Origin of the sequence: Methylocella sp. CPCC 101449, assembly GCF_031921685.1 — a bacterium.
Classification (GTDB): Bacteria; Pseudomonadota; Alphaproteobacteria; order Rhizobiales; family Beijerinckiaceae; genus Terripilifer.
In genome coordinates, this window is record NZ_JAPDHU010000002.1 from 623885 (window position 1) to 678949 (window position 55065).

Below are 55065 nucleotides of genomic sequence, written 5' to 3' on the forward strand. Positions count from 1 at the left end.
CAAGCCCCGTGGCCGCCGCCGCCGGACCGCTTGCCAGACGGCCGAGCCCACTGGAGGCGAAGGCGAAGATCGCGCCCATCACGGAGGCGCCGGTGACGAGCCCGAGATTGCGCGACAGGCTGAGCATGCCGGAAACAACGCCGCGCTGATCGGGCTGAATCTCTGCCATGACGGCGGTGTTGTTGGCCGTCTGAAACAATGCATAGCCCAGGGTGCAGACGACGAGCGGCGCGACATAGCCCGGGATGCCGAAGCGCGCCGGCAGCATGGCCAGCAGCAGGCAGCCGATCGTCAAGCCACTGAGGCCGACGACGGTCATGCGCGCCGCGCCGAAACGATCGGCGATGCGGCCGGCGGGCACGCCGGTCAGCGCCGCGGTGAGCGGACCAATCGACATCACCGCACCGACATGGGCCGTATCGAGCCCCAACCCTTGAGAGAGATAGAACGGTCCGACGATGAAGGTCGCCATGATCACCGTCGAGACGAGCGCGCTCATGATGAGGCCGCTCCGCAAGGCCGGGTCGGCGAGGAGCGGCAGGCGGATGAGCGGCGAGGGCACGCGCGCTTCAACGTAAATGAACAGGGCGGTGCCGATCGCGAAGGCCAAGAGGAGCGCCAGATTGATGAAGCCGAACTGGCCGTGGCCGATCGTCATCGCCAGCGCATAGGCAGCGAGCGCCATGGCCAGGAACGCGGTGCCCGCCAGATCGAAACCGGGCCGGGAGCCTTTCGCCTGGGGGCGATCCAGAGGCAGGTAGCGATAGGCGAGGCCGAAGGCCAGCAGGCCCAGCGGCGCATTGATGAGGAAGATGGCGGGCCAGCCGAAGGCGGCGATCAAAACGCCGCCAAGGGAAGGGCCAAGCGCCGTACCGACCGCCGACATGGTGCCGAGCAGACCCATGGCGCTGCCGGTGCGCTCCTTCGGCACCGTCTCGCCGACGAAGGCCATGGTGAGCGCCATCATCACGGATGCGCCAAGCCCCTGCAGCGCCCGCGCGCCGATCAGCCAGCCGAGCGTCGGCGCGATGCCGGAGAGGATCGAGGCCGTCGTGAACAGGACAAGGCCGCCGAGCAGCAGGCGCCGCCGGCCGATCAGATCGCCGAGGCGGCCGACACTGACGATCAGACTGGTGATGGCCAGCAGATAGGCGAGCACGATCCACTGCACCGCCTGAAACGGCGCATCGAAAACATGCGCCAGGGTCGGCAGCCCGACATTGGCGATGCTGATGCCCAGCGACGACAGCAGCATGGAAAGCGACAGGGCGGCGAGCGCGGGGCGAGGGGATGGCATGACAGAGGCCTTTCCGGCGCCTGCGGTGGCGCCTGCCTCCCCACCTAGTCCGCGCCATGATATGGCGGAAGACGCATCATTTGCACTTTATTCGTGCGTCTGACGCCATGTCTCGATAGACTTGGCTCATGTCGCGGCCCGATCTCAATCTCCTTGTCACCCTGGACGTGCTCCTCGCCGAGGGCAGCGTGGCGCGCGCCGCGCGAAAACTGCGGCTGAGCCCATCGGCGATGAGCCGGGCCTTGGCGCGGTTGCGCGAAACCACCGGTGACCCGCTGCTGGTGCGGGCCGGGCGCGGCCTCGTGCCGACGCCGCGCGCGGCGGAACTGCGCGAACGGGTCCGCCATCTCGTCGAGGACGGGGAGGCGGTTTTGCGCCCCACCGAGCAGCTTGATCTTCGTAAGCTGGAACGCACCTTCACCTTGCGCAGCCGGGACGGCTTCGTCGAAACCTTCGGGCCGGCGCTGTTGGCGCACATCGCCCGCGAAGCCCCCGGCGTGCGGCTCTATTTCCTGCCCAAGCCCGACAAGGACAGCACGCCCCTGCGCGAAGGTACGGTCGATCTGGAAATCGGTGTCGTTGGCGACTCGATGGGGCCGGAAGTGCGCGCACAGGCTTTGTTCCGTGACCGCTTCATCGGCGTCGTGCGCGCCGGCCATCCGTTGAGCAAAGGCAAGATGACGGCCGCCCGCTATGCGGCAGGCCAGCATATCGCCGTGTCGCGCCGGCGGCTGAACAAGGGACCGATCGACGAAGCGCTGCAACGGCTCGGGCTTGAACGGTCGATCGCGACATTCGTCGGCAGCTTTCCCGCGGCGCTGGTGTTGGCGCGGGCGAGCGATCTGATCGCCACCGTGCCCAAGCGACAGACCGCTTATCTCAGTGACGGCATGTATGAGTTCGCGCTGCCCTTCGATCAGCCGGAGTTGGATATCTCTTTGCTCTGGCATCCACGGCTCGATGCCGATCCGGCTCATCGCTGGCTGCGCGGTTGCGTGCGGGACGTGTGCGCGGAGAGAATGGCTCACCGTCAACCAGAATCTCCACGTGAAGTCCGCCGGCCAAGCCGTGGATTCGATTCATGATTGTTGTGGCGACCGCATGGGGTGCGCTCGCTAAACAGGAGGGGAGCCCGAAGGCTCCCCTTGTGTCATCTCTCGAAGGCGTATCGCTCAACGAGCTGCGCTGCCTCACGTCATGTTTTTCTTGCAGGCCTCACGGAATTGATGGCGCTTCTTGCCGTGCAGACCTTGCGCATCGGCTTGCTTGGAACAGTCTGCCGATTTTGCTCTCTTCTCCGAAGCCGTCGCCGGTTTGGCGCGGGTGTTGTTCATGGGCGCTGCGGGCTGGGCCGAGGGCGGTGCTGCGGCGGCCGGCGGTGTTGGCGCTGGTGCCGCTGGCGTTGTCTGGGCGAAAACGGGGGCGGAGAACAAGACCGCGAGGGCGGAAGCGGTGAGAAGTATCTTTTTCATGGAAGAACCTCACTCCCAGCGACATGCTGGCGAGCCATCCAACGCCCGCCAACCTGAATGCCTGATGACTGGCAGTCTTCTTCAGCGACGCGGTTCGTAATGCGATTTTGTCAGAGAAGACGAAGAGCGATTCGATCTAAGAACGACAGATCGCAACGCGCTCCAAATCGCGACGTGATCAACGCGATATCATCGAGATCAAAGAAAGATCGGCAACTCTCTTATATCACGCGGTAAAATCCGCCGGCACCTCTGCCGCATTTTGTCCCGGTTTTGCCCCAGTCTCGCCCTCCGCCGCTGGCATGGTCTGAATCCGGCGCACCCGCGCGCCTTTTTGCGGAGGTTGCACCATATGCGTTTCACCCCCATTTTCGGCATCGTTGGCCTCGCGGCGACGGCTGCCGTTGTTCTGGCCGCCAATGTGATCCAGCCGCCCGTGTCGGACGGGATCAAGGTCAACGTCACGCCGACGCGCCAGGGCGAGATCGTCAGCGCAATTCGCCAGAATGGCTATCGTTGTGACAGTCTGGTCGAGACCCGCATGCTGCGCTCGAGTGGCGACAGCAATGAACTGGTCGCGCGCTGCGATGGCGATCTGCGCTATCAGGTGACGGCGCGCGCCGACACCATCTCCTCCGTCTCAGCTTGGGATTAAGTTTCATAACGTTTTCGAGCGAAGTGGACACCGGTTCGCGTGAAGAAAACGCGTCAAAATAAAAGTCTCTAAACGACCCGATGCAACAACGGTTCGCCGGCTCCGAGCCGGCGACAGTTTTCGACGATGACATCGAAACTGCGAGCCAAGGTCTGCGGCGTCAGCCAGGCGATATGCGGCGTGAGGATGACATTCGGGCAGGCGCGCAGCGCTGCCAAGGCCGGCCGTGGCTCATTATGAAAGACATCGAGACCAGCGCCGGCGATCCGCTTCTGCTGGAGCGCGTCGACCAAAGCCGCTTCATCCACCAATTCACCACGCGCCGTGTTGACGAGGATAGTGTCCGGCCGCATGGCGGCAAAAGCCTCACGACCGATGAGCTTGTCAGTCTGCGGCGTGAACGGCACGTGTAGCGAAATGACGTTGCTGGTGACGAGCAGTCTGTCCAGCGCGATGGCCTCGACATGCCCGTCGCCTTGCATCGAGCGTGACCACACCTGTACTTTGGCGCCCAATGCTGAGAGCACCGGTGCGAGACGCTGGCCGACGGCGCCATAACCGATCAGACCGACGGTGCTGCCGGAGATTTCACCGATGCCTTCCTTCGCAGCGGTCGACGACACCCAGTCTTGCACGCGCAGCGCCCGATCGAGATCGCCAACCTTGCGCAGCACCGCCAGCATCAGGCCGAGCGCATGTTCGGCCACCGCCTGCGTATTGGTGCCGGGCATATTGGCGACCGCGATGCCGGCTTCGCGCGCCGCGTTGAGGTCGATCGTATTGACGCCGATGCCGATCTTCTGGATCAGCCGCAGACGCGGTGCGCGCGAAATGATCTCCTTCGTCACGGGCACGAGGCTGTGCAGCAGCACTTCGGCATCGGCGATCTCGTCGTAAAACCTGTCCCAGTCGCTTTCGCCGACCGGTACAATTTCCGGAAATACTGCCTTGGCGAAAATCGCTTCCGAGGCGGGGCCGAGATTGAGATGCAGCAGCGCTTTCATGCGGACCATTTCACCATGTTCGGCAGAGCACCCCAACCGGCGAAGGGCGCGCGCGATTCTTCCTCGATGCGCAGGCTTTCGTTCCATTTGGCCATACGTTCGGAGCGCGTGAAAGAACCGACCTTCAACTGGCCGGCATCCCATCCAGCCGAGAGATGCGAAATCGTCACGTCTTCCGTTTCGCCGGAGCGCGCCGAGACGAGGGTGGCGAAGCCGGCGGCGCGCGCGGTGGTCAGCGCCGCCAGGGTTTCGGTGATCGTGCCGGCCTGGTTCGGCTTGATCAGCACAGCATTGACCGTTTTATCGGCGATGGCGTTGGTGACGCGCGCCGCATTGGTGACGAGATAATCGTCGCCGACGATCTGGCAGCGCGTCGCATAGGCCTGCGCGAAAGCGATGAAGCCATCACGATCGTCCTCGGCCACCGGATCTTCGACAGAGGCAATCGGATAGGTTTCGATCCAGCCGCCAACGAGACGGATCATGCCGTCGGTATCGAGTTTGCGGCCTTCGAGGCCGAGATGATAGGCGCCATCGCGGCGGAAATTACTGGCGGCGATGTCGAGCGACAGCACGATGTTCCTGCCGGGCGTGAAGCCCGCATGTTCGATCGCCTTGATCAGGGTCTCGATGGTTTCTTCATTGGTCTTGAACTCGGGCCAGAAGCCGCCTTCATCGGCGACGCCATGCAGCCGTCCGGAACTTTTGAGGATCGCGCCGGCCGCGCGATAGACCTCCGCCGTCCAGTCGAGCGCTTCGGCGAAGCTGCCAGCGGCCGGACACATGATCATGAAATCCTGAATGTCGACCCGCCCATCCGCATGGGCGCCGCCGCCGAAGATCTGGATTTCGGGCAGGGGCATACGGATCGCATGGTCTTTCGCCAGATATTTCCATAGCGGCAGGCCGCTGGCCTGAGCACTGGCCTGCAGGACGGCCATCGATGTCGCCACCAGCGCATTGCCGCCGAGACGCGACTTCTGCGGCGTGCCATCGAGCTTGCTCATGAGGCCATCGATGGCGGCCTGCTGGCTGGCATCCTGGCCGATGAGGGCAGGGGCGATTTCATCGCGCGCGGCGGCGACCGCTTTCGTCACGTCATAGCCGCCAAATCTTTTGCCGCCGTCGCGCAGATCGACGGCCTCGCCACTGCCGACCGAAGCCCCGGCCGGTGCGATCGCGCGTCCCTTGGCGCCACCATCGAGGCGCACTTCCACTTCGACGGTCGGCCGTCCACGCGAATCCCACACCCGGCGTGGATGAACGGCGATGATAGCAGTGGTCATGCAACAAACTCCGAGGCGAATTCCGTTTTGATGGTTGTGAGCGTGCGCGCCGCGTTCCGCAACAGGTTGCGCGAAACACGGCGCACGCGCGCCTTATCGGTTTCATCCGTGATGTATTCGACGGGCGACTTGCCGTCGATACGTGCCAGCATCAGTCCTGGCAGAATGCGGGCAATGCGATGGGCACTGTCGGTTGCCGGCTCAAACGTGATCGTGTCGAGATAGGCCTCGGTCAAAGCATCGGCGCAGACGATGAACCGCCGGGCGGCTTCCGGCACCCAGACGCATTTGAGATAGAGGTGGTTGAGGCAGAAGGCGATGTCGAAGGCCGGTTCGCCATACCAGGCGCATTCGGCATCCAGCAGGATCGGGCACTGCGGACCGACGAGAATATTCTTGGGGCTGAGATCGCCGTGTACCAGAGCGCGCTTCGTCGCCAGGATGTCGCGACCGATGGCCTGCAAGGTATCAGCGAGATCGGCGTGCCGCGAGGCGGTGGCATAGAGATAGGGATCGACGCGCAGCGACAGAAAAGCATCGTCGGTGGCGAAGCGCCGCGCGATCACGTCGGAAAAAGCGGTGGCATTGTGCATGCGAGCGGCGATGGCGCCGATCGATCGTGCGACGGTGGGATCGGCGCGTCCTTCCCGCAGCTCGCGTTTCCACAGCGGATAGAGATCCGGCGGATAATAGCTCATAGCGAACATGTTGAGCTTGTCGTCGCAGGCCAGAACCTTCGGAACCGCCTCTGGCACGATATGGCGTGCTTCGTTCAACCAATCGACTTCCGATCGATTGCGCGAGAGCGGCGCCTTCCACTCCTGAGCGACGCGCAATTGCGGCACCGCGCGTTTGACGACGAAGTCGCGATCGCGGCTGGTGACGTGCCAGATGTCGGCGGAGACACCGCCTGACAAGGATTGCAGGACGATATCTTCCGCGCCCAAGCCGGCGCGTTGCAGAAAAGACAAGACATCGTCATGCGCGCTGTCAGCCATCGACTGGCAAGCCTCCCCGGTTCTTGCACCTATGGCTAACCAGAGCCAAGCCGCAGGGCAAGAGCCGGGCAAGACAGGAGGCGGAGAGGTGAAGCGTTACGCTTCTGTCGACAGCTTCATCAACACCAGACCGCTGATGATCAGGGCGGCTGCGAGGATACGCGTGACACTGGCCTGTTCGCCGAGCACGAGAATGCCGACGACGAAAGCGCCGATGGCACCAATGCCGGTCCAGATCGTATAGGCGGTGCCAAGCGGCAGACTGCGCATTGCAATGGCGAGCAGCACGAAACTGCCCAAGGCGGTGACGAGCGTGATGATGCTGGGCGTGAGCTTCGTGAAGCCTTCGGACTGTTTCATAGTGAACGCCCAAATGACTTCGAGAACGCCGGCAGCCAACAAGATAATCCAGGCCATGAGGCCCTCCTTTTCAAAAGGGCCGGGCCGTCCCGGACATCAACCCATGTCATGAAAACAAATGACGAAATGGGGGAGGACGTTGCCTCGCCACAGGGGAGATAAGCAGACGAGGCATTCGGGTCAAGTTTCCGGGGAAAACCTTTGTTCAGTTTTCATTCAGCCACGATGCACCAGCATAGCCAGTATCGGTCGCCGATCCTCTTGTTGATTCAAGGATTTGGAACGGCGTGAACACGGCGCGATTCACTGGGTGCGATGGCATCTGGCCGGTTAGCGTCCGCCTCGAGAAGGAATGAAAGACGATGCGCAACTTCCTGAGACTTTCCGTCATTGCAGCGGCGACGATTATCGCCCTGCCGGTGGCTCAAGCCTTGGCCGCTCCGGCGGTTCCCGCCGATCCAGTGCCGGTGAAACTGGTGCAGACCAGTAGCGCTGATCTCCCCGCTGAAGGCGCCACTGCGGTGCAGTATTATCATCACCGTCATCGCGGTCATTGGCAGCGCCCCCGCTACCATCACAACTTCTATCATCATCAGTATCGGCCGCGTGGCTGGGGCCATCACCACCATCGTGGTCATGGATACGGGCACAGGCACCATCGTCACCATTGGTAATGGTTGAATGGCGGGCTTCAAGCCCGCCATTTTCTGTGGCGTGTTTGATTTAGCTGTTGTTCCGCCACAATCCTGCGCATTCTACCTACAGGCTGCCGAGCTACCGCTATGCGTCAGGGAGCCGGTTTGTGAAAACGGCGCGATCACTTGGCCAAACAGCGCCCTGCCTCAAGGAGGAAATTGATGAACAAGCGCGACTTCCTGAGACTCACCGTCACCGCCGCGGCGGCTCTTGCCGTATTGCCGGCGGCCCAGGCGCTGGCGGCGCCGGCTCTTCCGGCCGATCCGCTTCCGGCAAAGCCGCTTGATAACAATGCGGCCGATCTCCCGGCCGAGGGCGCAACAGAGGTTCAACATCGTCATCGCCGCCGCCATTATCATCGCCGGCGCCGGTACCATCGGCATCACCGCCGGCATTGGCGCTGATCACGGTCAAATTTGATGGAACGGCGGGCTTCGGCCCGCCGTTTTCATTTGGAACATCGCGATCGTGCCCTTAGCCGTTGTTTAGTCGCAAGAAATGCGCATGATTGGACGGTCGCGGCACACCGTTCATCGGGCCGAAGTCTAGTCCCGTTTTGCTTTCGCCGTCGTCTTCTGTCGATAGGTGCGATGGGTCGCCGCCGTGCGCGCCGACTCTTCGTATATGCCCGTCATCAAATCGAAGGTCTGTGCCGCCGCGCGGAGCCTCTTGCCGAGATCCGGCACGCGCGACACCGCTTCGATCAAGAGATCGGCGCGTACGTTGGCGTAGTCGTCGGTGATCTTTCGGCCAAGTGAGGTCACCTCATAGGTGACGCCGGAACGTCCGCTGCCATTGCGCACCACCAGCCCCGCTTTGATGAGTTTGCGCAGGCTGTATTGAATGTTCGGAATGTCGTCTCGATTGGAGAGATGACAGAGATCGCGCACGCTCTTGGGTCGGTCGTTCATGCGGATCATGTGGAGCAGGGCGTTCTCTGGCCCGCTGCCGGAAAACTCAGAGACGGCCGCCAGGCATTCGGCCTGCCAATGGCCAAAGCCCTCGAAGCAGCGGATCAGGGCGTATTCCATTTCCGCCACATCCATTTCCGGGCGCGTGCGAGCGAGGTGCCAGGAACGGTCGAGGGATGAACGATCCAAGGATGAACGGTCAAGCGACCGCGCGCGGCGATCTTCCGGTGTGCGACTCATTGCATGTCTCCTGGCCCCTCAAGATACAGCAGTCGCCTCGCTTGCCTAGAAATAGAATTTATAATAGACTTTCTATTCTAAAATATCGAATGAGCAGCATGGATCCTTTTCTTGGAGGGGAATGCGATGGCGTCTCAGAACCGGATGTTCGATCAAAAACAGTTTTTGCTCGGCACCTTCGCCTCGAACTGTTCCGGTGGCATGACCGTCACCAAAGTGCCGGAACGCTGGCAAAATTCCTGGGACAACAATCTCAAACTTGCCAAGCTGCTCGATGCGGCCGGCATCGATTTCATGCTGCCCATCGCGCGCTGGATCGGTTATGGCGGCGAAACCAATTTCCACGGCAACGTGCTGGAAACGATCACCTGGGCCGCAGCGCTGCTGGCGCACACGCGCGACATCACCGTTTTCGCGACCACTCATACGACTGCCAATCATCCTGTCGTCGTCGCCAAGCAATTGGCCACCATCGATCAGATCAGCAATGGCCGCATCGGCTTGAACGTGGTCGCCGGTTGGAACAAGCCGGAATATGAGGCGCTTGGCCTCAAACTGCCTGACGATCATGAGACGCGTTATGGCTATGCGCAGGAATGGTTCGACATCGTCCAGGCGCTGTGGAGCCGTACCGAAGCTTTCGATTGGAACGGCAAGTTCTTTCAATTGAAGAATGTGTTGGGTGATCCACGGCCAGGCACCACCGTGCCGATCATCAATGCCGCAGGGTCCGACCAGGGCCGGGCCTTCGCAGTACGCAATGCCAATTTCCTGTTCACGCCGGCGATCGACCTGTCGCGTTCAAAGGACGAGATCGTTGCATTGAAGCAGCAAGGACGCGACGCCGGCCGCGATGTCGACGTTCTGACCTTCAGCCATGTGGTGTGCCGGCCGACCGAGAAGGAGGCCAATGCCTATCTCGAACATTTCGGTAAGACCAATGCCGATTGGGCGGCCGTCGACAATCTGGTCAATCTGCAATTCGCCCATGCGCAATCCTTCCCGCATGATCTCCTGGCCTTGATCCGCGACCGGATGGCGGCGGGCCATGGCGGTTTCCCGCTCACCGGCACGCCGGAGCAGGTGGCCGATGGCCTGACCGCGCTGCATGAAGCGGGCTTCCGCGGCACCACCTTGTCCTTCGTCGATTATGTCGAGGAATTCCCATACTTCCGCGATAACGTTCTGCCGTTGTTGGAACAGCGCGGTGTGCGCGTCGCGCCGCAAGCCGTCGCGGCCGAGTGACGGCTTATAAATCTATAAATTGCCCGTCGTGGCCTGATCTTGCTAACCAATGGGCTCGAGTCTTTGAAGGAGCGAGCCCATGACGACAGATCACGGCGCCGGCGTTTCGCCGGTCTGGCAATTCGGTGAGACCTCGCTGACGCGTCTCATCGAATCCGAAGTGCCGCTGCTGTCGCCCTTCGAGCTTCTGCCCGATTGCACCCAGGCTCATCTCGACGAAAATCTCGACTGGCTGGCGCCGCATTTTTACGATCCCAATGTGCAACTGTTGGCGATCACCATTCAAAGCTTTCTGATCCGCAGCGGCGGCAAGATCATTCTGCTCGATTCCTGCAGCGGCAATCACAAGCATCGCGCACGGCCGTTCTTCAACCAGCGCGAATGGGCGTGGCTCGATACGTTGCGCGCCGCCGGCGTGCAGCCGGAAGACGTCGATATCGTCATGTGCTCGCATCTGCATGTCGATCACGTCGGCTGGAACACCAGGCTTGAAAACGGCAAGTGGGTGCCGACCTTCCCGAATGCGCGCTATCTCGTCTCGCAACGCGAATGGGATTATTGGCGCTCGGAGGCGGGGCGGGCGAGCCTGCCGCGCACCGGTGATTTCGTTACCGACAGCGTGCTGCCGATCGTCGAGATCGGCCAGGCGGAGCTGATCGACGATCGGGTGGGATTCTCGGAGGAGATATCAATCGAGCCGTTGCATGGCCACACGCCTGGCCATTTCGGCGTTCACCTGTGTGGTGGCCGGCGCGAGGCGATCCTGTCGGGCGACATGATGCACACGCCGCTGCAATTGCGCTATCCGCATTGGAGTACGCGCTTCTGCGTCGATCAGGCGGTGGCGCGCGAGACGCGGCTGCGTTTCCTGGCCGATCATGCCGATAGCGACCGCGTGATCTTTCCAGCCCATTTCCCGACACCGACGGGCGGCTATATTCGCCGCGCGGGCGATCATTATCGCTTCGAATTCGCCGAAACGGCTTGAGACGCGCCACTTGCGCACAAGACGCGGTCAAATGTCCAAATTGAAACGTTTTTCCATGTTGGAACGTTTCAGTTGGGGGGCGCAGCAAGATTGGATTGTTGATGCCGCAACAGATGACTTCGCCGATCAGCGATGGCCTCGTGTATTTCGGTGCAGGTGGCGATCTGGCCTTGAGGATGCTCTTTCCCTCGCTCGCTTATCTGGAATCGAGCCGACTGCTTCCAAGCGATCTGCCGGTGATCGGTGTGTCGCGAACGGTCATGGATGACGACGCCTTTCGCCGGCTGGTACGCGAGGCATTGGAGAGCAGGGCGCCCGAAGCGGTGGCCAGCGGGGCCGCCGATCAGCTCTTGGCGCGCACCCACTATCTGCCCGTGGACGCGACCAAGCCGGAGGATATACGCCGCCTCGGCCAGAAGATGACCGAGCTCGGCATCCAGCGTCCGCTGTACTATCTGTCGGTGTCACCGAGTCTTTACTGCGCCATTTGCCAGGGCCTGCTGGCCGCAGGGCTGACGGGCGATCATGCGCGGGTGGCGATGGAAAAGCCGATCGGCAAGGACCTCGTGAGTTCGCGTATCATCAATGATACGGTCGCTGCCTCTTTCAATGAAGATCGCGTGTTCCGGATCGATCATTATCTCGGCAAGGAGACGGTGCAGAACCTGATCGCCTTGCGGTTCGCTAACACTCTGTTCGAACCCTTGTGGAACAATCTCACCATCGACCACGTGCAGATCACCGTCGCCGAAACGCAGGGCGTTGGCGAGCGCTGGTCCTATTACGACGAATACGGTGCCATGGGCGACATGGTGCAGAACCACATGATGCAGCTTCTCTGTCTGGTCGCCATGGAGCCGCCGTCCGATCTGCGGCCGGATTCGGTGCGCAACGAGAAAGTCAAAGTGCTGCGCTCTTTGCGGCGTATCACCCGCGCCGACGTGCAAGGCTCCGTCGTGCGCGGTCAATACGGTCCGGGTGTCGCCGCAGGCAAAGCGGTGCCGGGCTATGCTGAGGAGAAAGGCAGCGCCAGCGACACTGAAACCTTTGTCGCCATCCAGGCTCATATCGACAACTGGCGCTGGGCTGGCGTGCCGTTCTTCCTGCGCACAGGCAAGCGCTTGCCCGACCGCGACACGGAGGTTTTCATTCAGTTCAAGCCGGTGCCGCACTCCATCTTTTCGGATGAAAGTCGCCAGGACATGGCACCCAACAATCTGTTGATCCGCCTGCAACCGGAGGAAGACATCGTTCTGCGCGTCATGAACCAGGCGCCGGGGTTGTCATTGGAGGAAATGCGGCTGGAGAGCCTGCCTCTGAGCCTCAGCCTGAAGAACGCGCATGCGTCACGCCGGCGGATCGCTTACGAGCGGCTGCTGCTCGACGCCCTGCATGGCAACTCGACGCTGTTCGTGCGCCGCGATGAGATCGAGGAGGCCTGGGAATGGGTTGATGGCGTCAACGACGCCTGGCGTCGCCTGGGCGTGGCGCCGAAACCCTATCCCGCCGGCTCATGGGGACCGGCGGGCGCCTTCGCTCTGATCGAACGCACCGGGCGGGCCTGGCACGACGATTGAGCGTCGGCCCCGCGCCATTTCTATTCAGCCGTTTCTCGGCCGGATCGCCATCAGCAGCAGATAGACCCCGCCGCCGACGATGAAAGCGGGCAGAGTGGCACCGATGGCCGCCTGATAATTGGCCAGGAGCTGGTAGACGGCGATGCCGGCGGCCCAGGAGATCAGGCCGCGCATGTGCCATCCCGCCGAAAACCAATAGCTGCCGCCCGGGCCGGCGATGGACCCGGCATCGATCTGCCGTCCGCGCACCAGGAAATGGTCGGCGAACAGGACGCCGAACAGCGGCGCGAAGACCGAGCCGATGATGAGCAGGAAATGCTCGTAGCGCGCCAATGGCACCACCAAAGCGATGAGCGTGCAAAGCACGCCATAGCCGACGGCGAGCGGCGCGACGCCCAGGCCCGTCAATGTGCTGGTCGAGACCGCGCCGGAGAAAATGTCGGCGAAGGCATTGTCGGTCTCGTCGATCAGGATCAGCAGGAGGGCGATGCCGCCGCCGGTTGCCGCCAGCGCGGTGATCAACATCGCCTCGCCACCGCCCGAAGCCAGGGCATAAGCCGCGCCAAGGCCAAAAAACCAAACGTTCGCCAACAGATAGCCGAAGAAACTACCACGGAACATCGAACCTGGCGTGCGGCCGAACCGGCTATAGTCGGCGATCAAAGGCAGCCAGGAGAGCGGCATGGCCATGACGAGATCGATACCGCCGGCAAACGTCATCTCGCCGGTGCCGGCCTTGGCGAAGAGCGCCGCCAGATCGTAATTGGCCATCAGCCGCCAGGTCAGCCAGGCAGCGCCGGCGAGCAGCAGCGCCAGCCCCCAGTCGCGCAGGAAGCGGCGCACGAAGGAGAGCGGCCCGAGCAAGGCCAGCGCCGTCGCCGCCGCGCCGAACACCAGGGTCCAGACAAGAGCGTTGGAAAAGCCGAAGGTCTGCCGCGTCAGCGCATCGGCGGCATCGCGCATGGCGATGATCTCGAAGGCGCCCCAGCCAGCGAGCTGGATCGCATTGAGCACGGCGGCGATCGAGGCGCCACGCACGCCGAGCGTTGGGCGCAGATTGGCCATGGCCGAGAGGCCCGTGTCGGCGCCGATGACGCTGGCGGTGGCGAGCAGCAGCACGCCCAGCAGGGAGCCGATGAGAATGGCCGCGAAAGCCGCGCCGAGGCTCAGGCCCGGCACCAGCAGCGCGCCCGCCTGCAACACCAGAAGGCCGATGCCCAGGCTGAACCACAGCGCGAAGGCATCGCGCGCCGTAAAGGCACGGCGGGCGGCCGGCGCCGGAATCAGCGGGGCATAGGTGTCGTTGGCTTCGAAAGCGGACATGAGCGGTTCCCTGACGATTCCCGGAAAAGGCTTTTGTCACGCCGTGTCAGGCTGTCGGAGAACTGTCAATGCTTGGGGCTAAAACTTAGGACGCCTCCTGTTCCAAACTGCCCTTGGCAACCGGCGGCGGGGCGGGGCAGACTGGCCCGGTCGCGCCCATCGGAGTCGATACGGTGCGGGACTTTAGAGGGAGACGGTTATGACCGCCACGCCAGCAGCCGATTCCCTCCCATCTCAGACCTTGCCGCTGGCGGCGACACTCGGTGCCCTGGGGGTCGTCTATGGCGATATCGGCACCAGCCCCCTCTATGCCTTCAAGGAAGCGGCGCGGGCGGCGAGCCATGGCGGTCCCATCGTCCCCGACGCCGTTCTCGGTGTCGTCTCGCTGATCCTCTGGGCGCTGATTCTGATCGTCTCCCTGAAATATGCGATCCTGATCCTGCGGGCCGACAATCGCGGCGAGGGTGGCATCGTCGCGATGCTCGCCTTGCTCTCGGCGCGCAACGCCCAGCGCGGTACGTGGCGGGCGCATCTCCTCGTCGTCGGCCTGATCGGCGCGGCATTGCTGTACGGCGATGGCGCGATTACCCCGGCGATCTCGGTGCTCAGCGCCGTCGAGGGCTTGAAGGTAGATGCGCCGGCGCTGGCGCCCCTGGTCGTTCCGATCACCATCGTCGTTCTGGTGGCGCTTTTCCTGGTGCAGAGGAAAGGCACGGGCTTCATCGGCGGCATATTCGGGCCGGTGATGCTGGGCTGGTTTATCGTCATCGGTCTGCTCGGCATACACGGCATCGTCCAGGCGCCGGGCGTATTGGTCGCGCTCAGCCCGTTCTATGCGATCGATTTTCTGATCCATCAGAACTTTCACATCAGTTTTGCCATTCTGGGCGCCGCCTTCCTGGCGGTGACGGGCGGCGAGGCGATGTATGCGGACATGGGCCATTTCGGCCGCGTGCCGATCCGGCTTGCCTGGTTTTTCCTGGCCTTGCCGGCGCTGGTGCTCAATTACTTCGGGCAGGCGGCCGTTCTGATCACCGATGCCAGCGCGATCAGCAATCCCTTCTATTCCTTGGCGCCGGATTGGTTTCACTATCCGTTGGTGGCATTGGCGACCGTTGCCACCGTCATCGCCTCGCAGGCGATCATCTCGGGCGTCTTCTCGCTGACGCAGCAGGCGATCCAACTGGGTTTCCTGCCGCGCATGCAGATTAACCACACGGCGCGCCACGCTATCGGCCAGATCTATATTCCGCTGGTGAACTGGCTTTTGGCGGCAGCAACCCTGGGTGCGGTGATCGGCTTCGGGTCTTCCGACGCACTGGCCGGTGCCTACGGCATCGCCGTCTCGCTCCTGATGATGATCACCACGCTTCTTGCCGCTCTGGTCGCCATCCAATGGGGCTATCCGATTGCGCTCGTGATCGCCGTGAACGGCTTCTTTCTCCTCGTCGATGCGATCTTCTTCGCCGCCAACGTCGTCAAACTGTTCGAGGGCGGCTGGTTTCCCCTGTTGCTGGCGGTCGTGGTCGCCTTCCTCATGCTGACCTGGCGCAGCGGCGTCAAACTGGTCGAGAAGGCGCGCACCCGATTGCGTCAGCCGGAGGAAGACCTTATCGAAACCGCTGTCGACAAATGCACAATGCGGGTGGCAGGCACGGCGGTTTTCCTCGCCTCAGCGCCCAAGGGCGTGCCGCTGGCGCTGACGCAGTTCGTCAAACACAACCATTGTCTGCACGAGCGGGTCGTGATCGTCACCGTGGTGATTGCTGAAGTGCCGCGTGTGTCCGTGACCGAACGGGCCGAGGTGATCGAACTGGCGCCGGGCATCTCCCGCGTCATCCTGCATTATGGCTTCATGCAGCGCCCGACGATCTACAAAGGGTTGATGCTGGCCTGCAAGCAAGGCTGGCTCAAGAACGTCGATCTCGACGATCTTACTTATTATGTCGGCCGCGAGACCATCATCCCGCGTGAAGACGTGCCGGGCATGTGGGTGTGGCGCGAGAACGTCTTCGCCTTTCTGCAACGCAATGCCGAGCGCACGGCCGCTTTCTTCGACGTGCCGGCGAAGCAGGTGGTGGAATTCGGCACGGAACTTGAGATTTAGGACGAGAGAAAACTATCGATCGTCCGCGCCGCCGCTTTCGGTTCGTCGAACTCCAAGGTGTGCCCCGCCTTGCGAACGATCTTCACCTTGGTGCCGGCGCCGATGCCTTCGGCGAAACGTCTGGCATAGGAGAGGGGGATCACGTGGTCGTTGTGGCCCCACAAAATCAGGGTCGGAGCCATGATGCGCATCAGCCGCTTCGACAGACGCGTGTCGCCGAGCGGCCAGATGAGCGAAGCGGCGGCAATATGGGCGCGCAGGGTCTGCACCTCCCATTCGCCAGCATCGCCCTCCTTCGGCACCGAGAGATAGCCGGCATAATCGGTGGGTTTTTCCGACAGCAGCACCGTGGTCTGGCCCGGCCGTTGCGCGAATACGTCGGCGATTGGCGTCTCGCTGTCAAAGAGGCCGAACGGCGCGATGAGGACGAGCTTGCGCACCGACTTCGGCCAGAGTGCCGCGACTTCCGCAGCCAGCGCGCCGCCGACAGAAGCGCCGATGAGATCGGCCCCGTCAAGCCCGGCCGCGACCAGGGCATCGCGCGCCGCCAGCACCCAATCGAGCTGCGTGTCGAGCGGCTCCGACGAAGGACCGCCAGGATAGCCGGGCAGGGACGGCACGATGACACGGCGTGTCTCGGCGAGCTTGTCGAGGAACGGGCTCCATTTCGGCAGGCCGTTGAGGCCGGCGAGATAACCGAGCTTCTTGCCGCGTCCTTTTTCCCAAACTCGCGTCGGTCCGGCGGGAGTCTCGACGATACGCTCCTTGATACTGTTCATTGCGCCGCCACCCCTGCGGTTGCGAAAGTCGACTTCGCGTGAGCGGCGCCCTTGGGGAGATGTTTCGGCATCCCCGTCGGCCACCAGTGATCTTCCCATTCCTTCTCGTAAAGATGTTTGATCTGTGGCAGCACCTTGGTGGCGAAAAGGTCGGTATTATACTTTGTTAAATCGCGGCTCATGTTGCCGAAATGCAAAAGCAGCAGCAGATGGCCGACATGCATCTCCTTGCACACGTTGAGCAGCTTCTCCGCCACTTCGTCGGGACTGCCGATAATCACGTGGCCTTCCTCGAAAAATTTCGCGCCGCCGCCAGAACGTGTCGCCTTGCGTGATTCTTCGGCCGCGCGCAGCACCTGCGATGTGATGCGGGCGCGCACCGTCGCTTCGCTCGTATAGCCGGGCGGATTGGCATAAGCAGGATCGGTGTGCAGGCAACGATTGTAAAAATAGTTCGCCGGCTCATGATAAAGCTTCTCGGCTTCGGCGCGCGTTTCGGCGACGCCGACGAATTGCAGAAAGGCCGCCTGAAACGGATTGGGCTCCTTGCCCAGCCGCTTCATCTCGCCCCAGAAGCCTTTCACATGGGTCATGCTGGCCTGATGGCCGAAGTAGGACAGATTGGCGTAGACGAAACTGCGCTCGGCGCACATCTGCCAGGTTTCGACCGAGCCGCCACCTGGGATCCAGATAGGTGGTTGTTTTTGCACCGGGCGCGGCCAGCAGTTAACGTAACGCTGCTGCGTGTAGCGGCCATTGAAAGCGAAGGGCTTGTCGGCCGCCCAGGCTTTCAGAACGAGATCGATGCCTTCATAATAGCGGTCGCGCAGCTTCGCTGGATTCTGGCCATAGGCGTAGCAGGTGTCCATCGGTGTCCCGACGGGGAAGCCGGCGATAAGCCGGCCGCCGGAAATGCAATCGAGCATCGCCATCTCCTCGGCGACGCGGGTCGGCGGATTGTAGAGCGCCACCGAATTGCCGAGCACGCAGAGCGCCGCATCGCGCGTGTTGCGTGCCAGGGTGGCGGCGATGAGGTTCGGCGATGGCATCATGCCATAGGCATTGGAGTGATGCTCGTTGACGCAGATGCCGTGGAAGCCGGCCTTCGCCGCATATTCCAGCTGGTCCATATATTCGTGATAGTGCTGATGGCCGCGCAGCGGATCGAACAGACCGGGGTCTATGTCGACCCAGACCGAATTGTGCTTGTCTTTGAAATCGGCCGGCAGGTCCTGATACGGCATCAGGTGAAACCACAACACCTTCATCGCGTCCTCCCGCTTGTGGCTCTTGCTGCTTATGGCTCTTGGCCATTTGGCTCCGATGATGACGCAGCACTGTCACTCTGGCAATTAAGTATTTGAGCGCATGGCATAAGTCTGCGAAGGGCATGTCGCTCCAGTGGGCAGCGGCGTGGGCCGATACGACTGGCGTCGGTGCCGAAGCCCGTCTTGCCGTGTGACTTGCCATGCGATTCGCTTTGCACACAGGGGCGATGGCAAGGCCTCTTTCTCGCCAAAATTTTCCCGATGCGCGTGAACTTATTGATGTGTCGCGCGTTCTTGTCCGCGTGAAGCGGCAATCCAGGCCTGAACGGTGACGGCTTCATGACGACATTGATCGCTGGTGGGGCGACATTTCCAAACAAAGGAATTTGAGATGGTCGGTTGGATTCTTGGCAAGTTGAAATGGCTTTTGATCGTTGCGGCGATCGGTGGTCCGGTGTCGGCCTATATCGGCTGGACGGACGTGGATCGCGTCAATCAAGTGGTGGCCAAGGGCGTGGAGACTGAAGCGCTGATCACCGGCGCGACGCGCAAGAAGGGCCGCAAGAGCGGCACCAGTTACTATGTCGACATCACCTGGAAAGACAGTAAGGGTGAAGTGCAGCGGGCCAGCGACATCCATATGTCGGGTGCCATGGCGCGCAAGCTGATCCGCGACGATAAGATCGTCGTCGATTCGGTGCGCATCAAGCATCTGGCTGAGTTGTCGGGCAAGGACGGCGTCGTGCTCGTCGACGATGCCAATGAAGAACTCGATCTCGATCGCTTCATGATGTATGGCGGCGCCATCGCCGGTCTGATCGGCATCATTGGTTGCGCATTGATGTTTGGTGTGTTCGGTCGCCGTAAAAGCCGCACGAGCCGCTACGCAGATGTTGCTAATGGCAGCGGGCAGGGCGCGGCCTGAAGATATCCTGTTGAATGTTGAAGGCGGCGAGGCTCTCGCCGCCTTTATTGCATCCGCTCTTGCGCCATCCGAACGAAAGCTTGGGCCGGGCGTGACAGCGTCTGCTGGTCCCGCATGGCAAGCAGAAGATGACGTTGCGTATTCATGCCGCTGATGCGATGCGCCTGCAGGCCCATGGCGGAGAGATGCGGTGCGGCCCCGGCGCGCGGCAGGATAGCGACGCCGATGCCCGCTGCCACCATGCGGCACATGGCGTCGAAACTGCGTACCTGAATGCGTAGACGCAGTTCGGCACCGATGGCATCGGCGGCCGCCGAGATCTGCCGCATGAGGGAAGTGGCACGGCCAAGGCCGACGATGTCGCGATCGAGAATGGCCCGCAGAGGCACGGCGGACTTTCCGCCAAAACCTCGCCCTTTCGGCGCCACGACCATCAGTTCATCTTGATCGCAGACGAAGGTCTGCAAGCCGTCGCAGGGCGTATTGGCGCCGATGACGGCGAGCTCGGCGGCGCCGCGCGCTACGGCCCGCGCGGCATCCTCGCTCAACGCATCCTCGAGATCGATCATCACGTCGGGATGAACAGCCGTATAGTTAGCCAAAAGCTCCGGCAGAAAACCGGCGAAGGCGGACGTGTTGGCCCATAACCGCAGATGGCCTTTGGCACCGCGCCGGAAATCGTCCATCGCCACCGCAAGCTGTTCGACATCGGCGACGAGCGTGATGGCGTGGCGCAGCAAGGTCTGGCCGGCGTCGGTGGCGGTGACCCCGGTCTTGCTGCGGGCAAGCAGCGGCGTGCCGATCCGCGCTTCGAGCTCCAGCATGCGCTTGCTCGCCGCCGCCAGGCTGATGCTGAACCGTTCGGCGCCGAGCGTCAGGCTGCCTTCGCTGATCACGGCGACGAACAGGCGCAGCGAGGTGAGATCGAAACGGTTGAGGCCGGCGGGTCCACTCATCCCACCATCCTCAACCGGATGTTGAGGATAAGTCAACGACATCGCCAGTGATCGGCGGGCCGGGCTGCGTTAGCCAGGGGGGAACGCGTTGCGCCCAGGAGCCTGCCATGACCAGCATCTATCGCATCGGCCAGATCGTGCCGAGTTCCAACACGACCATGGAAACCGAAATTCCCGCCATGTTGCGCGCCCGCGAAGGCATCGCGCCCGAGCGTTTCACCTTTCATTCGAGCCGCATGCGCATGAAGAGCGTCACCAAGGACGAACTGGCGAAGATGGATGCGGATTCCGATCGCTGCGCGCTGGAACTCTCGGATGCCCGCGTCGATGTGCTGGGTTACGCCTGCCTCGTCGCCATCATGAGCATGGGGCGTGGCTATCATCGCGTGTCGGAAGCCCGTCTCCATCAACGCACGGTGGAGAACGGCGCGCCGGCGCCAGTCGTCACCAGCGCCGGCGCTTTGGTCGATGGCTTGAAAGTCATCGGCGCCAAGAAAGTCTCGATCCTCGCGCCCTATATGAAGCCGCTGACCAAACTGGTGATCGACTATATCGAGAACGAAGGCATCGAGGTGGTCGACAGCCTGTCGCTCGAAGTGCATGACAATCTCGCCGTCGGCGCGCTCGATCCGCTGGGGCCGTCGCAGCTTTGGAAAAAGCTCAATCTCGCCAATGCCGATGCCATCGTGGCCTCCGCTTGCGTGCAGATGCCTTCGCTGGCCTCCGTGCCGTTGATCGAGGCGGCGAGCGGCCTGCCGGTCGTCTCCAGCGCCGTCTGCACCACTTACCAGATGCTGAGCCGCCTCGGCCTGCGCACCGAAGTTCCCAATGCCGGCGCACTGCTGTCAGGGCGGTTCGATCAAGCGGATTTGCGCAGTGCCTGAAGGGTGGCGGCTCGACCCATCGCGGTCCTCGGCCTAGGATTGGGCGGCGGAGACATCCGCCGACCAAGTCCGTACTCGCCGAGGAACAATGACGCCGCCCCGTATCGCCATCGTCTATTGCACCCAATGCCAATGGCTTTTGCGCGCTGGCTGGATGGCGCAGGAACTGCTCTCCACCTTCGGCGCCGATCTCGGCGAAGTGGCTCTCGTGCCGGCGACGGGCGGGCGCTTCGAAATCCGGCTCAACGATGAAGTCATCTGGGAGCGCAAGGCCGATGGCGGGTTCCCGGACGCCAAAACCCTGAAACAACGGGTGCGCGATCGGATCGATCCCGATCGCGATCTTGGGCATATCGATCGTAGCCACAAGAGCGAAAACTGATCGCGAGGTGAGACGATGCCCGCCACGATGAAAGCCGCCGTCATTCATGAAGCTGGGGGCCCGGAAGCCCTCAAGATCGAGCAGCGCCCGGTGCCCGTGCCCGGAAAGGGCCAGGTGCTTATTCAAGTGAAGGCCTTCGGTATCAATCGTTCGGAACTTTTCACCCGCCTTGGCCAATCGCCCGGCGTCGCCTTTCCGCGCATTCTGGGGATCGAGGCGGCAGGCATCGTCGCTGAGGCGCCAGACGGAGATTTCGCTGCCGGCGACATCGTCATGACCGCCATGGGCGGTATGGGGCGGCAGTTCGACGGCGGCTATGCCGAATATGTCTGCGTGTCGGCGGGGCAGGTGCAACAACTCAAGACGTCTCTACCTTGGGACACGCTCGGCGCCATGCCGGAAATGCTGCAGACCGCTTGGGGTTCGTTGTTCAAATCGCTGCAGTTGAAATCCGGCGAACGATTACTGGTGCGCGGCGGCACCACCTCGGTCGGCCTGGCCGCGGCCGCCATCGCCAAGAATTACGGCGTCCATGTCATCGCGACGACACGCAATGCGGCGCGCGAAGACCTGCTTCTTGAGAACGGTGCCGATCAGGTGGTGATCGATGGCGGCGAGATCGCCGCCGGCGTACGGGCGATCCACCCGGAAGGGGTCGACAAAGTGCTGGAGCTGATCGGCGTCACCACTTTGAAGGATTCGCTGCGCTGCGCCCGTCAGCAGGGCCTCGTCTGCATGACAGGGATCGTCGGCGACAAATGGACCTTCGAGCAATTCAGTCCGATGGAGGCCATTCCCTCGAGTGTCGGGCTGACGGCCTATTCCGGTGGCGTCCCGGAGTTTATGGCGACGCCCTTACAAGGGCTGGCCGACGATATCGCAGCGGGCAAGCTGCGTCTCAACATCGGCCGGGTGTTTCAGCTCGACGATATCGTCGAAGCCCATCGGGTGATGGACGCCAATACGGCCGGCGGCAAGATCGTGGTGCTGACTTAGCAGGGTGTTGAAGAACCTTGGTGTCATCCCCGACGCGCCGGAGGCGCGAGCGGGGATCCAGGGGCAAGAGGTAAAACGCTGCGTGATTGCCGCGCACCTTATTCGTCCCGAACAGCATTCTACCGTTTGCCCTGGATCCCCGCTCAGCCGCTGTGCGGCTGTCGGGGATGACACCCAGGTTTTCACCCCGTCCGCAGGCCCCCGGCGATCATCGCCACGGCCGGTTCGATATCCTTCTCCCGGTCGAGCGTGTCCGTCATCAGGTGATACCAGGAGAAGGCGGTCAGCAGATCGGTGGCGTCCGTCGGGTCGAAATCGGCGTCGAGCTCGCCCCGCGCCTTGGCGCGCTCGAAGACGGAGAGGGGATAGCTGCGCCGCTGTGGTAGCAGTCGGTCCTTCACCAGTGCCAGCGCCGCCGCATCGTGCTGGGCCTCGGCGATCAGGCTGCGCAGCGCGGCACCGCAGGCGGTGATGCGCCAGAAGCGCCAGAGGTTGCGGATCAGCCAGACGAGTTCGTCGGCGAGCGAGCCGAGGTCGGGCGTCGTCAGCAGCGCCTCGCTTTCCTGATCGTAGATTTCGATGAGCAGGCCCGGCTTGCCTTGCCACCATTTGTAGATGGTCGGTTTCGAGGCGCCGGCTCGCTTCGCCACGGCATCGAGCGTGAAGCCGCCATAGCCTTCGGACGTCAAAATTTCGCGCGCCGCCTCGATGACGGCGCGGCGCGTTTCCGGGCTGCGGGTCGGCCCGATCGATTTGCGCTGTTTCGGCTTTTTCAAAGCGATTTCAGTCGATTTATTATAGAAACGAAACGTATCTATCAATGATAAATACTATCCGTATCTATAATTTAAGACGCTGAAATCGCAAGGATCGCGCGGGCTTCGCGGCCGCTTGTCCCCAACTCAATGTCAGGACGCCGGCGCATCGGCTGTGGATCATGATCCATGCTTCCGGCGGCCCGCGCCATCGCTACCGCCAGGCATGGCTAACGGAAGGTTAGGAAGGCTGAAGCCGACAGGGTCGCAAACGTGGACCGCCGCCGGCTTGCACCCGATGTGGCTACTTCTGTCCCGGCTCGACGATGTCGATCAGCCCGGCCAGATCTTTGGGCGTCGCCGAGGGGCCCAGATACTTGAAGGCGATGGCGTCCCGCACGGTCTGGTCCAGGCCTTTGACCTGTTGCGTCTGCGTCGCCGCCTGCGGATAGAATTCCAGCGCCTTCTTGGCGACCTCGGTGGAGATTTTGTTTTCCCGGGCGAAATATTCCAGGCCCTTCGGGTCCTTGTAGGCCCATTCGATCGTCGCGTTATAGACCTTCATGAAGCGGCGCATCGCATCGCGCTTGGCCTGCAACACCGGCTCCATCACCACATTGACGCGCACGGTCTGGTTGGCAAGGTCAGGCAGATCGGAGCCGCGCGCGACAATGACCAGTTTGTTGTCGAGCACATCCTGCAAAGCCAGGGGCGGCACCGACCAGCCGATATCGATCTGCTTGGTGTTGACCTGCACGAAAGTGCCCGGCGCCCCGCCTGTCGGGATTGGTTTGGCGTTGACGCCGGCCAGTTTCAAAAGGCCGAGGACCATCAGATTGGTCGAGGAGCCGTTGGACGAATAGGCAATCGATTTGCCCTGGGCGTCCTTCAGGCTCTTGATGCCGCTATCCGCGCGCGCATACCAGAAGGCGTCGCTTCCGCCGGTGAATTCGGCGGCGATGACGCGCAGCGGCGCGCCCTTGGCGTAGCGGCCGACCACGCCCAGGAGGCCGTTCGACATGGCGATATCGACGCTGCCGGACATGACGGCATCGAGGGTCGTCGCGCCGCCCTCGGTGTAAAAAGTCTGGATTTCGAGATTCTCCTTTTTGAAGAAGCCCTGTTCGATCGCCATATCGACGAACGAACTGTCCCAGAACCCACGTTGCGATACGGCGACACGCAGAGGCTCGGCTTGCGCGGTGGCAAAAGCGCCGGTCAGCGCGAGCGTGCCGATCATGGCAAAACGCAGAAACATGTATCCTCCCCGATAGCGCTGGCTTCGTGGCCAGCGTCGAACGAGCCTAGCCCGGAACCGGCGATGCGTCGAATACTCCCATCTTGCCGGTCGAAAGTGCTACGAAGTGGGCAGGGATGACACGGAGGACAGGAAAAGATCATGGCCATGCAGTTTTTGGCCTCTTTCGTCGGCGGCTGCCTGATCGGCCTGGCGGCGACGGTGCTACTGATCGGGAACGGCCGCGTCGCCGGCATCAGCGGCATTTTAGGCGGGCTGGTCGCGCGCGACGGGGCGCGGCTCTGGATCAACGGCAGCTTTGTCGTCGGCCTGTTGCTTGGGCCGCCGGTCTATAGGCTGGCGAGCGGCGCTTGGCCGGCGGCCAGCGTCACGGCTTCGCTGCCGCTGCTGATCATAGGTGGTCTCCTGGTCGGCTTCGGCACGCGGCTCGGCTCGGGCTGCACCAGCGGCCATGGTGTCGTCGGTCTGGCGCGGTTGTCGCCGCGCTCCATCGCCGCCGTCATCACCTTCATGGTGGCGGCGGTCGCCACCGTTTTCCTCATGCGCGTGGCGGGCCTGTCATGATGGCTCGTATCCTCATCGGCCTCATCGCTGGCCTGATCTTCGGTGTCGGCCTGGCGCTGTCGGGCATGCTCGATCCGGCGCGCGTGCGCGGCTTTCTCGATGTCACCGGCGCGTGGGATCCGAGTCTGGCCTTTGTTCTCGCAGGTGCCGTCATCGTTTCGGCGCTGGGGCAGGCCTGGGCGCGCGGCCGCGCGACGCCGTTCTTCGACAAACAGTTCGACTGGCCGGCGACGCGCCCGGTCACCGGGCGGCTGATCGCGGGATCAGCGCTGTTCGGCATCGGCTGGGGCCTCGTCGGCCTCTGTCCTGGCCCGGCCATCGCCGGCTTGAGCCTCGGCCTCGCACCGATCGCGATTTTCGCCGCGGCGATGATCGTCGGCATGGTGCTCTTCACACTGCTGCCGGTGCGCGCCCGATGAGACATACCGTCCTTTTCATGTGGCTCCTCTGTCTCGGCGTGTCGGTCATGGGGCAAGAGGCTCTGGCTCAGGCTCATTCTCGCACGACGACGGCTTCCATCACGCTCCAAGTCGCCAGCACGAAGATGGAGCTGGCAGCATTCTCTGGCACGGATGGGCTGGAAATCACGCTGACACCGGAGAGCGCGGCACGTTTTCGCGCATTCACTATCAAAGGGATCGGACGTCGCTCGCAACTGCTCGTCAACGGCAAGGTCGTGACCGAGCCGATGATCAATCATCCGATTGTCGAAGGTCGCGTCGTGCTCAGCGGCATGTCGAAAGCCGAATTGCAGGCGGTGGCGCAGCAACTGGCGGCGCCGGGCGCCGCCATTGTCGTCCGCTTAAAGTAATCGCTACTGCGCGGCGATGCCTGCGTCGCGCAGCATCGTCGTCATGCGTTCGCTTTCGGTCTTCAGAAAGCGGTCGAAATCCTTGGGCGAGGAGGCGATCGGTTCGGCACCCTGGGTGTCGAAAATGCGCTGCCGTTCCGGCGTGTTGATCCCCTGGCGCAGGGCTGCATTCAGCGCATCGATCATGCCTTGTGGCAGATCGGGCGGGCCGAGCAAGGCAAACCAGGTACCGAAGCTGAAATCTAACCCTTGTTCGGCGAAAGTCGGCAGATCGGGGAGAGTGGGCGCGCGCTTCGCGTCGGCATAGGCGATCCCCTTGAGACTGCCGTCCTGGACGAAGGGCCCGGCGGAAACGGTGCTTGAGAAGATCACCTGCGTCGTGTCCTGCACTGTCGCCATGGTGGCGGGGCCGTTTCCGTTGAACGGCACGTGCACCATCTCGGTCTTGGTGAGATGCTGGAACAGTTCAGCGGCAAGATGCGGGCTGCTGCCGATGCCATAGGAGGCGTAGTTGAGCTTGCCCGGATTGGCTTTCAGATAGGCGATGAACTCGGCGAGAGTGTTGGCCGGCACGGATTTGCTGACGAAGAGACCCAGCGGCGCGTTCGAGATGAGCGAGATCGGCGAAAAGCTGCTGACCGGATCATAGGAAATGTTCTTGTAGAGCGCCTTGTTGGCGGCAAGGCCGACGCTGCTGACGAGCAGGGTGCGGCCATCGGGCTTGGCGCGGGCGACATATTGATTGCCGATGTTGGAATTGGCGCCAGGGCGATTGACGACGATGAAGGTGCGATCCAGCTCGCGTGTCAAAATATCGGCGGTCACCCGTCCCATCACGTCGACGCCGCCCCCGGCGGCGAAGGGCACCGTGATCTCGATCACGCCGTCAGGCAGGCTTGAGGCGTTGGGCTGCCCCCAGCACAGGCTGGTGGCGAAAGCGAGCGCCAGGCCAGCCGTTCCCATCCGTGCCACCGTCGACGCCATGCCTGATCCTCCCCTTCAATCTTTATGTTGGAGATCGTTAGGGGAGGCAGAAGCGATGCACAATTTGACTTCTTATCGGCTGCTGTGAGTTTTTCGCCGAGGGATGAGATTTTGGAGAGGAAATCTCCTCGGCCTCATGGCATATCTGACCACGTCACGAGGGGGCAAGACCTCTCATATTATCAATAGACTAAGAAAAAGGCGCGGCGGGCGGCCCGGCAAGGAGGCCGCTTCGATCCGGGCGGATCGGGTGAGGAACATGCACAGACGCGAGCTTCCGTTGACGGCTCTGCGCAGCTTCGAGGCTGTCGGCCACGCCATGTCCTTTTCGCGCGCCGCCGAAGTGCTCGGCGTCACCCATGGCGCCGTCAGCCGTCAGATCGCGGCGCTGGAAAGCCTGCTGGGTGTGCGGCTGTTCGATCGTTCTGGTCGGCTGCGGTTCACACGCGAAGGCGAAATCCTGTTCCGCCGCATAGCGCCGGCCTTTGACACGCTGTCGGAAGCGGTGATGGAAATTTCGCGCAGGGACGATCGCACCGTGTTGCGTTTGAACGCGCCGCCCACCTTCACGATGAAATGGCTCATCCCGCGTCTGTCGACCTTTCAGCGCCGGCACCCTGAAATCGAAGTGCGCTTGTCGACCGGGATCGATCTGCCGAAAAGCGACGATGCGAACTATCAGGACGTCATCATCCGCCGTCTGAGCCGGATCGACACCTATCCGCAGTCCAAACCGTTTCTGTCGTCCGCGCTGCTGCCGGTCTGCGCGCCCGAACTGTTGCAGCGCCGCTCCATCCGCACGCCGAATGATCTGGAAGCTCTGCCGCTCATCGAAATCGCCACGTCGATGGTGCGCTGGGCCGATTGGATGGAGCGGGCCGGCGGGCAGGCCTTGGGCAAAGCCAAGATCATTGGGCTGGAACAGATGTTCTTTGGCATGCAGGCGGCGCTCGACGGGCTGGGCGTCGCGCTGCTGCCGTCCGCGCTCGTCCTGGATGATATCGCGGCTGAACGGCTGGCGGTCGCCTGGATCACCGACACCATTCAGGAGCGCGATTATTTCTATGCGGTTTCACCGGCCGCCAAAGGTGTGCGTGCCGTGACGAAATTCACCGAATGGCTGGCGAAAGAGGGCGCCGATGCCGATAGTCTCGGCCGCTCGGTGATCCACGGCCCGTCAGAAGCCGAAGATCAGGGCTCTTCCGTATAGCGGATATCACGCTTCGCGGCCGCCCAGATGGCCCGGGCAGAATGATGGCTCCGCTCCTCAAGCAGATGCCCCACAAGGCCGCCGGCGCGCGAAACCACCGAGAAGGCCCGCATTGCCGCGACAGGCACCTTGATCTCCAGTAAGAGCGCACCGATCGCGCCCGTCGCATTGATGGTGAGATGGCGGCCGAGCGCCTGATCGACTTCCGCCTGCAAGGCGAGGAGGGAAGCGACGAAAGCGCCATGGCAGCCATTGTCGCGCGCGATTTCGAACAGGCGCGGCGTGCGGGGGTCGTCGGGCTTGTGCGTGCCATGGCCAAAGCCCGGCACCGGTCGGCGCTGCGCTGCATAGGCCCGCGCGATGGTGCGGCGGACGTCTCTCTCGCCCTTCGCCTCGCGCTCGGCGATTTCTTCCAACAGCACAGCGCAGGATTCCGTCGTGCCGGCATAGACGCTGCCGATGGCGAGCAGTCCGGCGGCGATTGCAACCTGTGGTTCCTCTGGCACGCTGTCGGCCATCAGCCGCGAAATGACGGCGCTGGGCGTCAAGCCATGTTCCATCAACGTGACGAGGCAGGCATCGAGAACACGCACCTGCGGCGGCGTGGGAAAGCTGCCGCAGGTCAGAAAGTAGAGCATTTCCGTATAGCTGTAGCGCCCGACAAGATCGTTGATCATGTCGTGACCGCGCACGCGCACGCCGTTGGTCGTGGACGTGCCCGTGCGTGTCGTGTGCGCTCTCTCGCTCATGCCAGTTTCACCGAGCCGACCAAGGTGGTGTCGAATTGCGACTGACAGGCCACCGCACCATCGCCTTCAATGCGCACTTCCAGATTGTCGCCGGGGCAGACACCGCGCACATATTTCACCGTAAGGCGGCCGCGATAATGCCAGTCGGCGCCATAGCGCTTGGCGGCGAGATCGCAGACATAGCCCGTATACATGAGGCCGTGCCCGAGCGTGCCGCGAAAGCCGCGATCCTTGGCGAACTGATCGTCATAATGGATGATGTCGTTGTCGCCATTCAGCACGCCGTAGTCGTCGAACATCTTTTGCGTCTGCGGGATGGTTCTGCGGAGCGTTGTCTGTGTCATAGCCAATAATCCTGATTATTCGGGGAAGGCGGAGGTGTGGTTGCAGGAGACGAGCAGCGTGCCATCGGGACGCTTGAACTCGACGTCGTAGCAAATGTATTTGCGGCCCTTCTTCTCGAATTTTTCGGTGACCTGCCCAGAACCGATCACTTCGGTTTCCTCGTCAGCCCAGATCGGATTGTGAAATTCGATCGTATTGCCGATCATGATTCCGCCCTGCTGCGGCGGATAGAGGCGATACATCACCGCCATCATATAGACGAGGACGACATTGGGCGGCGCGGCCTGGCGGCCATCGATCACGTAATTGGCGCGGTCCGCATCGATCACCGAAATATATTCGTCGACGACGTCGGGCGTGATCGTGAACGGCAGCGGCGGAAATTTCGCGCCGACGACCCAGTCCTTGTAGAGGGCCGCGGGCTGGTCGCCCTCGCGCGGTTTGACGTCAGATGGCCTTGTCATAGCGTTCTCCTTGCAGGGTTTTCTTCGTGCGTGGCTTCTTCTTGCGTGGCTTTTTCTTGAATGACGACCCGTCGGGCGATCAGGTCGTTGATCTGTGCATCGGTGTAGCCACACACCCGCTCAAGAATGTCGCGGGTCTGGGCCCCATGTTTGGGCGGGTAGGACAGCGGCTCGCGCGTCGCGTAGCGGAATGGATTGCCGAGGAAGTTTAGAGGACCAAGGCCGCCAGGGTGCTGCAACTCCTCCACCATCTGGCGAAGCTGACTGACGGGCTGCGACACAGCCTCCGCGACATTGTTCACCTGAGAGGCCGGCACGCGCTTGCTGGAAAGGATCGTGTTCCACTCGCCAGCAGGGCGCGAGCGAAAGACCTCATCGAGAATGGCGGTGAGTTCGCCGACATGGGCGATACGCGATTTCGGATGGGCGAAGCGCGGATCGTCGGCGAGTTCGGGGCGGTCGATGGCGGCGCAGAACTGTTTCCAGAACTGCTGGCCCGTCGGCGAAACGGCGATGAACTTGTCGTCGGCGCAAGGGTAGATGTCGCTGGGCGCGATCACCGGATGGCGGGCGCCGTTGGCGTGGGGAATCTCGCCGGAGATGAAATAGTTTTGCGCCTGCCAGGTGAGCAGAGCGAGCTGACAATCGAGCAGCGAGATCTGGATATGCTCACCTTTGCCGCTTTTCAGCGATTTGATGATACCGCCGGCGCAGGCCAGTGCGAGGAAGAGACCGCCCGCCAGATCCGCCACCTGATAGCCGACCCGCACCGGCGCGCCATCGCGTTCGCCGGTGATGCTCATGACGCCAGCCATCGCCTGGATGATGAGATCGAAGGCTGGCGCTTCCGAATAAGGCGGTTCGTCGTGCAAGCCGATCAATTGCGCGACGGCGATGCGCGGGTTGATTTGATGCAGCGAGGCGGGATCGAGCCCGAGCCGCGCCGGCACCGAAGGCGCGAAGCCATAGATGATCGCGTCGGACTGGCGCACCAGATCGTAAATAGTGGCGCGCCCGTCAGGTGATTTCAGGTCGATGGCGATGCTTGACTTGCCGCGATTGACCGAGAGAAAGAAGCCGGAGGCGCCGTCCTTTTCCGTGGAATGGCTCGACACCTGGCGCGATAAGTCGCCTTCCAGCGGCTCGACCTTGATGACTTCGGCGCCGAGCTGCGCCAGGAGTTGCCCGGCGAACGGTCCGCCCAAAACCCAGGTGAGATCGAGAATGCGAATACCAGCGAGCATGAACAAAGCGCCTGTCGTTTCCTACCGGGCTCTTTGGTAGTGACAGGCCCGCGCGCGGCCAAACGACTAAATGTCGTTGGCTGTGAGGTGAGATCACAGGAATGGTGCTTTTAACGGCGGCCTTCCAGAACCGCCTCGCGGGCGCTGCCAGCCAGAAGTGCCGTCAAAGCCTCGCGGAAGCGGGTGACATCCGCTGCCGTCGTCACGAAACTGGCGGTGAGTTCCTGGCGCAGGTCCGCGCCCGAGCCGCTGGGAACGATCGTCGCCACGTGGACGCGCACGCGCGGCCGTCCCACCGTATCGTGCGGCAGGATGCGCAGGCCGACATGTTCGTCGATCAGCCGGCTCGCCGCGAAAAAGCCGCCGGCCAGCGCCGGCATCGGATCGTCTGATGTGACGCAGCTTTCGAGCTGGGCGATGAAGTCTTCAATCTCGGTCCGGTCGAACCACGCGGAGCCTTGCCCGCTAAACCCTTCCGTCGCCACCATGACGGTCACTTCACCGCGCGCCGCATTGTCGGGGCGATAGGTGAGCCGCAAGGATGAGGGTGAGGCATTCATCAAGAAAGGTCGAGCCGTGGATGGTTCGAGTCGCTTCGGCCAGTATGAGCGGCGGCACTGTTTCCGTCGAGCCCGCGCTTTATGTCATTCCCATGACAAGTCGCGAGAGAGGAGCATCAAGCAGCATCCGCCGCGAGTTCGCTGACCCGCTCTTTTTCCAGCATTTTCCGGATTTCCGGTTTGCAGGAACCGCAGTTGGTGCCGGCTTTGCACGCGGTGCCCACAGCCTCGACATTGCCCGCGCCGGCGGCGATGGTCGCAGCAATGGCCGAAGCGCGCACGCCATGGCAGGAACAGACGATCGGGCTCGTATCGGCGCTGGCGTCGAAGTCACGGCCCGTGAGCAGCGCCAGACGTTCGCTGTCGTCAGGCACGGGCGCGCCGAAGCGCTGGCACATGAAATCGAAAAAGGCCGTTTCGCGCGCGGCCGCGCAGAACAGCACTGCCTCGATACGCGTCCCGTTCATGATGATGCTGCGATAGGTGCCGGCCTTGGAATCTTCCAGCGCCAGCAGCTCGCCTTCCGCCGGCAGAAAATTGCTCAGATAGGCATGTACGCCGGCTGGCGTGCGGGGATTGGCGATCAAGGTCGCGTGGCCAGCCTCGATCGGCAGATGTGCATGCACCAGCCAGGCCGGCAGTTCGAGCGGCTGTCGCGAGAGGATGAAAGCGAAGGAGTGCACCTCGGCCGACTCCAGCAAGACCGGCGTCGCCTTCATTTCCGGCTGGCCGGAAGTGGGATCGGTGAAGCCTTGCACGAGAGCGCCGACGCGGGCGCGCCCGCTGCTCATGTCGTTCCAGTGGATCGGCGCGAAGGTCATGCCGCGCTTCTGGCCGTCGTTGACGATGACCTTCAGGATCGCGGAGCCATAGGGCGTGCGCAGGCTGGCATAGCCGCCATCGCTCAGCCTGAAACGCCTGGCATCATCGGGATGCACTTCGACGAAAGGCTCGGCGATGTGACGCGCCAGTTTCGGCGCCAGGCCGGTGCGCGTCATCGTATGCCAGTGATCGCGCACCCGGCCGGTGTTGAGGAGCAGCGGATAGTCGGGCGAGCGCCGCGCTTTGAGGGCTGGCGGTTCGATGGCGATGAAACGCGCCTTACGATCGGGCGTGAAGAAGGCGCCATCGGCGAACAGACGCTCAGTACCACTGGCCGCGCCGTTCGGTTGTGGCCACTGGAAGGGCGTCATTGCATCGTAAGAGGAGCGATCGACGCTGGCGAAAGCGCCGATGTCGAAATCGCGGTTGCCGTTATTCTCGAAAGCTGAGAGCGCCGCATGTTCGGCGAAGATCTCGTCCGGACCGCTATAGCTAAAGGCCTCGCCAAAGCCCATCCGGCCGGCGACTTCGCACACCATCCACCAGTCGGGCTTGGCTTCGCCAGGGGGCGCGCGAAACGGCCGCTGCCGGGTGATGCGGCGCTCCGAATTGGTCACCGTACCGTCCTTCTCGCCCCAGCCGGCAGCGGGCATGATCACATGGGCGTTTTCGAGAATGCCGTCGACATCGGCATTCACTTCCGAGACGATCAGCATGTCGAGCCGCGACAATGCCCGGCGCACGCGATCGGCATCGGGCAGGCTGACGGCCGGATTGGTGCACATGATCCACAGCGCCTTGATCCGGCCGCTGTCGATGGCATCGAACAGATCGACCGCCTTCAACCCTTCGCGCTGCGCCATGGCCGGGGCATTCCAGAAGCGGCCGACACGGTCGATCTCCGGCGCTGAAAACCCCATGTGGGCCGCGAGCTGGTTGGCGAGCCCGCCGACCTCGCGCCCGCCCATGGCATTGGGTTGGCCGGTGAGCGAGAAGGGGCCTGAGCCCGGCTTGCCGATGCGCCCAGTGGCGAGATGGCAATTCAGGATGGCGTTGACCTTGTCGGTGCCTTGCGCCGACTGATTGACGCCCTGCGAATAGCAGGTGACGACCTTGGGTGTGGCGATCCACCAGTCGAGAAATAGCCGCAGATCGCGCAGCGGCAGTTCGCACCGCGTGGCAACGGTTTCCAGATCGGGTGCGATCTCCTGGGCCCGCGCCAGAGCGGCTTCGAAGCCGGAGGTGTGGCAGGCGATGAAATCGGCATCGAGCATGTCGCGCCGCGCCAGTTCCACCAGCAGGGCGCTGAACAGCACGCTGTCCATGCCCGGCGCGATCGGCAGATGCAGGTCGCCATCGTCGGCGGTGGCGGTGCGGCGTGGATCGATGGTGACGATGCGGGCACCGCGTTCGCGCGCGAGCTGCATGCGCTGATGCAGAACCGGATGGCACCAGGCGGCGTTGGAGCCGACCAACACCAAAAGATCGGCGCATTCCAGATCCACATAGGCATTCGGCACGGTGTCCGAACCGAAGGCCCGCTTATGGCCGGCTACGGAGGAGGCCATGCACAGGCGCGAATTGGTGTCGACATTGGCCGAACCGATGAAGCCTTTCATCAGCTTGTTGGCTACGTAATAATCTTCCGTCAGCAACTGGCCGGACAGATAGAAGGCGACCGCATCGGAGCCGTGTCGCGCGATGGTCTGTTCTAGCCCACGCGCGGCTTCGCCGATGGCGCGATCCCAGGAAGCCCGCACGCCGCGCACGGATGGATAGAGCAGGCGGCGCGAGGTCGAGAGCGTTTCGCCGAGCGCCGAACCCTTGACACAGAGCCGGCCGAAATTGGCGGGATGATCCGGATCGCCGGCAATCTCGGCGCCATCATCTTTCGGTTTAGCCAATACGCCGCAACCGACACCGCAGTAAGGACAGGTGGTCTTGACCGTATTGTTGACCATCATGTCCTCAATAAACGTCGGCCTGGAAACGCTGTGCTTTTTTCATGGACGCCACCCAGGCGACGGCGGCGTCCGTCGTCATGCCACCATGCTGGGCCGCGATGTCGACCAGCGCCCGCTCCACATCCTTAGCCATGCGTTTGGCATCGCCGCAGATGTAGAAATGCGCGCCGTCCTCGAACCATTTCCAGAGATCCGCGCCGGTCTCGCGCATGCGGTCCTGCACATAGATTTTCTCGTTGGCGTCGCGGGACCAGGCGAGCGTCAGGCGCTGCAACTTGCCGCTATCACGCAAAGCGTCGAATTCTTCCTCGTAGAAAAAGTCGTTGGCGCGTCGCTGATGGCCGAAGAACAGCCAGTTGCGTCCTGGCGCGTCGCTCGCGGCGCGCTCCTGCAAGAATGAACGGAACGGCGCCACGCCCGTGCCGGGGCCGACCATGATGATCGGCGTGTTGGGATCGACAGGTAGAGCGAAACCATGTGCCTTCTGGATGAAGGCTGGAATAGGTGCGCCGGCTTCCACCCGTTCGCCCAGGAAGGTCGAGGCGACACCCAAGCGCTCGCGCTGGCCGATCTTGTAGCGCACCGTATCGACGGTCAGCGTCAACAGATTGGGGTTGGGGCGCGGCGAAGAGGAAATGGAATAGAGCCGCGGCTGCAAGACATCGAGCGCTTCGACGAAAGCCTCGGCGCCGGGCCGCAGGCCGGAGAATTTATGCAGGGCGCCGAGAATATCGAGCCGATCGAGATCGCCATCAGGGTCTTCGCCGGCGGCAAGAGCCTGCGCTTTGCGGCGCGTCTCGCCGCCGGACATATAGGAGAAAAGCTGAAACAGGCTGTCGGGCGCGGGGCCGAGCGCACAGTCCTCGATCAGCTTGTCGCGCAGGCTCTTGCCGCCGACGGCTGCGTCGGGGCGCGCGCCGAGCAAAGCGACGATGGCGTCGGCGAGGCGCGTATCGTTGCGTGGATAGATACCGAAGGAGTCGCCCGGTACGTAAGCTAAGCCGCTGCCGGTGAGATCGAACTCGATGTGATAGGTCTGTTTCTCGGAAGCACCTTTGTTGAGGCGGCGACGCGAGAGAAAGCTCACCTGGGTGGGATTGTCGCGCGATGGGCCGGCGTCGGTGGCGACGATCGCGGGGGCGGCGGGCTCAGCGCTGGCCGGAGCCGGCGCACCATCCAGTTCCACCGCCAGGGTCTTCAGCATACGCAGCGTGTCCTTGCCGCCGGGCGCACAAAGGTTTAGCCGCTTCTCCTGGCCGCCGGCCAGAGCGGCTGAATAGGTCTCGCAGACATAGCCGCACTGGCCGCAATCCTGCTGCGCCATGGCAGCGTACATGCGTCGCTTCAGCGGCTTGCCTTCGGCAAGCGTCATGCGTTCGGGCAGTTCCATCGACGGATCGTGCCAAGGTGCACCGTCGTCTTCCGCAGCGCCTCCGGCCAGCCGCGCCGCTTCGTCGCCATCGAGCGCCGTCGCGCCCGTCGTCGCCGTGCCGGGCGACAGGATGCCGGCGAAGAAACCGTTGAGCCAGGCACGCTGCTCGGCCGAGAACGGCGCATTCTCGGGGAGAATTTCGACAGGCACGGGATTGGAATGAATGGTCATGCGGAACTCCCGGCGGGCAATCCGGCAAAGGCGCGCAATTCGTCGTCGCTGTGGCGGGCGGTGAAAGCCTGGAAGGTCTCATCAGTGCTGTCGCGCTGTTTCATCCACGCTTCGAGCAGCGCTTCGACCGTGCGCGGGCAATCCTCGGCGCGGATTTTCGTGGCGATGGCGCGGCCGATCTTGGCCTGATCGGCAAAGCCGCCGCCGAGGACGAGATCGAAACCGTCGACCGTGTCGCCATCTTCATTGAGCGGCACGCGCGCGCCGATGAAGCCGATATCGCCGATATAGTGCTGCGCGCAGGAATGATGACAGCCGGTGAGATGGACATTGACGGGACGATCGATGGTAAGGCGCGCATCGACATGATCGGCGATGGCCATCGCCGTGCCCTTGGTGTCGGCGGCGGCGAATTTGCAGCCACGGCTGCCGGTGCAGGCGACGAGACCAGCCCGCAGCGTGGTGGCACGCCAATCGAGGCCGCAGGCCTCGATGCGGGCCTTCACGTGATCGAGCTTGCCGTCAGGGACACCGGAGAGCAGCAGGTTCTGCCAGACGGTGAGGCGGATGTCGCCATCGCCATCCTCGCGCGCGATGGCCGTCAAGGCCCGCATCTGCGCGCACGTGATGCGCCCGACGGGCAGCGAAATGCCGATCCAGTTGAGCCCGTCCTGGCGCTGGCGGTGGACGCCGATATGTGCCTGCCGGTCGAACGCGGGCCGGGGGGCGATGAAGGCATCGTCGATGCGCATCAGCGGTTTGCCGAGCTTCTCCTCGACCGCGTCAAGAAACTTGTCGAAGCCCCAGGAATCCAACACATATTTGAGCCGCGACTTGTTGCGGTCGGTGCGGTTACCGTTCTCGATGAAGACGCGGACGATGGCATCGGCAATGCGCGTGCATTCGTCCGGCCGGCAATAGACGCCGGTCGGCCGGGCGAGATCGCGATGGCCGCTAATGCCACCGAGCGCCAGGCGCATCCACAAGCCGGCTTCCACGCCCGCGCCATCGCCGACCAGGACGGCCTGGAAGCCGATGTCATTGGTCTCTTCCAGCACCGGAATGATGCCGCCGCCATCGAAGGCGACATTGAACTTGCGCGGCAGGCCGTAGAGCGAGCGGTCGTTGAGAATGTGGTAGTGCCATTCGCGCGCCATTTCGCGCGTATCGATCAGCTCATGCGGATCGATGCCGGCGGTGGGCGAACCCGTGACGTTGCGGATGTTGTCGGCGCCGGAGCCGCGCGCCGTCAGGCCGAGTTCCTGCACGCCCTCGACGATATGGATCGCGTGATCGGCAGTAATCTCGCGGATCTGCAAATTGGCCCGCGTGGTGACATCGGTGAAACCGCCGCCGCAACGCTCGGCGAGGTCCGCGAGCCCTTCGAACTGGAAGGCCTTGAGAATGCCATTGGGAATACGCAGCCGTGCCATATAGGAATTCTGCGCCGGCGCCACATAGAACAGCCCATAATAGCGCCAGCGGAAATTGTCGTCGGGCTTCGGATACTGGCTTTGCGCCGCCTGATCGCGCAGACGCGGATAAGCGTCGAAAGGATGTTCGGTGCGCTTCCACTTCTCCTGTTCGGCCAGCTTGCCACCGGCGGCGACCGTGCGGTCCTGCGCTTTGAGGTGAATGGCGTCGGGGCCGGTGGGTTCGGCAGGACCGGCCACGCCGGTGCCGCCGATCGGCGCGAGACCGCGCGCCGTGCGCGCCGACTGAAGGCCCGAGACGAAGCCTTCGAGATAGCGCTTCTGATCGGTCGAGAAGTCGCCGCTCATCACGCTGCCTCCCGCACCGATCGTTCCGCATGGGCACGGCCGAAGATCAAGGATGAGCGCGAGGCGGAAACATCCGCGCCGCCACGGATCAAGTCGCGATACCAAAGTGCATCGCCCGTCTCGCCGATCAGAATGGCGCCGGCCAATTGATCGCCTTTAAAGACCAGGCGGCGATAGTGGCACTTGCGCCGATCCTCGAAAGTAACGCTGTCCATGCCCTCGCCACCCTCGAAGGCACCTGCCGAAAACACGCCGACGCCAGAGATTTTCAGATTGGTCGAGAGGACCGAGCCTTCATAGCTCGCCTCGATATCCCCCGCGATCCGCCGGGCCAGAATATCGGCCTGATCATAGCCGGGCTCGACCAGACCATAGATCTGGCCGCGATGTTCGGCGCATTCGCCGATGGCATGGATATTCGCCACTGATGTCGTCATGCCGTCGTCGATCTTGATGCCGCGACCGATATCGAGCACGTCGGTGGCGAGTGCGCTCTGTGGCCGCACCCCGACGGCCATCACGACCAGGTCGGCTGGGAGACGCGAGTCATCCTTGAATTCCAGTCCTTCGACTTTTTTGTCGCCGAGCACGCGGGCGGTCTGGGCGTTCAGCAGTACCTTGATGCGTTTGCGCACCAGTGCATCGCGCAGGAACTGTGCCGCGCGGCCATCAAGCTGGCGCTCCATCAGGCGCGGCATGACATGGACAAGCGTCACGTCGCAGCCGAGCCGGGCCAGGCCATAGGCCGCTTCGATGCCGAGCAGACCGCCGCCGATGACCGCCACGGGACGACCGGGCGCGGCGGCCGCGCGAATACGGTCGAGATCGGCGACATCGCGGAAGGTGACGACACCGTCGAGATGTGAGCCGGGCAGGGGCAGGCGAATGGCGCTGGAGCCGGTCGCCAGCACCAGCCGGTCGTAGTGCAGGCTCTCGCCAGTCGACAGATCGAGGCGCGCACCGGCGGCATCGATGCGGGTGGCGGTGACGCCCGTGCGCAAAGCGATGTCCTGCTCTTTGTACCAGGCGCGATCGCGCAGGCAGACATCCGCCTGCGCGACATCGCCGGCGAGCAGCGCCGACAGCAGCACGCGGTTATAGCCTTCCACCGGCTCGCTGCCGATGACCGTCACCTTGTGTCGGTCTGGCGCCAGCGCCCCGAGCCGTTCGAGAAAGCGCACGCCCACCATGCCATTGCCGACGACGACGATATGTTCCGCGCGGCTCATGGCGCTCTTCCTCCTAGGCTGCGATCGACGGCGCCTTGTGGCGCGCGTAGAGGAATTCGAGCACGGCGGCGCGGGCATCCGCATAGATGCGGTTGTTGACCAGTTCGAGCCGCCGGCGTGGACGCGGCAGGTTTACCTCCAGCACGTCGCCAATGGTCGCGGCCGGACCGTTGGTCATCATCACCACGCGGTCGGAGAGGAGAACCGCCTCATCGACGTCATGGGTGATCATGATCATCGTGTTGCCGAGCTTCATGTGGATGTCCATGACGCTGTCCTGCAAGTGAGCACGGGTCAGCGCATCGAGCGCACCGAAAGGCTCGTCGAGCAGCAGGATCTTCGGTTCCATCGCCAGCGCGCGGGCGATGCCGACGCGCTGCTTCATGCCGCCGGAGATTTCGGCCGGCCTTTTATCCTTGGCATGAACCATATGGACGAGCTGGAGATTGTGCATGATCCAGTCGTGCCGCTCGCTGCGCGACTTGGTGCCGGAGAACACTTTGTTCACGGCCAGCGAAACGTTTTCATAGACGGTCAGCCAGGGCAGCAGGCTGTGGTTCTGGAAGACCACGGCGCGTTCCGGTCCCGGTGAATTGACCTCTTTGTCTTCGAGCAACACCGCGCCGGTCGTCACCGGCGTCAGGCCGGCGACGATGTTGAGCAAGGTGGACTTGCCGCAGCCGGAATGGCCGATGATCGACACATACTGGCCTTCGTCGATCGTCAGATTGATGTCGCGCAGCACTTCCGTGGAGGCGGCGCCACGCGAGAAGCTTTTGCCGATCTGGTCGAACTTGAGATAGGGACGGGTGGGCATGGAATGATCCTTCATAGCGTTTTCGAGCGAAGTGGATGCCTGTTCGCGTGAAGAAAGCGCGTGCAAAATATCCTAAGTGGCCGAGACGCCGCGCGTCACGAACGAGCCGATGGCGGCGACGAGACGGTCGAGCAGGAAGCCGACCACGCCGATGTAGACGAGGGCGACGATGATGTCGGACAGGCGCGAGGAGTTCCACGCATCCCAGATGAAGAAGCCGATGCCGACACCGCCGGTGAGCATTTCGGCGGCGACGATGGCGAGCCAGGAGAGGCCGATGCCGATGCGCAGGCCGGTGAAGATATAGGGCGCGGCGGACGGCACCATGATGCGCCAGAAGAATTCCAGCGAGTTGAGGCGCAACACGGCGGCGATGTTGCGATAGTCCTGCGGAATGTTGCGCACGCCGACGGCGGTGTTGATGATGATCGGCCAGATCGAGGTGATGAAAATCACGAAGATCGCCGACGGGCTGGAGTCGCGGAAGGCGGCGAGCGAGATCGGCAACCAGGCGAGCGGCGGCACCGTGCGCAGCACCTGAAACACCGGATCGAGCCCACGCATCGCCCAGACCGACTGACCGATGACCGCGCCGACCAGAACGCCAGCCACGGCAGCCAGGCCAAAACCAAAGGCGACGCGCTGCAGCGAGGTCAACACGCGCCAGCCGAGGCCGATATCCTGCGAACCGTTGACGAAGAACGGATCGATGATCAGATCCTTGGCATCGCGCCACACCTGTATCGGCGTCGGCAGCGAGGCGCCGGGACGGCTGAAGGCCAGTTCCCAGACCAGCAAGAGAAGGACGACGACGATCAGGGGCGGCACGACCGCGCCGGCGATGGCCATAGCCTTGCTGCGCAACACCTGGCTCATTGGCTTGCCCGATCGCAACGGAATGATCGCCGCTGGCGGGCGCGGTGCGGCGGGAGCGGGGGCATCGCCTGTGAGAAGAGGGAGAGACACGGGCTTTCTCCAGATTCCATATTCAGATCGAAACTTGGGTTGAACGCTGATCGACGAGCACGCTTGGCAAATTATTTCTGGTGCTCGAAGCGGCGAGTGCTCGCCGCTTCGATGGAGTGTACCGTTAGGCGACGCGCTTAATGGCGAGCGAGGCCAGATAGGCCGACGGATCGGCCGGATCGAACACTTTGCCGTCGAAGAAGGTTTCCTTGCCGCGCGAGGTCGATGTCGGAATGTCGGCGGCGGCGACACCAACGGCCTTGGCGGCATCGCGCCACAGATCCTCGCGATTGACCTTGTCGACGAGGGCTTTGATGTCCGTCGTCGGCTCGAACTTGCCCCAGCGGATATCCTCGGCGAGGAACCAGGCGTCATGGCTCTTGAACGGGTAGGAGGCATGCTCCTTCCAGAACTTCATCTCCAGACCGCTATTGGTGACTTTGCGGCCGTCACCGTAATTGATGTCACCCTTGAGGCGGCCGACGACGTCGACCGGCGGCACGTTGAACCACTGACGCTTGCCGAGAATGGCTGCCATCTCATCCTTGTTGGCCATGGCATCGCACCACTGCGCGGCTTCGATCACGGCCATCAGCAGGGCCTGGGCGGCCTTCGGATTCTTTTCGACCCAGTCAGCGCGCAGGCCCAAGCACTTTTCGGGATGGTTCTTCCACAATTCGCCGGTTGTCGCGGCGGTGAAGCCGATGTTCTGGTTGACGAGCTGTTCGTTCCAGGGCTCACCGACGCAGAACGCGTCCATATTGCCGACCTTCATATTGGCCACCATCTGCGGCGGCGGCACGACAATGGTCGAAACATCCTTGTCGGGATCGATACCGGCTGCGGCCAGCCAATAGCGGATCCACAGATCGTGGGTGCCGCCCGGGAAGGTCATCGCCACCTTCACTTCCTTGCCTTCGGCCTTTTTCTTTTCGAAGGCAGCCTTCAGCGGCTTGGCGTCGATGGTGACGCCGAGGCCCTTATATTCGTTGGAGACCGAGAAGGCCTGGCTGTCGTAATTCAAGCGAGCGAGGATCGCCATCGGTACGCCGATATTGTTCTGCGTCACCTTGCCGGCCGAGATCAGATAGGGCATCGGCGTCAGAATATGCGCGCCATCAATGCCGTTGCTGGCGCCGCCGAGCACGAGATTGTCGCGCGTCGCACCCCACGACGCTTGTTTGGCGACATCGACATCGGGCAGGCCATACTTCGCGAAGAGGCCTTTTTCCTTGGCGATGACCAAAGGCGCGGCATCGGTCAGCGCGATGTAGCCCAGCTTGACGCCAGTGACTTCGGGGCCGGCGCCCTGGGCGAAGGCGCCGGACGGGAAACCGATCTTGGCGGCGGCCGCAAGGGCGGCGGTCGCGGAGGCGGACTTGAGAAGGCCGCGACGGTCGATCATGCCGCGGGTGCGCCGATTATTGGTTGTGCTCATTCATCGTCCCTTCGTTGAGTGAACCCTGCGATTTGCCGTCCTTGCGCAACGCGCGAGCCAAAACAAAAAAGCCGCAGCCCTGAAAGCGCGCGGGTGGCGCGCATTCATTCAGGACAGCGGCATTGCTGGTTGGCCCGTCGTTGGACCGGGCGCCACAACTGCGGCGCCTCCCGCGATAATTAATACAAGACGCGTGCCAACTTGGATTTGGTGTAAAGTGGAGGCTTCACCGGTGACTATAAAGCGGGCATGCAGGCACACGCGCGCCGATCTCCAAGGCATCGGCTGGTCAAAGATTTGGGCAATGGGATGTCGCTATCGCACCAGCGACAGGCGCGGCCGTCCGGGCCGTTTGCGCCAGACGTCGAGATAGCTCTGAATATTCGCAGGGTCGAATTCCGGACCGGCGAAGGCACCGATCCCATCGGCCGGCGTATTGCCGGCTGCCGGCAAGCTGCCGAGTGCCGCGTCGAACAGATCGGAGCGGAAGGCGGCGACGGCACGCGCGCGCATCTCGTCTGACAAGGGGGCCTGACCCCAGCGCACGAGCTGCGCATAAAACCAGGCGGCTTGCACGGGATCGGGGCGGGTGGCCGCCTGGCCGCCGATGATGATGTGATTGGGATTGTTGCGCGTCGGGCCGTTCGGCGAGAGCAGGATCGTACCGGCCAGCACCCGCTCGACGAGATCGGGCGTGACGTCGATACGAGGGGCGATCACTTCGGCTGCCGCCTTGCGATGGGCGGGATCGCCGATCATCTCGGCGGCGCGCACCAAAGCCCGGATCAGAGCGGCGCAGACTTCGGGATTGTCGTTGGCCCAGCGCTCTCGCATCGCCAGCACTTTTTCCGACACCCGTGCCATGATTTCATAGCCCAGGTGCAAGATATGGCCGACACCGGCTTCGACGGCGACCAGATTCCAGGGCGCGCCGACGCAGAAGCCGTCCACATGGCCGCTGGCAAGGCTCTCCGCCATATAGGGCGGCGGCAGCACCACGAGCCGCACGTCCTCGTCCGGATCGACACCGCCCGCCGCCATCCAGAAGCGCAATTGGTAATTGTGATTGGAGAACGGGAACGTCATGCCGAAATTCAAAGGCTCGACGCCGCGTGCCTTGCGATCGGCCACGACTTGCGCCAGTGCCCGCGCCGAGACATGCGGATCGGCCAGATCGCCGACGGCGAATTCGCTCAAAGCGGCGTGAAGCTGCGGCGAAATGGTAATCGCATTGCCGTTCAGCGCGAGGTTGAACGGCGTGATGATCGGCACGCGAATGTGGCCGAGGCCGAGGCTGGAGGCGATCACCAGCGGCGAAATGAGATGGGCCGCATCGAACAGGCCCAGATTGAGTTTGTCGCGCACGTTCGACCACGAAACTTCGCGCGCCAGTTCGATTTCGAGCCCTTCCGCTTCGGCGAAGCCGCAATCGGCGGCCACCAGGAGCGCGGCCGCATCCACCAGCGGGATGTAGCCAATGCGAAGCCGCGTCATCGCAACAACTCCGAGGCTGTGATGACGGCCTGGGCGATCTCGGCGATCTTTTTGTGTTCGTTCATGGCGGTCTTGCGCATCAATGCATAGGCCTCCTCTTCGGTGAGGCCTTTGGCCTTCATCAAAATGCCCTTGGCGCGATCGATCAGTTTGCGTTCCTCGAGCGCGCCCTTGGCCTGTTCAAGCTCGGTCGTCAGCCGCGAATAGGCGTTGAAACGCGAGATGCACAGGTCGAGGATGGTGGTGACGCGCTCCTTGCGCAGGCCATCGACGATATAGGCGGAAACGCCGGCATCCATGGCGGCCTGGATCGAGGCGCGGTCGCTCTGATCGACGAACATGGCAACAGGCCGTTTCACCACGCGGCTCATCTGGAAGAGCTGCTCCAGCGTGTCGCGGCTCGGGCTTTCCAAGCCGATCAGAATGACATCCGGATCCATCGCATAGATGCGCGCCAGGAGATTGTGGGTCTCCTCGATGCGCGACACCTGAGCAAAGCCCGCTTCACGCAGACCATCCTCAAGGATCGCCGCGCGAACCGCGCTTTCATCGACGATGGCGATCTTCAGATTGGCATCGCGCTGTCCGCCGGGCTCCACACCTGACGAAACCGGCCCCTTCCGCATATCAGCTAAAGCTCCAGTATTGGCCGTGCGCCGCGGCCTGGCCGCTCGGTCGTCCGCGTCGGCGCTCAACGTTGGTCTCTGTCGTCGATCAAGCAAATGCTATTCCATCGGATAGTCCGGCCGGATGGCGAGACGCCAAATTTTTAGGCAATCGCCATGCCAGCACGATCCCGCGCCAATCGCATGGTCAAGCTCGTGTCCGGATAGTCGGATGCGATCTGGCGAGGCAATCACATGATGATAAATTGTGCATCGCACAATAACGCGGCAGTTTTGCCTGGGACGTTCATCAATGCTTGGTAAAGCCGTGATTATGTAAGCTTCAGTGCCTTCGGGTCGCGACCATGACCATCGAACAGCTCTGGAACGCCGTTTTCCAGCAGATCCAGATTTTCTTCGAAGCCGCTTTGCAGCCGTTCGTGCTGCACGCCAAAATCTTCGGCTATGACGTGAGCTCCGGCCGGATGTGGATGCTGTTGGTTAGCCTCTGCTTCACGGGCGTCACTTTGGCGGTCCTCCGGGACGAAATCGTCCTGGCAACCCGGGGCCGGCGTGCCGGGGGCAAAGTGATCGGTATCGATACCGGCCGGTTATCCAGTTCAAGGATGTGCTTGGCCGCTCGCACGACTTCATTTCCAACCTCGGCTGCAATGCCGCGACCCGGACGATCGGCGCGCCGGTCGACATCATCTACGACCCGCTGAAACCCAAGCGGGCGCGCGAGCAGGGCCGGCCGGTGGCGCGCGTGCTATCCCTCATCTTCTGGCTGTTCCTGGGCCTCTTCCCCTTCGTTCTGTTCCTCTTCGCGCCGGAGATGCGCTAGCGGGAGATGGCCTTGGTGTTCGTCGAAAGCGACACCTCGGTCACTGCTTGTGCCGGCGCCTTCGGGTGCGGTCGCAGACGGACGCCCTTTAGCCAGATCACCAGCGCATGCAGGTGAATGGCCGCGATGACTTTTACGGTCAGGAACGGATTGGCGAGCGACAGGCGCACGAGGGCGCGGTCGTCGACAGCAACCGCCGTTCCGCTGAGGACCGCATGTAGCATTGGTCCTTGATCGTCGCTGCTGCGAATGACGATCGTGACGCGCTCGTCCGGCACCCGCAACTTGAAATCATAGATCATATCCATGTCCATGAACGGCGAGACATGGAAGTCTTTGCGGCAGCTCTGCTGGATATGGGTGTCCTTGCTGCCAGGGACGACCGGGATCAAATAGGAGTGGCGCTCGCCGAACGTGTTGTGAACCTGGTAGATCAGCGCTTGCAGCGCGCCGTCGCGATGGCGGCAGAAGTAGACGCTGAGCGGATTGAAGCCGTACCAAAGGACGCGCGGCATGCAGAGCAGTTGGATCGTCCCGTCCGTGGGATCGAAGCCGGCCTGGCGAAGATGCCGCTCGATTTGCTGGCGAAGAGGCGTTGCGCTGCCGTCGCCATGATCGGCTGTCCGAAAACTCAGGAGATTGAAACGTTCCGCCGAAAACCAGCGCAGGCCACGGTCGAGTGTATCGATCTCATCGAGATCGTAGAGAAACCAGAAGCAGGCATGACGCAGCCGATGCCGTCGCGGTCGCCAACGCAGATGCATCACCTCTCCGACATAGAGACGCGAGCGAAAGTTCACGCGGCCATCTCCACGGTTTCGGTATTCCAGCCGGCCGGCAGGCTGATGCGGCTTGACTCGTCGGAGACCCGCCATGGCCGGCGGACGCCGCCAAGGGCTTCGGCGACGGCAAGGCCGGCTTGCAGGCCATCCTCATGAAAACCAGCGCCCATATAGGCGCCACAGAACCAGACATTGCCTTGTCCCTGCAGCGACCACAGTTTGCTTTGGGCACCGATAGCCCCCGCGTCGAAAGTCGGATGTTCGTAGATTTCCTGGCTGATCTGTTTGTCGGCCTCGGGCGGACGTGTCGGGTTGAGCGTCACGAACAGGGGATGTGCCGGATCGATGTCCTGCAACTTGTTCATCCAATAGGTGACCGTGAGGCAGTCCGCTTCGTCGTCCGAGCGCAGATCGAGATAGTTCCAGCTCGCCCAGACCGTGCGCCGACGCGGCATCAGCGACGGGTCGCGATGCAGATAAGCGATATTGCGGCTATAGCGGAATGCCGACAGAAGTTCGCGTTCCGGGACCGTGGGCGCCGCGATGAGGCGCAGGGCCTGGTCGGCATGGGTGGCGAGAACCACATGATCGAAACGCTCGCGATGTCCGCTGTTGTCGACAATCTCGACGCCGTCGGGGGTGCGCAAGATCTTAACGGCCGCGGCATTGCGGCGAATGCGATTGGCATAGCCGTAGGTCAATTTCTCCACATAGGCGCGGCTGCCGCCGGTGACGGTGCGCCAGATCGGTCGTTTAAAAATGTTGAGCAGGCCGTGATTTTCCTGAAAGCGGATGAAGGAGGCGGCGGGATAGTCGAGAATGCGGCTGGCTGGCGCCGACCAGATCGCCGCCGCGAGCGGCAGAAGATGATCGTCACGGAAGGCCGCGCCATAGGCGCCACGGTCGAGATACTCGCCGAGCGATAGATCGGCGAGAAGATGCCGGCGGCTGTCGCGTGTCGCCTGCCGGTAGAAGCGTTGCAGATCATAGAGCATGGACCAGAAGCGCGGGCGCAGAAGGTTGCTGCGCTGAGCGAACAGGCTGGTGAAACTCTCGCCGGAATATTCGATCGCCCCCTGATGCAGCGAGGCCGAAAACGACATATCCGAGGGCTGCGTTACGACACCGAGATGCGCGAAAAGGGCGGTCAGGTTCGGATAGGTTTTTTCATTGTAGACGATGAAGCCGGTATCGACGGCGATCGGTCCGTCCTTCGTGTCGACCATGCGGGTATTGGAATGGCCGCCGATACGGCCGTCCTGTTCGAAGACGGTGACATCATGGCGCTGGGCGAGCAGCCAGGCGGCCGACATCCCCGATATGCCTGTCCCCACGACGGCGATCTTGAGGCCTGCAGTCTTGAGACCTGGAGGCCGGATGCAGGGAGGGGCCGTATAGGCGTTCATCGTCAGACCTCGTGCCGACCGCTTTCAAGCGGCTTGTCTGCACTACGGTCTCCTGGGCCAGTTGGATCACCGGTCTAGCGGATACGGCTCCACGACATATCCTTGCACAGCACCCGTCCGATGACGCAGCCCTGGGTCCGCAGAGCGTTGGCCGCGACGGTGATGTCGATATTGAAGGAAAGTTTGCGCTGCGGGTCATAGGCCGTGCCACTGAGCAGACTGGCCGATTTGGGTTTGACATCCATGACCAGCCTGTCGCCGACTTTCTCGTCGGTCACGCCATCCTTGATCCAGGTGTTAATGGCGCAAATCTGAGCGCCGCATGGGGCGATGCGGACTCGGGCAATGCCATCGCCGCGCGCCCAGGAGCCGGATATGGCGCCCGTCGCGTCCTGAGCCGGAGCCGGTAAGGGGAGGAGGAACATTCCTGTCACGAGGGCTGACACAAGGACTGGGACGCGCGCTGGAGCCGGGACTTTGCCAATACATTTGCCCATGAAATGACCTCCCCGAGCCAAAAGAGCTAAAATCTTCAAAAATTTACGGGTCCGAGAGGGCTGCGTTCTGCTGCGCGCTCGGCAACCGTTTCGTTCTACGTCGTGTTAACGTGATTGGATCAGTGCCCGTTCCAGCTTCTGGCAATGATCCGTTTGGGCGCGGCATGCGTAAAGGGAGGTATGAAACTCGATGTTCGCCGGATGGTTCACAAAATGCCTCAAGGCGCCAAAGACGATCGCCGCTGGATGTTGGGTCGCTGGGTCACGACGGTCCAGCGTGGAGCCGAAATGAAAAACGACGGTCCGGAACGTTCGGACGACGATTATGGGAAGATGATCAGGTCGATCGCCGAGCGGCGGGATCGAACCGCTTTCGCTTGCCTGTTCGATCATTTCGCGCCGCGTATTCGAGGCATGATTTTGCGCACCGGTGCCAGCGCCGAACAGGCAGAAGACATCGCCCAGGAGGCGATGCTGACACTGTGGCGCAAAGCCGATTATTTCGATCCGCTACGCGCCGCGCCGGCAGCCTGGGTTTTCGCCATCGCTCGCAATCTGCGCATCGATGGTATTCGCCGCGAGCGCCGCGCGCAGGTTCATGCCTGTCTTGAACGTGTCGAGCCGGAAGGGCCGGAGCAGCCCGATCATCTCGTGAATGCCGACGAACGCCAGCGCCGTGTCGTGGAAGCGTTGAAGCATCTGCCGCCAGAGCAGGCGGAGGTGGTGCATATGTCTTTCGTCGAAGGCAAAGCCCATGGAGAAATTTCCAAATGTCTCGACTTGCCGCTGGGAACCGTGAAATCCCGGCTTCGTCTCGCCATGGTGCGGCTCCGCCAAGCTTTGGCGGATCTGGCGGAGGAAGAGACGCCATGAGGCCCATCCATCATCCCAGCGACCTGTTGCTCGCCGAATATGCGGCCGGCTCGCTCGATGAAGCGAGCGCGCTGATCGTCTCCGCCCATCTGGCTCTATGCCCGCATTGCCGGCGAGCGGTCGCTGATTTCGAATGTATTGGCGGTGCGCTGCTGGAGCAGGTTGGCGGAGGCGGTTTCGATACGCAGCGGCGGGGCCAAGCGGTTACCGCGATTTCCGCCGATCTGTCGCAGCAGCCCGTGCCGCGTCGCGATCTTTCGGTTGCTGACAGCATCGAAGCGATGATCGATGTCTATGGTCGTGGACCGTGGCGCTGGATCGGGCCCGGCGTCTATCATCGTCGTATCGACCTGGAGGACAATGGCGTGCGCGCCTTCATGCTGCGCGGCGCCCCCGGTACGGAATTGCCGGATCACAGCCATTCGGGCACCGAATTGACCCTCGTCCTGAAAGGCGAGTTCAGCCATGAGCTGGGACGTTTCGGCGTCGGCGACATGGAGGCGGCGGACGGCGGCATTCGCCACGCGCCACGCATCGGCAATGAGGAATGTATCTGTCTCGTTGCGATGGCGGGCACGATCCGCTTGCGCGGTCTGCTGGGACGGTTGATACAGCCCTTCGTACGCTTGTGACTGGGGGATCGCCGTGGGTGTCCGTGTTCTGCTCTTGATCGTTCTGGGTGGATGGATCGGACTGGCCCTGGCGATGACCGCGGCCTGGATCGCCGAACGGCGCACCGGCAATTCCGGTTGGATCGATGTCACCTGGACATTCGCGGTCGGCGGCGCCGGCATCATTCTGGCGCTCGCGGCCTTTCTGTCGATGAAAACCTCTTCGATGCGGATTCTGGTCGTGGCCGGTCTTGTCGCCTTGTGGGCGCTGCGCCTTGGCCTGCATCTGGTGTGGCGGACCCGGCGGATCAACGATGATCCGCGCTATGCCAAAATGAAAACGGAGATGGGTGCGCAGGTCGGATTCGGCATGTTCAAACTAGCGCAGGCGCAAGCTTTGGTCAGCATTCCCCTGGTGATCTCGATCGCGCTGGCCGCCTGGTCGCCGGCCCCATGGCGCAGCCAGGACATTCTCGCCGTGATCGTCTTTCTGATCGCCATTGCCGGCGAAGCCGCTGCCGATCGGCAATTGCGGGCTTTCCGCGCCAAGCCGGAAAATCGCGATCGCTTTTGTGATGAAGGATTATGGCGCTGGTCGCGTCATCCCAACTATTTCTTCGAATGGCTGGGATGGCTGGCCTTTCCGCTGTTCGCCGTTACTCTTTCCGACGATTATCCCATAGGCTGGCTCGCCTTCGTCGGCGCTTTCTCCATGTATTGGCTCCTCACGCGCGTCTCGGGCATTCCGCCGCTCGAAGCGCATATGCGTGCAAAATATGGCGATAGCTTCGAGCGCTATATGGCGCGCACCAGCGCTTTCTTCCCCTGGTTCCCCGCAAAACCATTTGAAAGAGGCGCGACATGACCTTCATGAATTCGGCGATCGTCGCCGCTGAAGCGATTCCGGTGCCCGATTTTGTCAGCCGGGCAGGTATCCGCTTTCTAGTATCGCGCACGTCTCGCCAATTGGCGGGCGAGGAAGCTTCCGATGACGAGCGCTTCGTCAAGCAGATGAGTACCGCGCCCATCGCCGTTCACACGGATGCGGCGAATGCCCAGCACTATGAAGTGCCGGCCGCTTTCTTCGCGCGCGTGCTCGGTCCGCATCGGAAATATTCCTGCTGTCGCTATGTCGACAAAACGACGACATTGGCGCAAGCGGAACTGGCGGCACTTGCAGAAACGGTGCGCAACGCCGATCTCAAGGACGGCCAGGATATTTTGGAGCTTGGTTGCGGCTGGGGATCTCTATCGCTCTATATGGCCGAGCATTTCCCCAAGGCCCATATCACCGCCGTGTCGAACTCGAATTCTCAACGCGCCTACATTCTGGGAGAAGCCGAGAGACGCGGCCTGTCCAATCTGGCAGTGATCACCTGCGATATGAATGTCTTCAAGACGGCGACGACTTTCGACCGGGTCGTTTCGGTCGAGATGTTCGAGCATATGAGCAACTGGCGGAAACTGCTTGGCCACGTCCGGGGCTGGCTGCGCCCGCAGGGCAAATTGTTCCTGCACGTGTTCACCCATCGCAGCGGCTCTTACAAATTCGACGAAAACGATCGCAGCGACTGGATCGCCCAACATTTCTTCACTGGCGGCATCATGCCGAGCCATTCGCTGATCCGGCAGTTCGGCGATCTGTTTCAGGTCGAAAGCGAACGGCGCTGGAGCGGCAGCCACTATGGCCGCACCGCCGAAGACTGGCTCGCCAATTTTGACAGGCACATCGGTGAGATCGAAACCATTCTGCGTCCGGTCTATGGCGCCGACACTCATCTGTGGATGCGCCGCTGGCGCCTGTTCTTCCTGGCTACGTCCGGGCTTTTCGGTCATGCCGGCGGCGATGAATGGGGCGTCAGCCATTATTTGCTGACGCCCACTGTAGCTTGATCTGCGGATGACGCCGGCGGATCAGGCGGCCTTCTTGGCAACGTGAGTCGAGATCGCGTCCATCAGGGCCGGCGACAGGCAATCATAGGGCTCAAGCGCGAGCTCTTTCAAACGGGCGCGGATAGCAGGCATTTGCGCCGGATCGACACCCGATTCGATGACCGAGGACACAAAGGCGGCGAAGCCAGGGGCGGCCGAGCCCTGTTCGACGAACAGTTCCGGATGGATGAAATCCAGGCCATAGAACGGATGGCTCTTGTTCTCGATGTGGCCGTACATGTGCGTACCGCAACCGGTGCACGCATATCGCTGGATCGTCGCAGCCTTGTCGACGACCTGAAGTTTATCTCCGTTGGCGAGAACCGTCACACTGTCATGCGGTACGACCGCTACGACAGAGAAGGTTGCGCCTTCCGGTTTCCAGCATTTGGTGCAACCGCAAGCGTGATTATGAGCGACGTCGCCCTTGATGCCGATCTTCACGGCCTTGTCCTGGCATTTGCAGACCAGCGTCCCTCCGGAAAAATGTCCCGAGCCTTTTCGTACGCCGCCGTCAACGGATGGATGGATGCTCACACTCATTGGATATCTCCCTCTACGTTTGTCGCCGGTCAGAAAACGACCACCGAACGTATCGATTTGCCCTCATGCATGAGATCGAAACCCTTGTTGATGTCCTCCAGCTTCAGAACGTGAGTGATCATTGGATCGATTTGGATTCTGCCATTCATGTACCAGTCGACGATCTTGGGAACATCGGTGCGCCCACGTGCGCCGCCAAACGCCGAGCCTTTCCAGACACGCCCGGTGACGAGCTGGAAGGGGCGGGTGCTGATCTCCTTGCCCGCCTCGGCGACACCGATGACCACCGAGACGCCCCAGCCGCGATGACAGGCTTCAAGCGCCTGGCGCATGACATTGGTATTGCCGGTGCAGTCGAACGTGTAATCGGCGCCACCATCGGTGAGGGCAACCAGATGCTGGACAAAATCCCCGCTCACCTTCGACGGATTGACGAAATGGGTCATGCCGAAGCGGCGGCCCCATTCCTCCTTCGCATCGTTGAGATCGACACCGATGATCTTATCGGCGCCGACCATTTTGGCGCCCTGAATGACATTGAGGCCGATACCACCCAGTCCAAACACGATAACATTGGCGCCGGGTTCGACTTTGGCGGTATTGATCACCGCGCCGACGCCTGTGGTGACGCCGCAACCGACATAGCAACATTTGTCGAACGGCGCGTCGGTGCGGATCTTGGCGACCGCGATCTCGGGCAGTACCGTGAAATTCGAGAATGTCGAACAGCCCATATAGTGAAAGATCGGCCGGCCTTTGTAGCTGAACCGGGTCGTGCCATCGGGCATCAGGCCCTTGCCCTGCGTCGCGCGGATGGCGGTGCAGAGATTGGTCTTGCCGGACAAGCATGATTTGCACTGGCGGCATTCGGGCGTGTAGAGCGGGATGACATGATCGCCTGGCTTCACGCTGGTCACGCCAGGGCCAACCTCGCAGACGATGCCAGCGCCTTCATGACCGAGCACGGAAGGAAAAATGCCTTCGCTGTCGAAACCATCGAGCGTGTAGGCATCGGTGTGGCAGATGCCGGTGGCCTTGATCTCGATCAGAACCTCGCCGGCTTTGGGGCCTTCAAGATCGAGCTCGACGATCTCCAAGGGCTTTTTGGCTTCGAACGCAACGGCGGCTTGTGTTTTCATGGCGTTTCCCAGATGTCATCGGTTCCGGCCGATGCCGAAACGCTCGCACTGTCATGGCGCTATTATACGGACTGGGAAGGCTGACGAAATTTGCCTTTTCAGGCGGATTCGGACAAGGTGCCCCCTTATTCGGACATGCCCTTCTCGACCTGACATCCAGAAGCTGCCGTAGGATTGCTGGATATGGCTCTTGGTGTCGACATCATCATTTATCCCGGTTTCAAATCGATGGAGGCGGTCGGCCCCGTCAATGTGTTCACATATGCGAACCGACACCTGCAGAGCAGCAACGACCCGCGGCGCTACGACATTCGCGTGAGCGCCCCGCAGCCCGGATATGTTTCGTCCGATACTTTGCTATCAATTGAGGCGACCGCCGGATTGGCCACGCGAGATCTACCCCATACGGTGATGATCACCGGCGCCCCCGACATTGACCGGGCGCTGGAAGCATCGCCGACGATTGTCGACTGGTGTCGGGTCAACTCTAGCAAGGTGCCGCGGCTGGCCGGGCTTTGCTCAGGCAGTTTTTTTCTTGCGGCATCCGGTGCATTGAACGGCAAGCGCGCGACCACCCATTGGAGCGTCGCGGGACTTTTGCAGCAACGTTATCCGGGTGTGCAGGTAGTTGCCGATGCGATCTTTGTCCAAGACGGAAACCTGTGGACGTCGGCCGGCGTCACGGCCGCCATCGATCTCGCTCTGGCTTTCGTCGAACAGGATTTCGGGCGCGACCTCGCATTGCAGGTCGCGCGCGATCTGGTGATCTTTCTGAAACGCCCTGGCGGTCAGTCTCAGTTCAGCACGTTGCTGACGAGCCAGATGACCGCATCTCCTGGAATCCGCGAAATTCAGAGCTGGGTGCTCGCCAATCTCGACCAGCCCATTCGCGTCGATGATTTGTCGGCGCGCGCAGGCATGAGCGTACGTAATTTCGCCCGGCGATTTTTTAAGGAAACCCACACCACGCCGGCCGAGTTCATCGAGATCGCCCGGTGCGAGCAGGCGATGGGGCTGCTTCTAGATACCAACCTACCGATGAAAACCATCGCTTTTCGCTCCGGTTTTCCCTCCGACGAACAATTGCGCAAGGTATTCCAGAAGCGTTTTTCGTTGACGCCGCGCGAATATCGCGAGCGCTTCAAGACCACCAACGCGGATCAGGTGATCGCCTGATCATAGGCCGATCCAAATCCGCATCCCGATAACCCACTCATGTTGCCGTCGATCTCGGCCGCTGCGATAGGCGGTTTGAGGCGTCATGAAGAGCCGTGCGGCCTCTCCCGGCTTTCCGCTTGCCCGGATGGATAATAAATTGTATTTCAATATATGAATTTTAAAATATTAGGCGCGAACATGTTGGAACAAGACAATCCCTGGACCTGGATGCAGCCGCACGACGCCGAGATGATGGGTGCCGTGATCATGGATCCATCGGAGCAGACCCGCTGGTGCCGTGCTCTGGCACTGGGCGGCCTGCCTTTCATGTGGCGCAAGAAGGCCCGTGTCGTCCGTGAGATGCTCTACGATCGGATGCGCCTGCGCGACGGTGATCGTGTCCTCATTCTCGGCGAGAGCATAGAATCTTGTGGCTTTATCGATGATTTCAGGAGCCGTATTGGCGAGGCAGGCGTGATCGATGTGATCGATATCACGGCGCAGGCCCGTGCGGCCTATGTGTCGGGCGAACGCGGACGTAACGGGCAGTTGGCGACCTGGCGTTTTGATTATACGAAAGATGTCGAGAATAACCATTATGACGCCGTGGCGGTCTTGCAAGGCGTCCAGCACACGGACGATTGGCAGGAGACGGCAATGGAACTGCTGCGCATCGTGAAGCCCGGCAGAAATGTCGCTCTTGGCGAGATCACATTCAGTCCGCAATTGATGATGAAGGCCGAACTCGATCTTCACATCGAATATTGGCTTGAGAAGATGATGTCGCGCCTGGGCTGGGATGTGAGAGATTTTCCCTATTACAGCCTCGAGCATCTCGAGACCGTTTTCACGGGCCTTGCCAAAGACGTGGAGACTTTTTCATGGAAAGGCGTCGATCTATTATGGGCGACCAAACCGTCGTGATCGATATTCGCCTTGAAAGGAGCAGCCGATGGCTGACAGGATCGACGATTCAATTCCTTTTTTGATGAACTGCGTCGTATCGGCGGGCGTCGAGTTCGCGAGCAGTGACTTTTCCGAGCTTGGCCTGAGCGTCCAGGACGCCCGGATCTTGATTGCCGTTCTCCAGAACAAGGGTATCCGCGCCGGTCATCTATCGGATCTTACCTATATCTCGCAATCGACCCTGTCGCACAACTTGCGCCGGCTTGTTGCCCAAGGGCTCATCGCGCGCGAACGCATCGATGAAGACAACCGGGCCATCGCCATCACTTTGACGGCCAAGGGACTACGGGTCGCGCGAGAGT

57 protein-coding genes (2 of these 57 only partly in view) are annotated in these 55065 nt (G+C 62.2%); 24 read left to right on the plus strand and 33 right to left on the minus strand.

Translation table 11 applies throughout. From position 1 onward, the window contains the following. Nucleotides 1–1297, minus strand: partial view of an MFS transporter gene (locus OIM99_RS13625; protein ID WP_311850961.1) — the 5' portion only. It extends 101 nt beyond the left edge of the window; the window shows 1297 of its 1398 coding nt (coding positions 1–1297); its start codon is at nucleotides 1295–1297; its stop codon lies beyond the left edge, outside the window. 128 nt (nucleotides 1298–1425) lie between these two features. On the opposite strand from OIM99_RS13625, the gene OIM99_RS13630 reads away from it, so the two are divergent. Further along, a complete protein-coding gene (locus tag OIM99_RS13630) occupies nucleotides 1426–2382 on the plus strand; it encodes a LysR family transcriptional regulator (RefSeq protein ID WP_311850962.1) in 957 nt (318 codons plus the stop codon). A gap of 105 nt (nucleotides 2383–2487) precedes the next feature. Here the strand turns inward: OIM99_RS13630 and OIM99_RS13635 are convergent, their stop codons facing one another. Then, nucleotides 2488–2769: a phosphate starvation-inducible protein PsiF gene (locus tag OIM99_RS13635; protein WP_311850963.1), complete on the minus strand. Its 282-nt coding sequence runs from the start codon at nucleotides 2767–2769 to the stop codon at nucleotides 2488–2490. Nucleotides 2770–3121: 352 nt separating this feature from the next. On the opposite strand from OIM99_RS13635, the gene OIM99_RS13640 reads away from it, so the two are divergent. Then, on the plus strand, nucleotides 3122–3424 hold the full coding sequence (locus OIM99_RS13640) for a hypothetical protein (RefSeq protein WP_311850964.1): 303 nt from the start codon (nucleotides 3122–3124) through the stop codon (nucleotides 3422–3424). A 68-nt stretch (nucleotides 3425–3492) separates the two neighbouring features. Here OIM99_RS13640 and OIM99_RS13645 read toward each other — a convergent pair whose 3' ends face one another. From OIM99_RS13645 to OIM99_RS13660, 4 genes are all read right to left on the minus strand, one after another. Continuing rightward, nucleotides 3493–4428 carry a 2-hydroxyacid dehydrogenase gene (locus OIM99_RS13645; protein ID WP_311850965.1) on the minus strand — a complete coding sequence of 312 codons (936 nt, stop codon included), beginning with the start codon at nucleotides 4426–4428 and terminating at the stop codon, nucleotides 3493–3495. Next, on the minus strand, nucleotides 4425–5714 hold the full coding sequence (gene eno, locus OIM99_RS13650) for a phosphopyruvate hydratase (protein WP_311850966.1): 1290 nt from the start codon (nucleotides 5712–5714) through the stop codon (nucleotides 4425–4427). Before eno ends, OIM99_RS13645 begins: the two co-directional genes overlap by 4 nt. Further along, complete coding sequence (locus OIM99_RS13655) at nucleotides 5711–6712, minus strand: phosphotransferase (RefSeq protein WP_311850967.1); 1002 nt, start codon at nucleotides 6710–6712, stop codon at nucleotides 5711–5713. The genes eno and OIM99_RS13655 overlap by 4 nt, the downstream gene beginning before the upstream one ends. Before the next feature lie 96 nt (nucleotides 6713–6808). Continuing rightward, complete coding sequence (locus tag OIM99_RS13660) at nucleotides 6809–7129, minus strand: SMR family transporter (RefSeq protein ID WP_311850968.1); 321 nt, start codon at nucleotides 7127–7129, stop codon at nucleotides 6809–6811. A 305-nt stretch (nucleotides 7130–7434) separates the two neighbouring features. Here OIM99_RS13660 and OIM99_RS13665 point away from each other — a divergent pair, with 305 nt between their 5' ends. Both OIM99_RS13665 and OIM99_RS13670 read left to right on the plus strand, forming a co-directional pair. Beyond that, nucleotides 7435–7746 carry a hypothetical protein gene (locus tag OIM99_RS13665; RefSeq protein WP_311850969.1) on the plus strand — a complete coding sequence of 104 codons (312 nt, stop codon included), beginning with the start codon at nucleotides 7435–7437 and terminating at the stop codon, nucleotides 7744–7746. 183 nt (nucleotides 7747–7929) lie between these two features. Continuing rightward, nucleotides 7930–8172 (plus strand): hypothetical protein, encoded by a 243-nt coding sequence (locus OIM99_RS13670; RefSeq protein ID WP_311850970.1) that lies wholly within the window; start codon nucleotides 7930–7932, stop codon nucleotides 8170–8172. A gap of 141 nt (nucleotides 8173–8313) precedes the next feature. Here OIM99_RS13670 and OIM99_RS13675 read toward each other — a convergent pair whose 3' ends face one another. Then, on the minus strand, nucleotides 8314–8919 hold the full coding sequence (locus OIM99_RS13675) for a winged helix DNA-binding protein (RefSeq protein WP_311850971.1): 606 nt from the start codon (nucleotides 8917–8919) through the stop codon (nucleotides 8314–8316). 126 nt (nucleotides 8920–9045) lie between these two features. Between OIM99_RS13675 and OIM99_RS13680 the strand changes: the two genes are divergently transcribed. The 3 genes from OIM99_RS13680 (at nucleotide 9046) to zwf (ending at nucleotide 12729) form a co-directional block, all read left to right on the plus strand. Then, the gene (locus tag OIM99_RS13680; protein WP_311850972.1) at nucleotides 9046–10164 is read left to right on the plus strand and encodes an LLM class flavin-dependent oxidoreductase; all 1119 of its coding nucleotides are present in this window, start codon (nucleotides 9046–9048) and stop codon (nucleotides 10162–10164) included. 79 nt (nucleotides 10165–10243) lie between these two features. Next, entirely contained in the window at nucleotides 10244–11152 is a 909-nt protein-coding gene (locus OIM99_RS13685) for an MBL fold metallo-hydrolase (RefSeq protein WP_311850973.1), read from the plus strand. A gap of 101 nt (nucleotides 11153–11253) precedes the next feature. Next, entirely contained in the window at nucleotides 11254–12729 is a 1476-nt protein-coding gene (gene zwf, locus OIM99_RS13690; RefSeq protein WP_311850974.1) for a glucose-6-phosphate dehydrogenase, read from the plus strand. 24 nt (nucleotides 12730–12753) lie between these two features. On the opposite strand, the gene cytX is transcribed toward zwf, so the two are convergent. Further along, a complete protein-coding gene (gene cytX, locus OIM99_RS13695) occupies nucleotides 12754–14052 on the minus strand; it encodes a putative hydroxymethylpyrimidine transporter CytX (protein WP_311850975.1) in 1299 nt (432 codons plus the stop codon). A gap of 199 nt (nucleotides 14053–14251) precedes the next feature. Between cytX and OIM99_RS13700 the strand changes: the two genes are divergently transcribed. Next, nucleotides 14252–16159, plus strand: a complete 1908-nt coding sequence (locus OIM99_RS13700) for a KUP/HAK/KT family potassium transporter (protein WP_311850976.1) — start codon at nucleotides 14252–14254, stop codon at nucleotides 16157–16159. Here OIM99_RS13700 and OIM99_RS13705 read toward each other — a convergent pair. Further along, nucleotides 16156–16938, minus strand: a complete 783-nt coding sequence (locus OIM99_RS13705; protein ID WP_311850977.1) for an alpha/beta hydrolase — start codon at nucleotides 16936–16938, stop codon at nucleotides 16156–16158. The genes OIM99_RS13700 and OIM99_RS13705 overlap by 4 nt on opposite strands. Further along, complete coding sequence (locus tag OIM99_RS13710) at nucleotides 16935–18206, minus strand: LLM class flavin-dependent oxidoreductase (protein ID WP_311850978.1); 1272 nt, start codon at nucleotides 18204–18206, stop codon at nucleotides 16935–16937. The genes OIM99_RS13705 and OIM99_RS13710 overlap by 4 nt, the downstream gene beginning before the upstream one ends. Before the next feature lie 391 nt (nucleotides 18207–18597). Between OIM99_RS13710 and OIM99_RS13715 the strand changes: the two genes are divergently transcribed. Further along, nucleotides 18598–19131: a hypothetical protein gene (locus OIM99_RS13715; protein WP_311850979.1), complete on the plus strand. Its 534-nt coding sequence runs from the start codon at nucleotides 18598–18600 to the stop codon at nucleotides 19129–19131. A 44-nt stretch (nucleotides 19132–19175) separates the two neighbouring features. Here the strand turns inward: OIM99_RS13715 and OIM99_RS13720 are convergent, their stop codons facing one another. After that, nucleotides 19176–20087, minus strand: a complete 912-nt coding sequence (locus OIM99_RS13720; RefSeq protein WP_311850980.1) for a LysR family transcriptional regulator — start codon at nucleotides 20085–20087, stop codon at nucleotides 19176–19178. A gap of 107 nt (nucleotides 20088–20194) precedes the next feature. On the opposite strand from OIM99_RS13720, the gene OIM99_RS13725 reads away from it, so the two are divergent. The 3 genes from OIM99_RS13725 (at nucleotide 20195) to OIM99_RS13735 (ending at nucleotide 22349) form a co-directional block, all read left to right on the plus strand. Beyond that, on the plus strand, nucleotides 20195–20971 hold the full coding sequence (locus tag OIM99_RS13725) for an Asp/Glu racemase (RefSeq protein WP_311850981.1): 777 nt from the start codon (nucleotides 20195–20197) through the stop codon (nucleotides 20969–20971). 88 nt (nucleotides 20972–21059) lie between these two features. Continuing rightward, nucleotides 21060–21353 carry a SelT/SelW/SelH family protein gene (locus OIM99_RS13730; RefSeq protein WP_311850982.1) on the plus strand — a complete coding sequence of 98 codons (294 nt, stop codon included), beginning with the start codon at nucleotides 21060–21062 and terminating at the stop codon, nucleotides 21351–21353. 15 nt (nucleotides 21354–21368) lie between these two features. After that, entirely contained in the window at nucleotides 21369–22349 is a 981-nt protein-coding gene (locus tag OIM99_RS13735) for a zinc-binding alcohol dehydrogenase family protein (RefSeq protein ID WP_311850983.1), read from the plus strand. A 182-nt stretch (nucleotides 22350–22531) separates the two neighbouring features. Here the strand turns inward: OIM99_RS13735 and OIM99_RS13740 are convergent, their stop codons facing one another. Next, nucleotides 22532–23125: a TetR/AcrR family transcriptional regulator gene (locus OIM99_RS13740; protein WP_311850984.1), complete on the minus strand. Its 594-nt coding sequence runs from the start codon at nucleotides 23123–23125 to the stop codon at nucleotides 22532–22534. 283 nt (nucleotides 23126–23408) lie between these two features. Continuing rightward, on the minus strand, nucleotides 23409–24362 hold the full coding sequence (locus OIM99_RS13745; RefSeq protein ID WP_311850985.1) for an ABC transporter substrate-binding protein: 954 nt from the start codon (nucleotides 24360–24362) through the stop codon (nucleotides 23409–23411). Nucleotides 24363–24503: 141 nt separating this feature from the next. Between OIM99_RS13745 and OIM99_RS13750 the strand changes: the two genes are divergently transcribed. From OIM99_RS13750 to OIM99_RS13760, 3 genes are read left to right on the plus strand one after another with little or no spacing between them, the layout of a single operon-like run. Beyond that, the gene (locus OIM99_RS13750; RefSeq protein WP_311850986.1) at nucleotides 24504–24926 is read left to right on the plus strand and encodes a YeeE/YedE thiosulfate transporter family protein; all 423 of its coding nucleotides are present in this window, start codon (nucleotides 24504–24506) and stop codon (nucleotides 24924–24926) included. Next, entirely contained in the window at nucleotides 24923–25345 is a 423-nt protein-coding gene (locus OIM99_RS13755; RefSeq protein WP_311850987.1) for a DUF6691 family protein, read from the plus strand. Before OIM99_RS13750 ends, OIM99_RS13755 begins: the two co-directional genes overlap by 4 nt. Then, nucleotides 25342–25737, plus strand: a complete 396-nt coding sequence (locus tag OIM99_RS13760) for a SecDF P1 head subdomain-containing protein (protein WP_311850988.1) — start codon at nucleotides 25342–25344, stop codon at nucleotides 25735–25737. The genes OIM99_RS13755 and OIM99_RS13760 overlap by 4 nt, the downstream gene beginning before the upstream one ends. 3 nt (nucleotides 25738–25740) lie before the next feature. On the opposite strand, the gene OIM99_RS13765 is transcribed toward OIM99_RS13760, so the two are convergent. After that, nucleotides 25741–26721 (minus strand): tripartite tricarboxylate transporter substrate binding protein, encoded by a 981-nt coding sequence (locus OIM99_RS13765; protein ID WP_311850989.1) that lies wholly within the window; start codon nucleotides 26719–26721, stop codon nucleotides 25741–25743. A gap of 259 nt (nucleotides 26722–26980) precedes the next feature. On the opposite strand from OIM99_RS13765, the gene OIM99_RS13770 reads away from it, so the two are divergent. Then, entirely contained in the window at nucleotides 26981–27931 is a 951-nt protein-coding gene (locus OIM99_RS13770; RefSeq protein WP_311850991.1) for a LysR substrate-binding domain-containing protein, read from the plus strand. On the opposite strand, the gene OIM99_RS13775 is transcribed toward OIM99_RS13770, so the two are convergent. The 14 genes from OIM99_RS13775 to OIM99_RS13840 form a co-directional block, all read right to left on the minus strand. Then, nucleotides 27913–28680, minus strand: coding sequence for a citryl-CoA lyase (locus tag OIM99_RS13775; RefSeq protein ID WP_311850992.1), 768 nt, complete (start codon nucleotides 28678–28680; stop codon nucleotides 27913–27915). The genes OIM99_RS13770 and OIM99_RS13775 overlap by 19 nt on opposite strands. Then, nucleotides 28677–29024 carry a MaoC/PaaZ C-terminal domain-containing protein gene (locus OIM99_RS13780; protein ID WP_311850993.1) on the minus strand — a complete coding sequence of 116 codons (348 nt, stop codon included), beginning with the start codon at nucleotides 29022–29024 and terminating at the stop codon, nucleotides 28677–28679. Before OIM99_RS13780 ends, OIM99_RS13775 begins: the two co-directional genes overlap by 4 nt. A 15-nt stretch (nucleotides 29025–29039) precedes the next feature. Further along, entirely contained in the window at nucleotides 29040–29489 is a 450-nt protein-coding gene (locus tag OIM99_RS13785) for a MaoC family dehydratase (RefSeq protein WP_311850994.1), read from the minus strand. Then, complete coding sequence (locus OIM99_RS13790) at nucleotides 29486–30733, minus strand: CoA transferase (RefSeq protein WP_311850995.1); 1248 nt, start codon at nucleotides 30731–30733, stop codon at nucleotides 29486–29488. The genes OIM99_RS13785 and OIM99_RS13790 overlap by 4 nt, the downstream gene beginning before the upstream one ends. Before the next feature lie 110 nt (nucleotides 30734–30843). Then, nucleotides 30844–31293: a hypothetical protein gene (locus OIM99_RS13795; protein WP_311850996.1), complete on the minus strand. Its 450-nt coding sequence runs from the start codon at nucleotides 31291–31293 to the stop codon at nucleotides 30844–30846. Nucleotides 31294–31409: 116 nt separating this feature from the next. Next, a complete protein-coding gene (locus tag OIM99_RS13800; protein WP_311850997.1) occupies nucleotides 31410–34076 on the minus strand; it encodes a molybdopterin-dependent oxidoreductase in 2667 nt (888 codons plus the stop codon). 7 nt (nucleotides 34077–34083) lie between these two features. Further along, nucleotides 34084–35682, minus strand: a complete 1599-nt coding sequence (locus OIM99_RS13805) for a sulfite reductase subunit alpha (protein WP_311850998.1) — start codon at nucleotides 35680–35682, stop codon at nucleotides 34084–34086. After that, nucleotides 35679–37463 (minus strand): NirA family protein, encoded by a 1785-nt coding sequence (locus OIM99_RS13810; RefSeq protein WP_311850999.1) that lies wholly within the window; start codon nucleotides 37461–37463, stop codon nucleotides 35679–35681. Before OIM99_RS13810 ends, OIM99_RS13805 begins: the two co-directional genes overlap by 4 nt. Continuing rightward, nucleotides 37463–38692, minus strand: a complete 1230-nt coding sequence (locus OIM99_RS13815; RefSeq protein ID WP_311851000.1) for an FAD-dependent oxidoreductase — start codon at nucleotides 38690–38692, stop codon at nucleotides 37463–37465. Before OIM99_RS13815 ends, OIM99_RS13810 begins: the two co-directional genes overlap by 1 nt. Nucleotides 38693–38705: 13 nt before the next feature. Continuing rightward, nucleotides 38706–39509: an ABC transporter ATP-binding protein gene (locus OIM99_RS13820; RefSeq protein WP_311851001.1), complete on the minus strand. Its 804-nt coding sequence runs from the start codon at nucleotides 39507–39509 to the stop codon at nucleotides 38706–38708. A gap of 72 nt (nucleotides 39510–39581) precedes the next feature. Beyond that, nucleotides 39582–40475, minus strand: a complete 894-nt coding sequence (gene ntrB / locus OIM99_RS13825; protein WP_311851002.1) for a nitrate ABC transporter permease — start codon at nucleotides 40473–40475, stop codon at nucleotides 39582–39584. Between the two features lie 124 nt (nucleotides 40476–40599). Then, entirely contained in the window at nucleotides 40600–41913 is a 1314-nt protein-coding gene (locus tag OIM99_RS13830) for a CmpA/NrtA family ABC transporter substrate-binding protein (RefSeq protein WP_311851003.1), read from the minus strand. A gap of 315 nt (nucleotides 41914–42228) precedes the next feature. After that, a complete protein-coding gene (locus OIM99_RS13835) occupies nucleotides 42229–43407 on the minus strand; it encodes a CmpA/NrtA family ABC transporter substrate-binding protein (RefSeq protein WP_311851004.1) in 1179 nt (392 codons plus the stop codon). Next, a complete protein-coding gene (locus tag OIM99_RS13840) occupies nucleotides 43404–44033 on the minus strand; it encodes an ANTAR domain-containing protein (protein ID WP_311851005.1) in 630 nt (209 codons plus the stop codon). Before OIM99_RS13840 ends, OIM99_RS13835 begins: the two co-directional genes overlap by 4 nt. A gap of 487 nt (nucleotides 44034–44520) precedes the next feature. Here OIM99_RS13840 and OIM99_RS27860 point away from each other — a divergent pair, with 487 nt between their 5' ends. Continuing rightward, a complete protein-coding gene (locus tag OIM99_RS27860) occupies nucleotides 44521–44856 on the plus strand; it encodes a DUF3592 domain-containing protein (protein WP_409371532.1) in 336 nt (111 codons plus the stop codon). Here the strand turns inward: OIM99_RS27860 and OIM99_RS13850 are convergent. From OIM99_RS13850 to OIM99_RS13860, 3 genes are all read right to left on the minus strand, one after another. Further along, nucleotides 44853–45656 carry a DUF1365 domain-containing protein gene (locus OIM99_RS13850; protein ID WP_311851007.1) on the minus strand — a complete coding sequence of 268 codons (804 nt, stop codon included), beginning with the start codon at nucleotides 45654–45656 and terminating at the stop codon, nucleotides 44853–44855. The two genes, OIM99_RS27860 and OIM99_RS13850, sit on opposite strands and share 4 nt — an antisense overlap. Beyond that, nucleotides 45653–47044, minus strand: a complete 1392-nt coding sequence (locus tag OIM99_RS13855) for an FAD-dependent oxidoreductase (RefSeq protein ID WP_311851008.1) — start codon at nucleotides 47042–47044, stop codon at nucleotides 45653–45655. Before OIM99_RS13855 ends, OIM99_RS13850 begins: the two co-directional genes overlap by 4 nt. A 74-nt stretch (nucleotides 47045–47118) precedes the next feature. Further along, nucleotides 47119–47469: a DUF2147 domain-containing protein gene (locus OIM99_RS13860; RefSeq protein ID WP_311851009.1), complete on the minus strand. Its 351-nt coding sequence runs from the start codon at nucleotides 47467–47469 to the stop codon at nucleotides 47119–47121. Between the two features lie 360 nt (nucleotides 47470–47829). Here OIM99_RS13860 and OIM99_RS13865 point away from each other — a divergent pair, with 360 nt between their 5' ends. From OIM99_RS13865 to OIM99_RS13880, 4 genes are read left to right on the plus strand one after another with little or no spacing between them, the layout of a single operon-like run. Continuing rightward, nucleotides 47830–48414 carry a sigma-70 family RNA polymerase sigma factor gene (locus tag OIM99_RS13865; protein WP_311851010.1) on the plus strand — a complete coding sequence of 195 codons (585 nt, stop codon included), beginning with the start codon at nucleotides 47830–47832 and terminating at the stop codon, nucleotides 48412–48414. Next, the gene (locus OIM99_RS13870) at nucleotides 48411–49046 is read left to right on the plus strand and encodes a ChrR family anti-sigma-E factor (RefSeq protein WP_311851011.1); all 636 of its coding nucleotides are present in this window, start codon (nucleotides 48411–48413) and stop codon (nucleotides 49044–49046) included. Before OIM99_RS13865 ends, OIM99_RS13870 begins: the two co-directional genes overlap by 4 nt. 13 nt (nucleotides 49047–49059) lie before the next feature. After that, nucleotides 49060–49890 carry a DUF1295 domain-containing protein gene (locus OIM99_RS13875; protein WP_311851012.1) on the plus strand — a complete coding sequence of 277 codons (831 nt, stop codon included), beginning with the start codon at nucleotides 49060–49062 and terminating at the stop codon, nucleotides 49888–49890. Next, complete coding sequence (locus tag OIM99_RS13880) at nucleotides 49887–50918, plus strand: cyclopropane-fatty-acyl-phospholipid synthase family protein (RefSeq protein WP_311851013.1); 1032 nt, start codon at nucleotides 49887–49889, stop codon at nucleotides 50916–50918. The genes OIM99_RS13875 and OIM99_RS13880 overlap by 4 nt, the downstream gene beginning before the upstream one ends. Before the next feature lie 21 nt (nucleotides 50919–50939). Here the strand turns inward: OIM99_RS13880 and gfa are convergent, their stop codons facing one another. After that, on the minus strand, nucleotides 50940–51500 hold the full coding sequence (gene gfa / locus OIM99_RS13885) for an S-(hydroxymethyl)glutathione synthase (RefSeq protein ID WP_311851014.1): 561 nt from the start codon (nucleotides 51498–51500) through the stop codon (nucleotides 50940–50942). A gap of 29 nt (nucleotides 51501–51529) precedes the next feature. Continuing rightward, complete coding sequence (locus OIM99_RS13890; RefSeq protein ID WP_311851015.1) at nucleotides 51530–52639, minus strand: S-(hydroxymethyl)glutathione dehydrogenase/class III alcohol dehydrogenase; 1110 nt, start codon at nucleotides 52637–52639, stop codon at nucleotides 51530–51532. Nucleotides 52640–52822: 183 nt separating this feature from the next. Here OIM99_RS13890 and OIM99_RS13895 point away from each other — a divergent pair, with 183 nt between their 5' ends. The 3 genes from OIM99_RS13895 to OIM99_RS13905 form a co-directional block, all read left to right on the plus strand. Continuing rightward, nucleotides 52823–53815, plus strand: coding sequence for a GlxA family transcriptional regulator (locus OIM99_RS13895; protein WP_311851016.1), 993 nt, complete (start codon nucleotides 52823–52825; stop codon nucleotides 53813–53815). A 180-nt stretch (nucleotides 53816–53995) separates the two neighbouring features. Continuing rightward, entirely contained in the window at nucleotides 53996–54721 is a 726-nt protein-coding gene (locus OIM99_RS13900) for a hypothetical protein (RefSeq protein ID WP_311851017.1), read from the plus strand. 28 nt (nucleotides 54722–54749) lie between these two features. Beyond that, nucleotides 54750–55065: the 5' portion of a MarR family winged helix-turn-helix transcriptional regulator gene (locus OIM99_RS13905; protein ID WP_311851018.1), read on the plus strand. The gene runs 170 nt beyond the window's last position; 316 of the gene's 486 nt are visible here — the first part of the coding sequence; the start codon lies at nucleotides 54750–54752; its stop codon lies off the right edge, out of view.

What these genes read in the sequence shown, in the direction of transcription:
- OIM99_RS13770 (WP_311850991.1), top strand. Translation starts at nt 26,981, where the DNA reads ATGCACAGACGCGAGCTTCCGTTGACGGCTCTGCGCAGCTTCGAGGCT.
- OIM99_RS13655 (WP_311850967.1), bottom strand. Translation starts at nt 6,712, where the DNA reads ATGGCTGACAGCGCGCATGACGATGTCTTGTCTTTTCTGCAACGCGCC.
- OIM99_RS13775 (WP_311850992.1), bottom strand. Translation starts at nt 28,680, where the DNA reads ATGAGCGAGAGAGCGCACACGACACGCACGGGCACGTCCACGACCAAC.
- OIM99_RS13800 (WP_311850997.1), bottom strand. Translation starts at nt 34,076, where the DNA reads ATGGTCAACAATACGGTCAAGACCACCTGTCCTTACTGCGGTGTCGGT.
- OIM99_RS13720 (WP_311850980.1), bottom strand. Translation starts at nt 20,087, where the DNA reads ATGAGTGGACCCGCCGGCCTCAACCGTTTCGATCTCACCTCGCTGCGC.
- zwf (WP_311850974.1), top strand. Translation starts at nt 11,254, where the DNA reads ATGCCGCAACAGATGACTTCGCCGATCAGCGATGGCCTCGTGTATTTC.
- OIM99_RS13835 (WP_311851004.1), bottom strand. Translation starts at nt 43,407, where the DNA reads ATGACGCGGCTTCGCATTGGCTACATCCCGCTGGTGGATGCGGCCGCG.
- gfa (WP_311851014.1), bottom strand. Translation starts at nt 51,500, where the DNA reads ATGAGTGTGAGCATCCATCCATCCGTTGACGGCGGCGTACGAAAAGGC.
- OIM99_RS13890 (WP_311851015.1), bottom strand. Translation starts at nt 52,639, where the DNA reads ATGAAAACACAAGCCGCCGTTGCGTTCGAAGCCAAAAAGCCCTTGGAG.
- OIM99_RS13750 (WP_311850986.1), top strand. Translation starts at nt 24,504, where the DNA reads ATGGCCATGCAGTTTTTGGCCTCTTTCGTCGGCGGCTGCCTGATCGGC.
- OIM99_RS13710 (WP_311850978.1), bottom strand. Translation starts at nt 18,206, where the DNA reads ATGAAGGTGTTGTGGTTTCACCTGATGCCGTATCAGGACCTGCCGGCC.
- OIM99_RS13670 (WP_311850970.1), top strand. Translation starts at nt 7,930, where the DNA reads ATGAACAAGCGCGACTTCCTGAGACTCACCGTCACCGCCGCGGCGGCT.
- OIM99_RS13630 (WP_311850962.1), top strand. Translation starts at nt 1,426, where the DNA reads ATGTCGCGGCCCGATCTCAATCTCCTTGTCACCCTGGACGTGCTCCTC.
- OIM99_RS13660 (WP_311850968.1), bottom strand. Translation starts at nt 7,129, where the DNA reads ATGGCCTGGATTATCTTGTTGGCTGCCGGCGTTCTCGAAGTCATTTGG.
- OIM99_RS13705 (WP_311850977.1), bottom strand. Translation starts at nt 16,938, where the DNA reads ATGAACAGTATCAAGGAGCGTATCGTCGAGACTCCCGCCGGACCGACG.
- OIM99_RS13795 (WP_311850996.1), bottom strand. Translation starts at nt 31,293, where the DNA reads ATGAATGCCTCACCCTCATCCTTGCGGCTCACCTATCGCCCCGACAAT.
- eno (WP_311850966.1), bottom strand. Translation starts at nt 5,714, where the DNA reads ATGACCACTGCTATCATCGCCGTTCATCCACGCCGGGTGTGGGATTCG.
- OIM99_RS13895 (WP_311851016.1), top strand. Translation starts at nt 52,823, where the DNA reads ATGGCTCTTGGTGTCGACATCATCATTTATCCCGGTTTCAAATCGATG.
- OIM99_RS13780 (WP_311850993.1), bottom strand. Translation starts at nt 29,024, where the DNA reads ATGACACAGACAACGCTCCGCAGAACCATCCCGCAGACGCAAAAGATG.
- OIM99_RS13820 (WP_311851001.1), bottom strand. Translation starts at nt 39,509, where the DNA reads ATGCCCACCCGTCCCTATCTCAAGTTCGACCAGATCGGCAAAAGCTTC.
- OIM99_RS13765 (WP_311850989.1), bottom strand. Translation starts at nt 26,721, where the DNA reads ATGGCGTCGACGGTGGCACGGATGGGAACGGCTGGCCTGGCGCTCGCT.
- OIM99_RS13760 (WP_311850988.1), top strand. Translation starts at nt 25,342, where the DNA reads ATGAGACATACCGTCCTTTTCATGTGGCTCCTCTGTCTCGGCGTGTCG.
- OIM99_RS13865 (WP_311851010.1), top strand. Translation starts at nt 47,830, where the DNA reads ATGAAAAACGACGGTCCGGAACGTTCGGACGACGATTATGGGAAGATG.
- OIM99_RS13725 (WP_311850981.1), top strand. Translation starts at nt 20,195, where the DNA reads ATGACCAGCATCTATCGCATCGGCCAGATCGTGCCGAGTTCCAACACG.
- cytX (WP_311850975.1), bottom strand. Translation starts at nt 14,052, where the DNA reads ATGTCCGCTTTCGAAGCCAACGACACCTATGCCCCGCTGATTCCGGCG.
- OIM99_RS13900 (WP_311851017.1), top strand. Translation starts at nt 53,996, where the DNA reads ATGTTGGAACAAGACAATCCCTGGACCTGGATGCAGCCGCACGACGCC.
- OIM99_RS13815 (WP_311851000.1), bottom strand. Translation starts at nt 38,692, where the DNA reads ATGAGCCGCGCGGAACATATCGTCGTCGTCGGCAATGGCATGGTGGGC.
- OIM99_RS13830 (WP_311851003.1), bottom strand. Translation starts at nt 41,913, where the DNA reads ATGAGCACAACCAATAATCGGCGCACCCGCGGCATGATCGACCGTCGC.
- OIM99_RS13715 (WP_311850979.1), top strand. Translation starts at nt 18,598, where the DNA reads ATGGTCGGTTGGATTCTTGGCAAGTTGAAATGGCTTTTGATCGTTGCG.
- OIM99_RS13745 (WP_311850985.1), bottom strand. Translation starts at nt 24,362, where the DNA reads ATGTTTCTGCGTTTTGCCATGATCGGCACGCTCGCGCTGACCGGCGCT.
- OIM99_RS13785 (WP_311850994.1), bottom strand. Translation starts at nt 29,489, where the DNA reads ATGACAAGGCCATCTGACGTCAAACCGCGCGAGGGCGACCAGCCCGCG.
- OIM99_RS13685 (WP_311850973.1), top strand. Translation starts at nt 10,244, where the DNA reads ATGACGACAGATCACGGCGCCGGCGTTTCGCCGGTCTGGCAATTCGGT.
- OIM99_RS13810 (WP_311850999.1), bottom strand. Translation starts at nt 37,463, where the DNA reads ATGAGCGGCGACTTCTCGACCGATCAGAAGCGCTATCTCGAAGGCTTC.
- OIM99_RS13645 (WP_311850965.1), bottom strand. Translation starts at nt 4,428, where the DNA reads ATGAAAGCGCTGCTGCATCTCAATCTCGGCCCCGCCTCGGAAGCGATT.
- OIM99_RS13805 (WP_311850998.1), bottom strand. Translation starts at nt 35,682, where the DNA reads ATGACCATTCATTCCAATCCCGTGCCTGTCGAAATTCTCCCCGAGAAT.
- OIM99_RS13665 (WP_311850969.1), top strand. Translation starts at nt 7,435, where the DNA reads ATGCGCAACTTCCTGAGACTTTCCGTCATTGCAGCGGCGACGATTATC.
- OIM99_RS13870 (WP_311851011.1), top strand. Translation starts at nt 48,411, where the DNA reads ATGAGGCCCATCCATCATCCCAGCGACCTGTTGCTCGCCGAATATGCG.
- OIM99_RS13790 (WP_311850995.1), bottom strand. Translation starts at nt 30,733, where the DNA reads ATGCTCGCTGGTATTCGCATTCTCGATCTCACCTGGGTTTTGGGCGGA.
- OIM99_RS13855 (WP_311851008.1), bottom strand. Translation starts at nt 47,044, where the DNA reads ATGAACGCCTATACGGCCCCTCCCTGCATCCGGCCTCCAGGTCTCAAG.
- OIM99_RS13635 (WP_311850963.1), bottom strand. Translation starts at nt 2,769, where the DNA reads ATGAAAAAGATACTTCTCACCGCTTCCGCCCTCGCGGTCTTGTTCTCC.
- OIM99_RS13735 (WP_311850983.1), top strand. Translation starts at nt 21,369, where the DNA reads ATGCCCGCCACGATGAAAGCCGCCGTCATTCATGAAGCTGGGGGCCCG.
- OIM99_RS13675 (WP_311850971.1), bottom strand. Translation starts at nt 8,919, where the DNA reads ATGAGTCGCACACCGGAAGATCGCCGCGCGCGGTCGCTTGACCGTTCA.
- OIM99_RS13860 (WP_311851009.1), bottom strand. Translation starts at nt 47,469, where the DNA reads ATGTTCCTCCTCCCCTTACCGGCTCCGGCTCAGGACGCGACGGGCGCC.
- OIM99_RS13680 (WP_311850972.1), top strand. Translation starts at nt 9,046, where the DNA reads ATGGCGTCTCAGAACCGGATGTTCGATCAAAAACAGTTTTTGCTCGGC.
- OIM99_RS13840 (WP_311851005.1), bottom strand. Translation starts at nt 44,033, where the DNA reads ATGCGGAAGGGGCCGGTTTCGTCAGGTGTGGAGCCCGGCGGACAGCGC.
- OIM99_RS13755 (WP_311850987.1), top strand. Translation starts at nt 24,923, where the DNA reads ATGATGGCTCGTATCCTCATCGGCCTCATCGCTGGCCTGATCTTCGGT.
- OIM99_RS13640 (WP_311850964.1), top strand. Translation starts at nt 3,122, where the DNA reads ATGCGTTTCACCCCCATTTTCGGCATCGTTGGCCTCGCGGCGACGGCT.
- OIM99_RS13700 (WP_311850976.1), top strand. Translation starts at nt 14,252, where the DNA reads ATGACCGCCACGCCAGCAGCCGATTCCCTCCCATCTCAGACCTTGCCG.
- OIM99_RS13730 (WP_311850982.1), top strand. Translation starts at nt 21,060, where the DNA reads ATGACGCCGCCCCGTATCGCCATCGTCTATTGCACCCAATGCCAATGG.
- OIM99_RS13880 (WP_311851013.1), top strand. Translation starts at nt 49,887, where the DNA reads ATGACCTTCATGAATTCGGCGATCGTCGCCGCTGAAGCGATTCCGGTG.